The organism is Streptomyces sp. NPDC086835 (assembly GCF_044745705.1).
GTDB lineage: Bacteria > Actinomycetota > Actinomycetes > Streptomycetales > Streptomycetaceae > Streptomyces.
In genome coordinates this window covers 126,015-172,140 of the sequence record NZ_JBIVAU010000003.1, presented here as the reverse complement: position 1 = coordinate 172,140, position 46,126 = coordinate 126,015, and the positions used below count along the sequence as shown (strand labels likewise).

35 protein-coding genes (1 of these 35 running past the window's edge) are annotated in these 46,126 nt (G+C 71.2%); 22 read left to right on the top strand and 13 right to left on the bottom strand.

Annotation, left to right across the window (positions count from 1 at the left end; all coding sequences use genetic code 11):
* Positions 1 to 145: 145 nt before the first annotated feature.
* The 7 genes from ACIPJI_RS12275 to ACIPJI_RS12245 all read right to left on the bottom strand — a co-directional run bounded on the left by ACIPJI_RS12275 (position 146) and on the right by ACIPJI_RS12245 (position 11,215).
* Positions 146 to 868, bottom strand: coding sequence for a hypothetical protein (locus ACIPJI_RS12275; protein WP_402245977.1), 723 nt, complete (start codon positions 866 to 868; stop codon positions 146 to 148).
* Positions 869 to 893: 25 nt separating this feature from the next.
* The gene (locus ACIPJI_RS12270; RefSeq protein WP_402245976.1) at positions 894 to 3,125 is read right to left on the bottom strand and encodes a glycosyl hydrolase family 95 catalytic domain-containing protein; all 2,232 of its coding nucleotides are present in this window, start codon (positions 3,123 to 3,125) and stop codon (positions 894 to 896) included.
* The gene (locus ACIPJI_RS12265) at positions 3,122 to 5,104 is read right to left on the bottom strand and encodes a beta-galactosidase (protein ID WP_402245974.1); all 1,983 of its coding nucleotides are present in this window, start codon (positions 5,102 to 5,104) and stop codon (positions 3,122 to 3,124) included. Before ACIPJI_RS12265 ends, ACIPJI_RS12270 begins: the two co-directional genes overlap by 4 nt.
* Before the next feature lie 42 nt (positions 5,105 to 5,146).
* A complete protein-coding gene (locus tag ACIPJI_RS12260; RefSeq protein ID WP_402245972.1) occupies positions 5,147 to 7,387 on the bottom strand; it encodes a 1,4-beta-glucanase in 2,241 nt (746 codons plus the stop codon).
* Positions 7,388 to 7,541: 154 nt separating this feature from the next.
* Complete coding sequence (locus tag ACIPJI_RS12255) at positions 7,542 to 8,471, bottom strand: carbohydrate ABC transporter permease (RefSeq protein ID WP_402245970.1); 930 nt, start codon at positions 8,469 to 8,471, stop codon at positions 7,542 to 7,544.
* The gene (locus ACIPJI_RS12250; protein WP_402245968.1) at positions 8,468 to 9,511 is read right to left on the bottom strand and encodes an ABC transporter permease; all 1,044 of its coding nucleotides are present in this window, start codon (positions 9,509 to 9,511) and stop codon (positions 8,468 to 8,470) included. Before ACIPJI_RS12250 ends, ACIPJI_RS12255 begins: the two co-directional genes overlap by 4 nt.
* 36 nt (positions 9,512 to 9,547) lie before the next feature.
* Positions 9,548 to 11,215 (bottom strand): extracellular solute-binding protein, encoded by a 1,668-nt coding sequence (locus ACIPJI_RS12245; protein ID WP_402245967.1) that lies wholly within the window; start codon positions 11,213 to 11,215, stop codon positions 9,548 to 9,550.
* 354 nt (positions 11,216 to 11,569) lie between these two features.
* Between ACIPJI_RS12245 and ACIPJI_RS12240 the strand changes: the two genes are divergently transcribed.
* The 4 genes from ACIPJI_RS12240 (at position 11,570) to ACIPJI_RS12225 (ending at position 16,837) form a co-directional block, all read left to right on the top strand.
* The gene (locus ACIPJI_RS12240) at positions 11,570 to 14,398 is read left to right on the top strand and encodes a glycoside hydrolase family 3 C-terminal domain-containing protein (protein ID WP_402245965.1); all 2,829 of its coding nucleotides are present in this window, start codon (positions 11,570 to 11,572) and stop codon (positions 14,396 to 14,398) included.
* A gap of 110 nt (positions 14,399 to 14,508) precedes the next feature.
* The gene (locus ACIPJI_RS12235) at positions 14,509 to 15,018 is read left to right on the top strand and encodes a GNAT family N-acetyltransferase (RefSeq protein ID WP_402245964.1); all 510 of its coding nucleotides are present in this window, start codon (positions 14,509 to 14,511) and stop codon (positions 15,016 to 15,018) included.
* 216 nt (positions 15,019 to 15,234) lie between these two features.
* A complete protein-coding gene (gene map / locus ACIPJI_RS12230; RefSeq protein ID WP_307704795.1) occupies positions 15,235 to 16,002 on the top strand; it encodes a type I methionyl aminopeptidase in 768 nt (255 codons plus the stop codon).
* 403 nt (positions 16,003 to 16,405) lie between these two features.
* On the top strand, positions 16,406 to 16,837 hold the full coding sequence (locus ACIPJI_RS12225; RefSeq protein WP_402245962.1) for a DUF6896 domain-containing protein: 432 nt from the start codon (positions 16,406 to 16,408) through the stop codon (positions 16,835 to 16,837).
* A gap of 48 nt (positions 16,838 to 16,885) precedes the next feature.
* Here ACIPJI_RS12225 and ACIPJI_RS12220 read toward each other — a convergent pair whose 3' ends face one another.
* The 5 genes from ACIPJI_RS12220 to ACIPJI_RS12200 all read right to left on the bottom strand — a co-directional run bounded on the left by ACIPJI_RS12220 (position 16,886) and on the right by ACIPJI_RS12200 (position 20,467).
* A complete protein-coding gene (locus tag ACIPJI_RS12220) occupies positions 16,886 to 17,401 on the bottom strand; it encodes a hypothetical protein (protein WP_402245961.1) in 516 nt (171 codons plus the stop codon).
* Between the two features lie 172 nt (positions 17,402 to 17,573).
* On the bottom strand, positions 17,574 to 18,788 hold the full coding sequence (locus ACIPJI_RS12215) for an NAD(P)/FAD-dependent oxidoreductase (RefSeq protein ID WP_402245959.1): 1,215 nt from the start codon (positions 18,786 to 18,788) through the stop codon (positions 17,574 to 17,576).
* 2 nt (positions 18,789 to 18,790) lie between these two features.
* The gene (locus ACIPJI_RS12210) at positions 18,791 to 18,979 is read right to left on the bottom strand and encodes a ferredoxin (protein WP_356625381.1); all 189 of its coding nucleotides are present in this window, start codon (positions 18,977 to 18,979) and stop codon (positions 18,791 to 18,793) included.
* Positions 18,976 to 19,911 carry a pyridoxamine 5'-phosphate oxidase family protein gene (locus tag ACIPJI_RS12205; RefSeq protein WP_402245957.1) on the bottom strand — a complete coding sequence of 312 codons (936 nt, stop codon included), beginning with the start codon at positions 19,909 to 19,911 and terminating at the stop codon, positions 18,976 to 18,978. The genes ACIPJI_RS12210 and ACIPJI_RS12205 overlap by 4 nt, the downstream gene beginning before the upstream one ends.
* 79 nt (positions 19,912 to 19,990) lie before the next feature.
* Positions 19,991 to 20,467, bottom strand: a complete 477-nt coding sequence (locus tag ACIPJI_RS12200) for a VOC family protein (protein WP_402245955.1) — start codon at positions 20,465 to 20,467, stop codon at positions 19,991 to 19,993.
* A gap of 162 nt (positions 20,468 to 20,629) precedes the next feature.
* On the opposite strand from ACIPJI_RS12200, the gene ACIPJI_RS12195 reads away from it, so the two are divergent.
* Entirely contained in the window at positions 20,630 to 21,217 is a 588-nt protein-coding gene (locus tag ACIPJI_RS12195) for a CGNR zinc finger domain-containing protein (RefSeq protein WP_402245954.1), read from the top strand.
* A gap of 175 nt (positions 21,218 to 21,392) precedes the next feature.
* The gene (nagB, locus tag ACIPJI_RS12190) at positions 21,393 to 22,178 is read left to right on the top strand and encodes a glucosamine-6-phosphate deaminase (protein ID WP_307704803.1); all 786 of its coding nucleotides are present in this window, start codon (positions 21,393 to 21,395) and stop codon (positions 22,176 to 22,178) included.
* 64 nt (positions 22,179 to 22,242) lie between these two features.
* On the opposite strand, the gene ACIPJI_RS12185 is transcribed toward nagB, so the two are convergent.
* Complete coding sequence (locus ACIPJI_RS12185) at positions 22,243 to 26,115, bottom strand: carbohydrate-binding protein (protein ID WP_402245952.1); 3,873 nt, start codon at positions 26,113 to 26,115, stop codon at positions 22,243 to 22,245.
* 787 nt (positions 26,116 to 26,902) lie between these two features.
* Between ACIPJI_RS12185 and ACIPJI_RS12180 the strand changes: the two genes are divergently transcribed.
* The 16 genes in view from ACIPJI_RS12180 to ACIPJI_RS12105 are tightly spaced (at most 48 nt apart) and all read left to right on the top strand, a layout consistent with a single transcriptional unit that may run on beyond the window.
* The gene (locus ACIPJI_RS12180; protein ID WP_307704805.1) at positions 26,903 to 28,753 is read left to right on the top strand and encodes a phage tail sheath C-terminal domain-containing protein; all 1,851 of its coding nucleotides are present in this window, start codon (positions 26,903 to 26,905) and stop codon (positions 28,751 to 28,753) included.
* A gap of 37 nt (positions 28,754 to 28,790) precedes the next feature.
* Entirely contained in the window at positions 28,791 to 29,315 is a 525-nt protein-coding gene (locus ACIPJI_RS12175; RefSeq protein ID WP_215182818.1) for a phage tail protein, read from the top strand.
* Positions 29,316 to 29,343: 28 nt separating this feature from the next.
* Positions 29,344 to 30,108: a hypothetical protein gene (locus ACIPJI_RS12170; RefSeq protein ID WP_402245950.1), complete on the top strand. Its 765-nt coding sequence runs from the start codon at positions 29,344 to 29,346 to the stop codon at positions 30,106 to 30,108.
* Positions 30,101 to 30,817, top strand: a complete 717-nt coding sequence (locus tag ACIPJI_RS12165) for a hypothetical protein (RefSeq protein ID WP_402245948.1) — start codon at positions 30,101 to 30,103, stop codon at positions 30,815 to 30,817. The genes ACIPJI_RS12170 and ACIPJI_RS12165 overlap by 8 nt, the downstream gene beginning before the upstream one ends.
* Before the next feature lie 4 nt (positions 30,818 to 30,821).
* On the top strand, positions 30,822 to 31,706 hold the full coding sequence (locus ACIPJI_RS12160; protein WP_402245947.1) for a Pvc16 family protein: 885 nt from the start codon (positions 30,822 to 30,824) through the stop codon (positions 31,704 to 31,706).
* A 33-nt stretch (positions 31,707 to 31,739) separates the two neighbouring features.
* Positions 31,740 to 33,896 carry an ATP-binding protein gene (locus ACIPJI_RS12155; RefSeq protein ID WP_402245945.1) on the top strand — a complete coding sequence of 719 codons (2,157 nt, stop codon included), beginning with the start codon at positions 31,740 to 31,742 and terminating at the stop codon, positions 33,894 to 33,896.
* Positions 33,887 to 34,183 (top strand): hypothetical protein, encoded by a 297-nt coding sequence (locus ACIPJI_RS12150; protein ID WP_364594496.1) that lies wholly within the window; start codon positions 33,887 to 33,889, stop codon positions 34,181 to 34,183. The genes ACIPJI_RS12155 and ACIPJI_RS12150 overlap by 10 nt, the downstream gene beginning before the upstream one ends.
* Positions 34,180 to 40,683, top strand: a complete 6,504-nt coding sequence (locus ACIPJI_RS12145; protein WP_402245943.1) for a DUF4157 domain-containing protein — start codon at positions 34,180 to 34,182, stop codon at positions 40,681 to 40,683. Before ACIPJI_RS12150 ends, ACIPJI_RS12145 begins: the two co-directional genes overlap by 4 nt.
* A 48-nt stretch (positions 40,684 to 40,731) precedes the next feature.
* A complete protein-coding gene (locus ACIPJI_RS12140) occupies positions 40,732 to 41,439 on the top strand; it encodes a hypothetical protein (RefSeq protein WP_402245942.1) in 708 nt (235 codons plus the stop codon).
* Entirely contained in the window at positions 41,436 to 42,131 is a 696-nt protein-coding gene (locus ACIPJI_RS12135; RefSeq protein WP_402245940.1) for a hypothetical protein, read from the top strand. Before ACIPJI_RS12140 ends, ACIPJI_RS12135 begins: the two co-directional genes overlap by 4 nt.
* Positions 42,132 to 42,136: 5 nt before the next feature.
* Positions 42,137 to 42,517, top strand: coding sequence for a LysM peptidoglycan-binding domain-containing protein (locus ACIPJI_RS12130; protein WP_402245938.1), 381 nt, complete (start codon positions 42,137 to 42,139; stop codon positions 42,515 to 42,517).
* Positions 42,510 to 43,649, top strand: coding sequence for a hypothetical protein (locus ACIPJI_RS12125; RefSeq protein ID WP_307704815.1), 1,140 nt, complete (start codon positions 42,510 to 42,512; stop codon positions 43,647 to 43,649). The genes ACIPJI_RS12130 and ACIPJI_RS12125 overlap by 8 nt, the downstream gene beginning before the upstream one ends.
* Positions 43,650 to 43,687: 38 nt before the next feature.
* Positions 43,688 to 44,215, top strand: a complete 528-nt coding sequence (locus tag ACIPJI_RS12120) for a phage baseplate assembly protein V (protein ID WP_307704816.1) — start codon at positions 43,688 to 43,690, stop codon at positions 44,213 to 44,215.
* Between the two features lie 23 nt (positions 44,216 to 44,238).
* A complete protein-coding gene (locus ACIPJI_RS12115) occupies positions 44,239 to 44,607 on the top strand; it encodes a hypothetical protein (RefSeq protein ID WP_307704817.1) in 369 nt (122 codons plus the stop codon).
* Positions 44,604 to 44,984, top strand: coding sequence for a GPW/gp25 family protein (locus ACIPJI_RS12110; RefSeq protein ID WP_402245936.1), 381 nt, complete (start codon positions 44,604 to 44,606; stop codon positions 44,982 to 44,984). The genes ACIPJI_RS12115 and ACIPJI_RS12110 overlap by 4 nt, the downstream gene beginning before the upstream one ends.
* On the top strand, positions 44,981 to 46,126 hold the beginning of the coding sequence (locus ACIPJI_RS12105; protein WP_402245934.1) for a putative baseplate assembly protein. It continues 2,055 nt past the right edge of the window; 1,146 of the gene's 3,201 nt are visible here — the first part of the coding sequence; its start codon is at positions 44,981 to 44,983; its stop codon lies beyond the right edge, outside the window. Before ACIPJI_RS12110 ends, ACIPJI_RS12105 begins: the two co-directional genes overlap by 4 nt.

Genomic DNA, 46,126 nt, shown 5'->3' with positions numbered 1-46,126 from the left:
GGGTGGGGGGGGGCGGGGGGGCGGGGGGGGGCGCGTGCGCCGGGGGTCGCCCGCGGCGGGCCGCCCCGGCGCCTCGCCGGGGCCCCCCGCCGCGGGGGGGGGGGGGGGGGGCCCCCCCCCCCCACCGCGGCGTTCCGCTGTGACGTCAGCTCGTCCGTACGCCGAAGTCGTGGGTCACGAAGTCGAGTCCGCCCGGCGACGAGGTGATCTCGTAGCCGAACTGGACGTCGCCGACGGTCACGTCACCGATCCATCCCTTGGTGTTCTTCAGCCAGGCGAGCACGGCCTTGAGGTCGACCGTGCCGGAGGTGGAGTCGCTGGTGCGCAGGAACGAGTAGACGGCGTTGGCGCCGTTGTCGCCCCGGTAGACGTCCCAGGTGTGACCGCCGAGGCCGACCCTTCCCTGAGCGGTGCCCAGCGGCCCGACGGGGCCGTGGTGATTGACCCAGAGCATGATCTCGTGGTCGTAGTTGCTGTCCCAGATGTCGTACGCGGTGTTGTACGCGCCGGCGGTGGGGACCGAGACGTTGTAGTGGCTGGTGAGTGTGGAGATGGCGCCGACCTTCTTGTTCACGACCTTCTTGGCGTTGGGATAGGACTTGATCCCGCCGGTGCCGGGGTGGTCGGCCCAGACGCCCCAGTCGGTGGCCGAGCCGGCCCAGATGGTCTGGGGTCCGGCTCCCGAGCCCCAGATGTTGTTGTAGAGGGTGTAGCCGCCGCTGTTCCAGGTGCCCCAGCGGTCGGAGGAGTACCAGACGGCCGCGTGCGCCGGGGCGGACGCGAGGCCGACGACGGCCAGCAGTGCGAGGAGCGGGGCGAGCGCCGCGCGCCGGAGTGCGCGGCGTGCGCCCTGTGTGGGGTGTGCCATGGAGTCCCTTCCATGGGTGGGGGGATCACGTCCTCCTGGGAAAGGAGAGGACGTGCTTCTCGTCGGCGACGAGAGTCATGGGGAAGCGGTCCGTGCCGGCGACCACTTCGACGGTCCGGTCGGCCGGTGACCGCAGCACGGCGGTGACGGACCCGTCGCGCCAGCTGAGGTCGAGCCGGGCCCCGAAGCGGGTGCGGACGCCTCGCAAGGTGCCCGCGGGGCAGCCGGGCAGCGGCGCGGGGAGCAGGACGAGACGGCTCGGGGTCGACTGGACCAGGCATTCGAGCAGGACGGCGGGGAGGGCGTGCGCGGCGTCCGCGTTGTAGACGTCGCGGCCGGGGTAGTGGGCGCTCATCAGCGAGGCGTGGAAGAAGTCGCCCTCCAGCACCTGGCCGAGGGCCCGTCCGGCCCGGTCACCGTCGCGGAGCCGGGCGGCGACGAGCGCGGTGTGCAGATGGCCGTGCGCCGAGTCGTTCTCGGCGCCGCGCAGTTCCAGCGCGCGGTGGGCGGCTGCCGCGAGGTCCGGCGTGTCGTAGGGGTTGATCTCGTCGAGCGGCCACACCGGGTAGAGGTGGCTGATGTGCCGGTGGTCGTAGTTGTCCTTGATGCCGGGCGGGGCCCATTCGGCCAGCGCGCCGTCGTCGTTGACGCGGTAGTCGGGCAGCCGCCCGGCGAGGTCCCGCCAGTGCGTGGCGCGTGGATGGCCGGGGTTGTGGGCGGCCGCGGTGGCGAGGGCGTGCCGGGCGGCGGCGATGTCCATCGTCGCGTCGACGGTGCCCCAGCTCGCGTTGGCCGGCCGGTTCTCCGGCGAGTACGAGGGCACGACGGTGACCCGCCCGTCGGGACCGACCGGGACGAGGAAGTCCTCGTAGAACGTGGCGACTTCCGCGAGGGCGGGCGCCAGCCGGGGGTCCGGCGCACCGCCGGCGAGGGCTTCGTCGAGCAGCGGAAGCAGGAGCCAGTCGGCGCCCGCGGTCCAGAGGTGGAGCGGGTAGGCGCGTTCGAAGTGCCGGGTGTGGCCGGATTCCCCGTCCGTGTGGGAGGGCGCCACGACGCCGCGCGCGCCGAAGAGGGCCCGGGCGTTGTCGCGCCAGTCGTCGAACTGGCCGTGCACCAGCTCTGCGTGGGCGGCGGAAACCTCGGGGAGCGCGGCGACGGCGGCGGAGGCGATCTGCAGATTCAGGTTGGCGTTCGTGGTGAAGGCGCCGGACCAGGCGGTGTTCCAGTCACCGGTCCACAGGCCGACCAGGCGGGGCGGCAGCATGCCGCTGGACGACAGCAGGTGGTAGCGGCCCGCCGCGAAGAGCCGTTCCAGCAGGGCGGGGCCGGCGGGCCTGCGGAGCAGTTCACTGCCCGGCAGCTCCTGCTCCGCCGGGTCGGCGTCCAGAGACAGTCCGGCCCGCTCGTAGGCGTCGCGATGCGGTGGGAGATGACGCTCGAGGAGCCGGGCGTACGCCCCGTCGGTGTGCGCGGTGGTCGGCGCCGCGAGCGCCCGGAGGGCCGCCGCCTGGGCCGCCGCGGGGTCGACGTCGGCGGGGTGACGCTCCACCCGGGTCAGCAGCAGCACCGCGGAGGCGTCGGTCACCCGCAGACCGTCGCGGGTCCGTGTCGTGCTTCCGCCGGTGACGGTGACCAGGGTGGTTCCGGTGAAGGAGGTCCGCCCGTCGGGGTAGTCGGTGCGCAGGCTCAGCAGGCCGGTGCACGGCCCTTCGTGCTCCAAGGTGGTGCGGGTGAAACGGAGTCCGGCCGGGAGCCCGGGCAGTTGCTCGTCGAGCGTGAGATCCGCGCTGAGGCCGCCCGGTTCCGTCCGCGTCCGGTGGACGATCACGTCGTCGGCGCGGGAGACGAACACCTCGCTGCGCCGGGCCCCGCGCACGGCGGTCACGACACCGGAGGTGAAGTCCACCTCCCTGCGGTAGGTCCCGGAGCCGGCGGCGACGGCGGGGGTACGGCGGAGGCGTACCTGGAAGGCGGGGTGGAACGGTTGCACCCACAGGTGCGGGTGTCCGGCCCCGAAGCGTTCGGCCGCCGTCGTGTCCCCGGCGAGCAGGGCGTGCTGGAGTTCCGGCAGCCCGGCGGCGAGCTCCGGTGGGCCGGCCGTCTCGCTGCCGTTGGGGCACACCAGGGTGTGGTGGTTGACGACGACACGCTCGTCGCCGACGTCGCCGTACACCATGGCGCCGTGCCGGCCGTTGCCGCTGAGGAAGGCGTCCTCCCACCGCGCGGCGGGGCGTGGTTCCCAGGTCCCGTGCCTCACGGCTGCTGTGCCTTCAGGACGGCCGCGCCGTGGCGGTCGAGACGGAGCGGGCCACGGACCGCGTCGCCGGTGAGCAGGTCCCGGTGGTGTCCCGGCACCGTGACGGTGACGGGTCCGGGAGCGTGGTTGAGCAGGAAGAGCAGGTCTCCCCTGCGTACGGCTTCCAGCCCGGCCGGCCGGTCCGGGAGCACGGGACGGACCCCGGCCTCGTCGGCGACCTGTGCGAGCAGGTCACGCAGCATCCCGGGGTCGGGGAGCGTCGAGACGTACCAGGCGTTGCCCTGGCGCAGGAGAGCGGGCAGCCCGGCGAGTTCGCCGCTGCTGTAGACGCCGACCGTCTCGGCGGTGGAGACCTCCAGCTCCTCCGACCACACGGTGCCGTGGAACGCGCCGGGGCCGTCGCACGCCACCGTCTCGCCGGCCTCGAGCGGCCACCATTCGTGCACGGTCGCGATGCCGAAGAGTTCCCGCAGCCGCTCGTCCATGCCGCCGGGCCGGATGCGGTCGTCGCCGTCGGCGGTGCCGGTGAGAAAGCCGGACACGAGCGAGCCGCCGCCGCGCACATGCGCGACGAGGTTGTCGACTGCGGCGTCGGTCAGCAGATACAGATGCGGGACGACGACGAGGCGGTAGGCGCTCAGGTCGTGCTCGGGGTGGGCGAAGTCGGTGGTGAAGCCCTTCTCCCACAGGGCGCGGTGCCAGGCCCGGACGACGGCCGGGTAGTCGAGACCGCTGGACAGCCGGCCCTCCTGGCCGTCCGCCCACCAGGAGTTCCACTCGTGCAGGATCGCCACGTCGGCGGGCACGCCGGCGCCTGCGACATGCTCGCCGATCCCGGCGAGGTCGGCGCCGATCCGCTTGATCTCCCGGTAGGTGCGGCCCTGTTCACCGGCGTGGGTGACCATCGCCGAGTGGAACTTCTCGGCGCCCTGCCGGGACTGCCGCCACTGGAAGTAGCAGGCGGCGTCCGCGCCGCGTGCCACGGCCTGGAGCGACCAGAGGCGGTTCAGACCGCGGGGCTTGGGATGGTTCACGCCCCGGAAGTTCACCGGCCCCGCCGCCTGCTCCATCAGCATCCACGGGCCGCGGGCCTGCGAACGGGTCATGTCCTGGATCATCGCCCCGTACTGTCCGCCCAGCGGATCGCGCGGGTCCGGGTAGACGTCGACGGAGACGACGTCCTCCTCCTCGGCCCACCGCCAGGCGTCCTGGCCGGTCCAGAAGGGCATGAAGTTGGTCGTCACCGGCAGCCGCGGGGTGTGTGCGGCGACGATGTCCCGCTCCGCGACGTAGCACTCGAGGAGTGCGTCGGAGGTGAACCGACGGAAGTCCAGCGCGCAGGCCGGGTTGCGCATGTACTGGGCCTTGCGGGGCGGGATGATCTCGTCCCAGTCGTCGTAACGCTGGCTCCAGAACGCGGTGCCCCAGGCCTCGTTGAGCGCGTCGAGGGTCTTGTACCTCTCCCCCAGCCAGCGGCGGAAGTGGCGGGCGGTGCCGTCGCACCAGCAGAACGTGCAGTACTCGTTGTTGATGTGCCACATCCGCAGCGCCGGGTGGTCGCCGTAGCGTGCCGCGAGGTCCTCGGTGATCGCCGCCGCGTACTCCCGGTAGACCGGCGAGCTCGGGCAGAAGTGCTGGCGGGAGCCGTACCAGATCACCGACCCGTCCTCGCCGCGCGGCAGTGTCTCGGGATGGCGTGCGCCCATCCACGGCGGCGGCGAGGCGGTCGGTGTGGCGAGGACGATCCCGATGCCGTTGCCGTGCATCAGGTCCGTCAGCCGGTCGAGCCGGCCGAACTCGCGTGCTCCTGGGCGGGGTTCGATCATCGCCCAGGAGAACACCCCGAGGGTGACGGAGTTGACCCCGGCCTCCTTCATCAGCCGTACGTCCTCGAGCCAGGTCTCTTCCGGCCACTGCTCGGGGTTGTAGTCGCCGCCGAAGAGCACACGGCGGCCGGTGGCGTCGTACAAGGAGGGCATGGGAGAACTCGCTTCGTCACGAAGTGGCTGGGGGAAGGGGCGTCAGACGGGGTCGGCGTACTGGATGCCGCGGCCGTTGGTGCCCAGGTAGACGCGGCCGTGGAGGCGTGGATCGCCGGTGATGGTCTCCCCGATCCACCCCCACTGGTGGGCGTCGTCGTTGATCCGCGTCCAGGAGGCTCCCTCGTCGTCGGACCGGAAGACGGCGGTGATGTCCTCGGTCGCGCCGACCTGGAAGACCGCCGGGTAGTCGGCGCCGGCGGCGGCCTTGCCGAAGCCGAGGCTGTAGGAGGCCCAGCAGCTGGTGACCTTGCTGAAGGTCAGGCCGCCGTCGGTGGAGCGGAAAAGCCCGTTCCACTTGGCCGAGAGCCACAGGTCGCCGCCACGGCCGGGCGCTGCGGCGACCCTGAACTGACTGTCGCCGAAAGCCAGTCCCTCCGCGCCGGCGGTGAATGTGAGCCCGCCGTCGGTCGAGCGGTACACCGTGCCGGAGGCGGTGTCGTAGGCGTAGAAACGACCGGCGTGGACCGGGTCGGCGACCGGGGTGGCCCCCTTCGGGAACGTCGGCACCTGTGTCCAGGTGTCCCCGTTGTCGGTGGAGCGGTGCGTCGCGTGCGTGGAGCCGTCCCAGTGGACGAAGGACCACAGCAGGACCCGGCCGTCGGCGCTCACCGCGATCGGCCCGGGTGCGGTGGCCGCGATCTCCGGCTGGCTCCTGAAGGGCCGCCAGGTCCTGCCGCCGTCGCGGGAGTAAGCGCCGTTGCCGCCGGATGCCCAGCCGGTCCGCACCACGTACGAGGGCCTGCCCGCGGCCGCGGCGAGGCCGGTGGCGGTGCCGAAGACGGGGTTGTCCGCCATGCCGCGGGAGGGCGAGGCCGTGAGGGAGTCGTGGTACATGACGCCGATGTCGGCGAGACCGCTGATCAGGTGGGCCCTGCCGGCGGGCGGTGAGATCAGCTGCCGTACGGAGCTCTCCTCCAGCCCCCGGATCTCGGGCGCCCAGTGGACGAGGTCCCGCGTCCCGTAGAGCGTGGCGCCGGTGCCGTGGACGATGTGCCGCGAGTCGAAGGGATCGACGGCGACCGCCTGGATCCACCAGCCGAACTTGGGCCGCTGCTCACCCCAGCGGAGGTACGGCGTCTCGGAGACGTCCAGGACGGCGGTGTCCTTCAGGGAGGTCCAGCTGCGTCCGCCGTCGGTGGACCGGAAGACGGTGTCGACCTGTGCCCAGCGGTTGTTGGTCGACACCACCACGGTGCCCGGACGGCGGGCGTCGACGGCCACACCGCCGTAGGCGAAGGTGTCGCGCGAGCCGTCGTCGGCGGTGCCGCCGGGGCGGACGGGGGTGACGTCGGTCCACACACCGGTGGCGGTGTCGAGTCGGTGCACGCCGCCGTCGCTCTGGCCGTTCGGGCCGGGCGCGTCCGCGAAGGTGACGTAGAGCGCGTGGCCCGCCTCGTCGTACGCCGCGCGGATCGGCACACGGGCCGCCGCGCCGCCCGGCAGACCGGGGACCTCCTCCCAGCTGACGCCGTCGCGGGTGCGGCGCAGGGTCGGTCCGCCGTCGGCCCAGGACGCGTACAGCACCCGTCCGGCGGCGACGAGAAACGTGACGCCCTGCCCGGTCGGGGACGGCTGGGCGGGGAAGTCGGCCCGTGCCCAGGTCGCGCCGCGGTCGGTGGAGCGCCACAGCCCGTCGTGTCGGCTGCCGAGCCACAGCGTGTCGCTGTCCCGCGGGTCGACGATCAGCCGCTCGCCGGCACCGCGGCCGTCCTCGTTGGCACCGAGCTTGACGGGCAGATCGGTACGCGACCAGGTGACTCCCCGGTCTTCGGAGCGCAGCACGGCGCCGTTGCCCGCCCAGCTCTGGGTGTAGGTGCCGACCGCGAGGTACAGCCGGTCGGGGTGGTGCGGGTCGACGGCCATCGCCTCGACGCCGAGAAGGTTGTGGTCGTCCCAGCCGAGGCCGTCGTTGAGCGGCGTCCAGGACCGTTTGCGCGCGTCCCAGCGGTAGGCGCCGCCGATGTCGGTACGGGCGTATGCGAGGCCCTTGACGCGGGGGTGGAACAGGACGCCCGTGATGAATCCGGTGCCGCCGATGACGACGTTGCGCCAGCGGTACGCCTGGGTGCCCCGCGCCGCGGGGTCGGGGCCCGGCGCCGTCGCGGTCGTGCGGTCGGCGGCCGTGGCCACGCCGTGCAGAAGGGGCAGTGCGGTGATGCCGGCGGCGGCGCCGGCGGTGAGGACGGTGCGCCTGCCGGGGTGGCTCGATGGCAGGGACATGGCTGGTACCTCGATCCGTGAAGGCGAGCGGGGGGTGGAGGCCGCCGTGTCCGGCCGTGGTCAGGTACGGCCGGACACGGCGGCGACTGTGGGGGCGTGCGTCGAGGAGGGCCACGGCCCGCGTCGGCCGCACGGCGGCGGGCGCTGGCCGGCGTCAGCCCTTGACCGCGCCGGTGAGCATGCCCTTCTTGAAGTGCCGCTGGACGAACGGCGACAGCACGGCGACCGGCAGCAGGGCGAGCACCATGACGGCCATCTGGATGGACAGCGGCGAGAGGTGGCCGGTGTTGATGGCCTGCGCCAGTCCCGTCGGCCGTTCCTGCTTGAGCACCAGCTGCATCATCACGTTCTGCAGCGGCATCATGTCCTGGTCGCTCAGATAGATCGAGGCGTTGAACCAGGCGCTCCAGTAACCGACCGCGTAGAACAGGGAGATGACGGCCAGCACCGCGCGGGACAGCGGCATGACGATCTGCCACAGGATCCTGGCCTCGCCGGCGCCGTCGATCCGCGCGCTGTCGATGAGTTCGGGCGCCACGCTCATGAAGAAGGAGCGCAGGACGAGGATGTTGAAGACGTTCACCGCACTGGGGAGGATCAGCGACAGGTAGGTGTCGGTCAGTCCGAGCCCCTGCACCAGCAGATAGGTGGGGATGAGGCCCGCGCCGAAGAACATCGTGGCGAGCAGGATCATCAGCAGCGGCCGGTGCAGCACGGAGCCGCTGCGGGAGAGCCCGTAGGCGCACAGGACCGACACCGTCATGCTGAACAGCGTGCCGACGAGCGTGACACCGAGGCTCACCAGCGCCGCCCTGGTGACCTGGCCGCCGCCGAGCAGCTCCTGGTAGGCGACGAACGTGACGCCGCGGGGCACGACGACCAGGCCGCCCGCCTCCGTGATGGTCTTCACCGACGACACGCTGGTCACGACGACGATCCACAGCGGGAAGAGGACGGCGGCGCAGGCCAGCGCGAGGACCAGGCCCTTCGCGGCGAGCCCCGCGGGGCGTGGCTCCTCCTCCCAGGCCGGCCGCAGCCGGCCGCGGGTCCGCTCGCGCCGCTTGACGCCCAGAACGTGACTCATCGCTTGTACACCCCCTGTTCGCCCATCATGTGAGCGACCTTGTTGGCCGCCAGCACCAGGCAGAGGCCGAAGATTCCCTTGACGATGCCGACGGCGGCCGCGTAGCTGAAGTCACCGAACTGGATGCCGACGTTCCAGACGTAGGTGTCGAGGACCTCTGCGGCGGTGGGACCGACGGCGGTGCGCTGGAGCAGGATCTGCTCGAAGCCCACGGTCAGGGCGTTGCCGACCTGGAGGACGAGCAGCAGGGCCACCACCGGGCGCAGCGCGGGCAGCGTCACGTGCCACATGCGCCGCCATCGGGTGGCGCCGTCCATCGCGGCGGCCTCGTACAGATCGGGGCTGACGGCGGACAGCGCGGCGAGGAAGACGATGACGCCCCAGCCGGCGTCCTTCCAGACCATCTCGAACGTGACGAGGAACTTGAACAGCCCCGGGTTCGTCATGAGGTCGATGCCCTCGTGGCCGTGTTCACGCAGGGTCTGCGCGAGCATGCCGGCCCCGCCGAACATCTGCTGGAAGACCGTGACGACCAGCACCCAGGAGAAGAAGTGCGGCAGATACAGGATCGCCTGGGCGACGGCACGCACCCGTGGCCGGACGAAGCTGTTGATGAGCAGCGCCAACAGGATCGGCACGGGGAAGAACAGGGTGAGCTGCACCAGGAAGATCGCCAGGGTGTTGCCCAGCGCCTGCCAGAACAGCCGGTCCTCCACCATCCGCGCGAAATGCTCCACCCCTACCCAGGGGCTGCGGGCCATGGCCTGCCACGCGTTGTCGCCGACATAGGGGTCGTAGTCCTGGAAGGCGACGACATTGCCGAGCAGCGGTATGTAGTTGAAGACCAGCACCAGCAGGACGGCCGGCAGTGTCATCAGGATCAGCGTGCGGTCGCGCCGCAGCCGGATCCGCCAGGTGATCCCGCCCCCGCCGGCGGCGCGGCCGGGCGGCCCCGCCGGCGCCGGCCCGCCGTCCCCCGACGGTGCTTCCGTGCTGTCGTCGGTGGTACGGGCGGGGCCCGCCACCTTGCTCTGCGACACGTCTCTCTCCCCGCTCCCCGTCCGCCGGGCGGCCGCTCAGGACGCCTGGCCGCCGGACTCGTCGAGCAGCTTCCGGTACCAGTCGCGCAGTTGGTCGCCGCCGCGTGAACGCCAGTCGGAGACGGCCTGCTGCATGTCGGCGATCTTCTTGCGGCCGCGGACGATGTCCTTCTCGAGGTCCTCGAACTGGCTGCTCAGCTCGGCCCAGCGGTTCGGCTCCTGGACCTGCATGCCGTAGAAGAGGGGCTTGGTGAGGAAGGCGCCCATGCGCTGCTGCCAGCCGACCATGCCTTCGGCGACGTCCGGGTGGTTGGGGTAGGCGAAGAACTGCTGAGGACTCGCGATGTATTCGTAGGTGGCGAAGACCTGGTTGTTACCGGTCTCCGTCTTGGTGATCTCGTCGCCCTTGACGGTGTGGTGGACGCCTTCGACCCCGTAGGCCTTCAGGCGCTGCTCCTTGGTGCCGTAGGGGGCGGCGGTGAAGTTGGCGATCGCGAGGATGTCGCGGACGGTCTTCTCGTCGGCGTTCTTGTTGATGAAGGCCCAGATGTTGGACGGCGAGCCGGCGTAGAGGCGGGGCTTGCCTCCGTCGTGGTGGAAGTAGTCCATGGCGGCCATGGAGAAGTCCGGGTTGTCGCCGCGCTGGACCACGGTCTTGCCGTACCAGTCGGAGATGTCCGCGTTGTACATCCACACCTTGCCGGCCGCGAAGAGGTTGCCCAGGTCGCCGGTCTCCGCCTTGGCGTCGGGGTGGACGAGACCGGCCGAGTACAGCGAACGGGACCATTCGAGGGCTTCGAGGTACTCATCGGTCTCGATGCGGTGGACCAGCTTGTCGCCGACGAGTTTCCAGCAGGTGGGCTTCTCGTCGAGGACGCCGAAGAACTTGTACGCGGCCCACGTCATGTCGCCGCAGCCCCAGACCTTGTTCCTGGCCGAGGTGATCTCCTTGGCGAGGTCGAAGAACTCCTGGGTGGTGGTGGGCGCCTCGTACCCCTTCTCCTTGAAGAGGTCGACCCGGTAGAACGGCGCGATGTTGGGGATGTCGCTGGCCGGCATGGGCAGGCCGCGCAGCTTGCCGCCGAAGACCGCACGCTGCCAGGCGCCGGTGGGGATCGCCGCCAGGTTGGGGTACTCCTTGACCTTGTCGCCGGAAAGGTAGGGGCCGAGGTCGGCGAACTTGTTGTTGATGGCGCTCGGTATCTTGCCGCCCAGTTCCCACGCGGGGACGACGACGGCGTCGGGTACGGAGCTGGAGGCGAGGACGGCGCCGAGCTTCTGTCCGTAGGTGTTGCCGTCCTGGTTCTGCCAGTTCACCTTGACGCCGATGGCTTCGTCCATCGCGGTCCAGTACGGGTTGCCGGACTTGGGCGGCGTGCCCCACAGGGGAGCCATGACCGTGACCGTGCTGCCCTTGCCGAGCTTCTTCGGGACCGAGACGGCGAGCTGCGAGGCCGGCAGCGCGGTGGTGAAGCCCAGCGCTGAACCGTTCTTGCTCGGCACGTCGGGCTGCACGACGTCGGAGCCCACGAAGGTCGGCAGGATGCCCTGGAGCTTCTTGCCGGTGGTGGCGCCTTCGGTGCGGTCGCCGCCGGAGGAACCGCTGCACGCGCCGAGCAGCGGTACGCCGCCGGCGACGGCGACCGCGGCGACCGCGGTCGAGGCGAGGAACGATCTCCGGCTGGGGGCCTGGGCATTGGGCATGGCGTCAACCCTTTCCTCACGCGGGCAGCCGGCGGGCATGGGATCGGCTTCGCGCATGTGTGTCGGCTTATGTGGCTGAGCTGAAGCGGGACGCTGTCGGAGCGCAAGCTCCCTGCGACGTCTTGTCGAAGCGCTTCGATGTTGCAGCGAGGTTAAGTGACGATGCCGGGCCGTTCAAGAGTCGATGCGAAATTCACCGCAGCACTTTGCGGCCTGGGGCGCCGACCTGCACCCCGGCCCAACGAAAGGCCTGTACCGACATGGAGTCTTGACACACCGTCCGAGGCGGCCCAGCATCGAAGCGCTTCGAAGACAGTCGAGCAAACCGGAACCACCGCCCTCGAGGGGACCCACGTGACCGAGACCCGACCCCCCTACCGCGACCCCAGCCTGCCCCTCGGTGAACGCGTCGACGACCTGCTCGCACGGCTCACCGCCGACGAACGGATCGCGATGCTCCACCAGTTCGCGCCGGCCGTCGAACGCCTGGGCGTCGGAGCCTTCCGCACCGGCCAGGAAGCCCTCCACGGCGTGGCCTGGATGGGCCCCGCCACCGTCTTCCCGCAGGCCGTGGGAATGGGTGCCACCTGGAACGAGGACCTCGTACACCGGATCGGCGAGGCCGTCGGGGCCGAGACGCGCGCGATGCGGGCGAACGACCCCCGCGTCGGGCTCAACGTATGGGCACCCACGGTGAACCTGCTGCGCCACCCGCTGTGGGGCCGCAACGAGGAGGGCTACTCCGAGGATCCCCGGCTGACCTCCGCCGTCGCCGTCGCCTACACCCGCGGTCTGCGCGGCGACCACCCTGCCTACTGGCGCACCGCGCCGGTGCTCAAGCACTGGCTGGCGCACAACAACGAGACCGACCGCGACACCTGCTCCTCCTCGGTCCGGCCGCGCGTGCTGCACGAATACGACCTGCTCGCCTTCCGCGCGGCCGTGCAGGCGGGCGCCGTCGCCGGTGTGATGCCGTCCTACAACCTCGTCAACGGGCGGCCCAACCACCTCTCCCCCCTGCTGCGCGAGCAGCTGCGCGGGTGGACGGACCGCTCCCTGGTGGTGTGTTCGGACGCCGGCGCGCCGTCCAACCTCGTCGACTCCGAGCACTACTACGACACTCACGAAGAGGCGACGGCCGCTGCCCTGCGCGCCGGCGTCGACAGCTTCACCGACCACGGCCAGGACTCCTCCGTCATCACCGGCCGGGTACGCGGCGCCCTCGAACAGGGGCTCATCGGCGAGAAGGACATCGACGACGCCGTACGCCGGCTCCTCACCATGCGTTTCACACTGGGCGAGTTCGACCCCCAACTCGACCCGTACGCCGACGAGAAAGCCTTCGACACCCCCGAGCACCGAGCCCTCGCCCAGGAGGCCGCCGAACAGGCCGTCGTCCTGCTCAAGAACGACGGACTGCTGCCGCTGGCCGAGGGCACACGCATCGCGGTGGTCGGACTGCTCGCCGGCGAGTGCAAACTCGACTGGTACAGCGGCACGCTGATCCACCGCGTCACGCCGCTGGACGGGCTGCGCACACGGTTCGGCGCCGGCAACGTGTCCTTCGCCGAAGGCGTCGACCGGGTACGGCTGCGGACCGCGAGCGGCTGGGTGCGGGTGCCCGAGTCGCCGGCCACCGCCGAAGTACGCGGCGCCGACGGCGCGCTGGACCCGGCGCTGCTCGCCGGCCGCACCGACCTGCCGCCGCTGACCTGCGGCGACGAGCCGACCGAACTGGCGATGGCCGACTGGGGCGAGGGCCTGGTCACCCTTCGCGCGCCCGGCGGCAGTTACCTGTCCGTCGCGGACGACGGATACGTGCGCGCTTCCGCCGACCAGCCCGGCGGCTGGGTCGTCCAGGAGACCTTCCGGCTGGAGGAGCACGGCGAGGGCCACCTCCTTGCGCATGTGGGAACGGGCCGGTACGTCACTGTCGCCGACGACGGCCTGAAGGTTGCCGAAGAGGGTGATCTTTTCGAGGTCGTCGTCACCGAACGCGGCGAGGACGCGGTGGCCGCGGCCGCCGCGGCCGCCGACGCCGTCGTCGTCGTCGCCGGGAACGACCCCCACATCAACGGGCGCGAGACCGAGGACCGCGGCACGCTCGCCCTCCCCAAGCACCAGACGCGGCTGTGGCGCTCCGCCCGCGCGGCCAACCCCCGTACGGCACTGGCCCTCGTGTCCTCGTACCCGTACGCCGTCGGCGACGCGCACGCCGCGCTGCCCGCCCTGCTGTGGACGGCACACGGCGGCCAGGCCGCGGGCACCGCACTGGCGCGTGTCCTCGTGGGCGACGTCTCCCCGGCGGGCCGGCTGCCGCAGACCTGGTACGCGGCCGACGCCGATCTGCCCGACCTGTTCGACTACGACATCATCGGCAGCCGCCAGACCTACCTCTACTTCGAGGGCACCCCTCTCTACGCGTTCGGCCACGGCCTGTCCTACACGTCCTTCGCCTACGACGACCTCACCGCCGCCCACGACGGCGAGCACGTCACCGTCTCGCTCACCGTCACCAACACCGGCCCCCTCGCCGCCGACGAGGTCGTGCAGCTCTACACCCGGGCCCTGGACCCCACAGTGCCCCTGCCCTCACGGCAGCTCGCCGCGCACCGCAGGGTCCGGCTCGCCCCGGGCGAAGGCCGGCGCCTCGACTTCACGTTCCCCGTCACCGACCTTGGCTTCTGGGACGTCGCTCACGGGCGCTGGACGGTCGGCCCTGGCCGCTACGAGGTCCTGGCGGGCGCCTCGAGCACCGACATCCGGCAACGGGCGGCCCTCGAGGTCGACGGCGACGCCCCCGCGCCGCGCGCGGTGCTGGAGACGCCACTCGACGCGGTCGACTACGACGAACAGCGCGGCACCGTGATCGTGGACCGGACCAGGATCTCGGGGGACGCGGTGACGGCGGCGGGCACCGAGGGAGGGGAACTGGTCTACCACCGCTGTGACTTCGGCGGCGGCGCCACGGCCGTCTCGCTCGACGTCGCGGCGACCGGCCCCGGAACGCTCACCCTGCGGACGCCGGACGGCACGACGCTCGCCGCGGTCGACGTCGCCGCGACGGGAGGCGTCCACGACTACGTCACGCTGTGCTCGGACATCCGGCTCGCCGGCGTGCACGACCTCCACGTCGAGGTCCGCGGACCGGTGCGATTGGCGACGATCGCCTTCGCCCGCTGAGGGGGCGGCCGCCGCGGGCGGCGGGGACCGGCCTGGACGAGTCCCCGCCGCGCGGCTGTCGGCGCACAAATGATCAGAGCCGGGACAGGTCCGCGGGAACAATGGGGCCCATGCGCATCCGAGCAGTCCGCACCGGAGAACTGTCCGTACTCCAGGACATCGAACGAGCCGCGGGACGGTGCTTCCGCGACATCGGCATGCCCGAGATCGCCGACGACCCGCCCCTGCCGGTCCCGGAGCTCGCCCGCTATCAGCACGCCGGGCGGGCCTGGGCCGCGGTGAACCGGGCCGATGTCCCGGTTGCCTACCTCATCGCCGACCACGTCGACGGCAACCTCCACGTCGAGCAGGTGTCGGTGCACCCGGACGCCTCACGCCGAGGTGTCGGCCGCTCGCTGCTGGACCACCTCGCGGCCCGGGCCGCGGCCGAGGGCATCCCCGCGCTGACCCTGACCACCTTCGCGGACGTCCCGTGGAACGCCCCGTACTACACGCGCTGCGGCTTCCGACCCCTGCCCGAAAGCACACTCGGCCCGAAGCTTCGGACCATCCGCGAACGGGAAGCGGAACACGGCCTCGACCGATGGCCACGCGTGGCCATGCTCCGAAGCGTCGACTGAGCCGGCCCCCCACGCCCCGGCGAGCAGGACCGGCGACAAAAGTCCGAACAGGCGGCGGCCAGGTCATGCTGCGGTCACCGCGGGCCTGGCGGAGCGGGATCCCGAAGTGCTCTCCGCGGTGCCGCTCTTGCGGACTCAAAGGAACTCCCACCACGTCCGTGATACTAATACCGGTATAAGTATTGGGCAGCGTTCCACGGCAAGGAGTCACGACACATGGTGGAGATCAAGACCGACACGGCACTGGAGACCATGCGAGAAGCCGGACGCGTCGTGGCCCACGCCCTCGCGGCCGCCCGCGCGGCGGCAGCCGTGGGAGTTCGCCTGCGGGAGCTCGACGAAGCCGCCCGCGCCGTTCTCACCGAGGCCGGAGCGCGCTCTCCGTTCCTGGGTTACCAGCCCTCCTTCGCCCCCATCCCCTTCCCCGCCGTGATCTGCGCGTCCGTCAACGACGCCGTCGCGCACGGCATCCCCGACGGCTACCGCCTGCGTGACGGTGATCTGGTCAGCATCGACTGCGGAGCCGAACTCGACGGCTGGACCGGCGACGCCGCGATCAGCTTCACCGTCGGCACCCCTCGCCCCGCCGACCTCGAACTCATAGCCGTCACCCAGCAGGCCCTGGACGCCGGCATCGCCGCCGCCACCGTCGGCCACCGCATCGGAGACATCTCCCACGCCATCAGCACGGTCGCCCGCAAGGCCGACTGCGGCATGCCGGCCGACTTCGGCGGCCACGGCATCGGCCGCCAGATGCACGAAGACCCCCACGTCCCCAACCACGGACGTCCCGGCCGCGGCTTCCCCCTGCGCCACGGCCTCACCCTCGCCATCGAACCCATGCTCATGGCCGGGGGACGCAACGACTACTACACCGACCCCGACGGATGGACCCTGCGCACCATCGACGGCAGCCGGGCCGCCCACATCGAGCACACCATCGCCATCACCCAGGACGGCCCCCGCATCCTCACCCTGCCCTGACCGCGGATCCGCTCACTTCCGGCAGCCGGACACATCGGCCACTCCCGGGAAGCACCGACCAGCGATCACGGCCCCCGCCGGCCCCGAGCCAGATGTCCCGCATGCGGGCCGCCGGGACTTCGGCGCTCGGCGGCCACCTGCCCCGGCAGGGCCTCACGCCGGATCCGGCAGGTCCATCAGCGCGAGCTCGGCCCGGTCGTCTTCGTGAGGCCGAACCGCGTCCGGCAAGGTCGGTACCCGGTTTCAGCCATCCCGCGACATGGACGATCGCACGGCACGGTGCGATCGTCCGGCTGGACACTGCCACGCGCCTCATCAACCCCGTGGACCCCCGCCGAGCCGCGGTCGTGCGCACGCACCGTCCGGGCGGACGTGACCGACAAGGCCCCAGGGAGGGACGTTCATGACAGCACGACAACCACCGTCTCCACGAGCCATGGTGCTCGATTTCGTCGCCGCACTCGAGACCGCGGGCACGGAGCTGCGGGAAGCCCTGCCTCAGGTGGAGCGTCTGGCGGACCTGCTCGCGCTCGCGCGCTCGGGGCAGATCGGACGCAGAGGCCGGGCCGGCGGCTACGAGTACTCGGTCCACGGAGCAGGCTGTCGGCTGACCAGCTCGGACGGGGTCGACATCGACGTGGACTTCGTCGACGGCGCAGAGGTGTTCGACCTCTGGCGGCTGCGTTGCTACGCGCAGAGCCTGCCGACACCCACTGCCCATCCGCCGGAGGACCTCTTGGCGGCGATCAGCAGCCTCGACGGCCTGCTCACCGAGGTGAGGCCGGGCTGGTTCGCGGTGACCCGTCGCCATACGACGGCGGTCACCGCGAACTGACACCAGCCGCTGCCGAGATGGCCGCGCGGTGTCCCACCCGGCCCCTGTTCAGTCCGCCATCCGCATGGCAGCGACGGTGCTCACGATGCCGACCACGACCATTCCGCCCCCGAGCCAGGCCCGGCGAGCACCCCACACGCCTGCGTCGGCGAGCCACACGGTGGCCGAGTCGGGGCGCGGCCGGTCGGCGGCCGGGACAGTGGCTGCGATCTTGTCCACCCGGTCCTGGACGAGGCGCTGTTCGGCGTCCGTCAGCCCCCCGCTGCCGAGTTGTCCGCCCAGCGCGGCCACCTCGTCGTTCTGCGCCTCGGTGAAGCCGGGCAGGTCGACCCTCGGGGATCCGCCGATGACGTAGCTGGGCACGCAGTCCAGAGGTGCGCCGTTCTCAATGTCGAGGTGCAGCTCGTGTCCACCCCTGCACTCGTCGCCGACCTGCTGGAACGCGACCTCGTACATGTCTGCGGCACTGCGCTGTTCCAGCAGACCCACCAGCACGAAACTGAGGCCCACGGCCGCGAGTCCGACGCCGACGAGGGCCACGAGTACCGCCACGAACAGCCGCATGTACACCTCTCTCACGGGAGGGCGGACCGCCTCCCCCGGCCCCCGTCGGTCCGCTCCTGCACTCGAAGCCGAGTGGACAAAAAGTACCGCCGGGACTCCTCCGGCGGAATGGCGCGAGGGCCACGGCACCTGCCCGTGATGCCTGACGCCCGTGCTTCCCCGGCCCCCACGGTCAGGAAGCCGGGGCCGGTGACGTGATGTCGGCCGGCGACCGGGCCAGTTGGGAGCGGTACGCCGTGATGCGGGCCGCCCGGCCGGCGGTGAGGGCTCCGACGAGGTGCCCTCGGCGGTAGTAGGCGACCTCGAGTCGGCGTTTCTCGTGGTCCAGTTCGCGGACTTCCGTGCGGTCGGCGTAGCGCGGCAGTCCCACGGCCCGGAAGCGGACGCCGTACTGGGTGGACCAGAAGGAGGCAACAGGGCGGTACGGCGTGGGTCGTCGGGGGTGGAGGAGGTTGTGCGCGGCGCACCTGGCCTGTTCGACGGCGTTGCTCCAGTGGCCCAGGGAGATGGGGCCGGGGGCGTGCGGGTGGGGGAAGCGGGTGATGTCGCCGGCGGCGACGATGTCGGGATGGGGGCGGCCGTGGGTGTCCAGGGCGCGGGTGTACTCGTCGGTGAGCAGGCCGCGTTCGAGTCGCAGGCCGGAGCCGGCGAGCCAGTCGGTGTGGGGCCGGGCGCCGAGGGCGAGCAGGATGATGTCGGGGGTGAGGTCCGTGGCGTCGTCGACGGTGACGCCGGTGACACGGGCATGGCCGTGGACGGCGGTGACGGTGCTGCGAGTGAGGATCTCGACGCCGGCGTCGAGGTGGAGCCGGGCGAGGAAGCCGGCGGCCTGATCACCTGTCGCGCCGCTCAGCGGGAGCGGGTCGCTGGAGACGAGGGTGACGTCGTGGCCGAGCCCGCGGGCCACGGAGGCTACTTCGCAGCCGATGAATCCGGCACCGGCGACGAGGAGGTGCCTTCGGGTTCCGGTGAGGGCATCCTTCAGGGCTCGGGCGTCCTCGAGGGTGCGCATGGTGTGGACACCGGTCAGGGGCAGGGAGCCGGGCCAGGGGCGGGGGCCCGCCCCCGTGGCGATGACGAGTCCGTCGTAGGCGAGGACGGACCCGTCGTCGAGGTGGATCTCACGGCCGGCCGTGTCGAGGCGGACGGCGGGGTGTCCGTAGCGTTCGGTCAGGCCGAGATGGGCGGTGCTGCCGAGGAAAACGCTCTCCGTGGTGCGCTCGCCGGTGAGGAACTCCTTGGAGAGCGGCGGCCGGTCGTAGGGCGGGCGGGTCTCGGCGCCGACGAGGGTGACGGGACCATGGTGGCCGGCGGCGCGGAGGGCTTCCGCCGCGCGGAGGCCGGCGAGGGAGGCCCCGACGATCACGATGTTCCGAGGGCCGGGCATGCCTACCCCTCGATGCTGATGGCGCGGACAGGGCAGACGGCCACGGCGTCGACGACCTTTCCGCGCAGGGCGTCGTCCGGTTCCGCGTCGTGGACGAGATGGTCGTCCTCGTCGAAGGAGAACACCTCGGGGACGGCGAAGACGCATTGCCCGTGGCTCTCGCAAAGGTTCATGTCGACGGTGATCTTCATGGGCGTTCTTCTTCTCTTCCGAAGGGCCGGGGCGCGGGCGGGTTGAAGCGCGAATAGGCGGGGGCGGTCCAGCGCAGCGGGGAAGCACGGTCGATGTGCACGATGTGGTCGATGGTGAATTCGACGATGCGTTGCGCGCCGGGGACGGCGGCGGCACGGCCGGGGTTCCAGTCGACGGTGGCGGAGCCGGTGAGTTGGAGGACGGCGCCCGTGTCCCAGTCGGGCAGGAGCAGTCCGGCGCGGGGGTCGGCCTCGAGGTTGCCGAGGGTGGTGAACATGGCGTTGCCGACGTAGTCGGGCCAGCGCAGGCGGGTCGGAGTGAGGGCCTGGAGGAAGCCGGGGCTGCCGCCGCGGTGCGAGGCGTCGGCGTTGCCCTCCCGGTCGGCCGTGGCGATGAAGAAGGTGTCGGCCCCTTCGACCAGGGCAAGGTGAGTGGGCGTCAGTTCCGTACCGTGCCAGGGCGTTGCGGTGTGGTCGTGTGCTGCCGGGGCAGGGGTCGGTCGGCGCTGCTGGATGTACTTGGGGCAGTTGGCGAAGACCTGGTCGAGGTCGACGTGGAGGCCGCCGGCGACCGGGCGGGCCTTGCCGTTCATCCGCATACGGCGGCGGGTGGCCGGCTCGACGGCGATCATGCCGACGTGGGCGGGCCGGGCGAGGACGCCGTGGAGCGGGTCGCCGTCGGGCGGGACGGCGTCGATCGTCAGGGTGGCCGGCCCGGTCGCGGTGACGAAGCCGGGGGCGCCGGTGAGCAGCGATGCCCAGATGGCGCCGTCGGTGTCGGCGGCGCCGACGACGAGCATGGGCTGCCGGGAGAGGAACTCGACCGCGACGTCGGGGATTTCGTTCCTGATGGCGGCGGCGGAGAAGCCCGCGTGGTCGATCAGACCGGCTCGCTGCTGCACGGTGCGCTCTCCGGGGTGGTGGACGCCCATGGCCGGCTCCTTCCTCTGGTGGTGGGCGGGCAGGAGTGCGGGCGCGGGCCGCCGGTCGCGGTGGCCCGCGCCTCGTGTTCTAGAAGAAGCCGCACGTCGGGGCGGATCCGGTCGGGGCCGAAGCGTCTTCGGCGCCGGTGGGGGCGTAGATCTCGAGGCGGATGCCGTCGGGGTCGGTGAAGAAGATGCCGCCGGATGCGGCGCCCTCGCCGTGGGAGACGACGCCGTCGTGGGCGAAGTCGGCGCCGAGCTCCCGCAGGACGGCCTGGGCGACCTCGACGTCCTCGATCGAGTCGACCTGGAAGGAGAGGTGGTGCAGCCCTGCGGAGCTGGTGGAGAAGGGGGTGCCGCTCTGCTCCCAGAGAGTCAGGACGAGCCGCCCGTCACGGGCGAGGAAGGCCCATCGGCGGTTGTCGTCCTTGCCCTCAGCGAGGATCTCGAGGCCGAAGACACGGAGGTAGAAGGGGAGCGACCTCTCGAGGTCGGTGACATTGAGACCGACGTGCCCGGTCTGCAGGGTCCGCTGCAAGGGCTGGTCGGCGAGGGACTGCGTCATGAGGGCCTCCGTCGATGGGCGGCCGGGCGACTTCCCGGCTAACCGGTGATACGAACGTTAACGGTTGACTCTCGTGCGCGTCAACCGGTGAAATAAGTTTCAGGGGTTAGAACCCGGTCGATGTGATCGCATGTACCCGACGACACGAAAGGGAAGTCCCCCATGAGCACTGAACCGGGCCGCGGACCGGCGGCGGATCCCCGCCCCCTGACCGGCGAACCCCTGCCACTGGACCTGGTCAACACCGTCTGGATCGACGAAGGGGTCCGCCACGACCTGCTGGAGCGTCCCGGCGGACTGTCCGTCTGGCTGCGGTCCGCCGGCTTCGCCGACACCGTCACGCCCGACCAGGAGACCCTCGACGCACTCCTGGCGACCCGCCGCGCGGTGGCGGCACTGCTCGACGAGAGCGCCGACGCGCAGCAGGCCGCCGACGAGCTGAACGAGATCCTCCGCCACGGCCGCATCCAGCGCCGACTGGGCGAGGCGGGCCCCCTTTCCGCCGTCGAGACCGACTCCCCCGGCTGGCTGGCGGCATGGACCGCGGCGGAGTCGTACCTGCGCCTCCTCGACGAACACCCCGACCGGATCCGCAAGTGCGCCAACCCCCAGTGCGTACTGCACTTCTACGACATCTCGAAGAACGGCAAGCGCCGATGGTGCTCCATGGCGGGCTGCGGCAACCGGGCGAAGGCCTCGCGCCACTACGCCCGGCACAAGCAGACCCGGCCGGCCACCACGGACCGGTGAGCGACCCGCGTCCCGGCCGGGTGGCGGCGACGACGGTCACGGTCGCGGCGACGGCGGTGATCTTGGCCCGTTGCGGACGCTTCGCCCTGTCCACATGCTGTCAGGACAGGACAGGACGCCCTCTCAGCAGGTAGATTGGTCTACACCACTGAGCGCTTCAGAGACAGGGATCTTCGTGGAAGTTGTCATCGTTCCGGATTCCGCCGCGGGCGGCGAGCTCATCGCCGAAGCCATGGCCGACCTGCTGCGACGCAAGCCCGACGCCCTTCTCGGCGTCGCCACGGGGTCAACCCCGCTCCCGATCTACCAGGCCCTCGCGGCGAAGGTCGCGAACAAGGAGGTGGACGCCTCCCGCGCCCGTGTCTGCCAGCTCGACGAATACGTCGGACTGCCCGCCGGGCACCCGGAGTCCTACCGCTCGGTGGTGCTGCGCGAGGTCGTCGAACCGCTCGGGCTGGACCAGAACTCCTTCATGGGCCCTGACGGCTCGGCAGAGGACGTCGCCGCTGCCTGCGTCGCGTACGACCGCGCGCTCGCGGAGGCCGGCGGCGTGGACCTCCAGCTGCTGGGCATCGGCACTGACGGCCACATCGGGTTCAACGAGCCCTGCTCCTCGCTGGCCTCCCGCACCCGCATCAAGACGCTCACCCAGCAGACCCGGGTGGACAACGCCCGTTTCTTCGACGGCGACATCGAGCAGGTCCCCCACCACGTGATCACCCAAGGCATCGGCACCATCCTGGAAGCCCGCCACCTGGTGCTGCTCGCCACCGGGAAGGCCAAGGCGGACGCCGTGGCACTCGCCGTAGAGGGCCCGCTCTCCGCGCTGGTGCCCGCCTCCGCGCTGCAGTTGCACCCGCACGCCACCGTCGTCGTCGACGAGGCGGCGGCGGCCGGGCTGAAGCTCGCCGACTACTTCCGCGCCACCTACGCGGCGAAGCCGGACTGGCAGGGCATCTGAGCGGTTCGACACAGGACAGCGGGCGGCGGCCGGGACAGGGCGCCGCCCGTTGTGTGCGTTCACGTCAGCGTCCGCCCGCCTTCCGGGCCGCCGCCCGGGCGGCCTCGAAGCGGTCCACCCAGTGCTTCGTACGGTCGAGGTACGCGGTCTCCGCGGCCTCTCCCGTCTTCCCGTATGCGCCGGAGAACGTCTGGTAGCCGTGGCCGGCGGGGGGCCGGTCGGCGGCCGGTTCGATGGAACTGCCCTCGTGCCATACGTTGAACGAGGTCACCGACACCCAGGCGGGATCACCGCCGATCGCGGGGTCGAGGGCGTTGGACCACTGCCTGTCGTAGGCCGCGCCGTAGTCGCGACCGAGGGTGGGGGTGGTGTTGCCGGGGACCGCACGGTCGTCGATGTAGCCGGGGGCGACGGACGGGGCCCAGACGAGGCCGTTGGCCCTGGCGTACTCCCCCGCCTGCTTCCAGCCGGGGGCGGTCGCGCCGGCGATCCCGTCATAGGTGTAGAGACCGGAGAAGTGGGCGACCTTCGTCGTGTCGGTGGTCTGCGCGAGGACGATGCTGGTGCCGGACACCTCGTCGAGGGCCGACCAGTCGCCGATGCGCAGGCTCTCGAAGACGTAGAACACCGAACGGTTGCCGTGGGCGGCGTCCCGGTGGAAGGCCGGGTGGCTGCCGTAGGTGTCGTTGATGTAGCGGATGTCGTCGACGGTGGACCGCGCGGTCCGGCCGCTGTACGGCTCCAGATGCCAGGCGACCTTGATCCCCTGACGCTGTGCGGCGTCCATGACCTTGCGGGCGAGGCCGTCCTCGTAGCCGCCGCGACCCCACCAGCTGTAGACGATCACACCGGCACCCGAGCGGGCGACCCACCGCATGTGCTGGTCGACGGCCCCGGCGATGTCGGCGGAGTCGTACGGGCCGAGCTTCGGGTACAGGTCGGCGCCGATGTCGTCCGGCGGGGTGCGGCCGCCCTGCTGCCAGTGGCGCCAACCGCCCAGCACCGAGGGGCTGCCGTACCAGGGGTAGTAGAAGAGGTGCACGTTCGGGGAGAGACCCTCGCCGGTGGCCGGCGAGGTTTCCAGGGTGAAGGTGTCGATGTCGAACAGGGCTCCAGATCCGCCGGTGAAACGCAGGAAGAGCGGACCGGAACCCGTGCCCGTCAGCGCCGTGGAAACCGTCGTGAACGACTCCCAGCCACCGGTCGGAGCCACCTCCACCGAGCCCAGCAACGTCCCGGTCTGCGAACCCGACCGGACCTCGATCGTCCCTCCCGCCCCGGCCGACGACACCCGAGCGGTGAACGACCTCGCACCCACCGTCGACACCGACGAGTACCCCACCCAGTCACCGTGGTCGATGTAACCGAGCGTCGCACCCCCACTGGCCCCCGCATGCCCCGCCACCTGCACACCCGCACCCGACGAAAACGCCTCACCCTCGACGGTCACCGGCCCAGGTCCGCCGTCGCCGGAGAGCGTGAACGCGTCGAGGTCGAAGAGGTTGCCCTGCCCGGTGACGCCCTTGAAGACGAGGAACAGCTCGGTCGTGCCGGCCGGGGCTCCCGCCAGGCCGCCGCGGACCTCGGCGAAGGTGTCCCAGCCGCCGGTCGGAGCGACGGCCACCGACCCCAGCAGTGTGCCCGTCGGCGAACCGGCCCGGACCTCGAGGGTGCCGCCCGCGCCGCCTGACGAGACCCGGGCGGTGAAGCGTTCGGCGTCGCCCAGGCGGTACGGCTCGAACGAGATCCAGTCGCCGTCGTCGGTGAAGCCGACGGTCCTGCCGCCCTCCGCGCCCCCGTGGCCGGCTGTCTGTATGCCCGACTGCCCGCCGAAGTGCTCGGCCTGCCGGTGGCGGGGCTGGAGGATCCGCACACTGTGCGAGGTGAGCCCGGCCCGGTCGGTGTACTCGGCGTCGAAGACGCCGTAGAGGTTGGCCGCGCTGTCGTGCTCACCGTCCGTCGGGATGGTGAGTGTGCCGGAGCAGCCGTTCTTCGAGGTGATCTCGTGCCGGTGACTGTCGTGCCCGAGGAGGTAGGCGACCTTGACCTTGGAGCAGTCGACCGGGCCGTCCTCGGGATCGGTGACGGTGACGGTGAACGGAACGGTGTCGCCGAAGTCGAACAGCGCGCCGTCCCCGGGGGCGGTGAGGGTGACGCTCGGCGCGGTGTTGCCCACGGTGACCACGAGGCTCGCCGTGGCGGTCAGACCGGCCGAGTCGGTGACGGTGAGCGTGGGCCGGTAGGTGCCAGCGGTGGTGTACGTGTGGCCGGGATGGGCCGCCGTGGAAGTGGCGCCGTCGCCGAAGTCCCAGCGGTGCGTGAGGGGTCCGCCCTCGGGATCGGAGCTGCCTGCCGAGGAGAAGGCGACGGTGAGCGGGGTGGGGCCGGAGGTCCTGTCGGCGGCCGCTCTGGCGACCGGACTGCGGTTGCTGCCGCCGACGTACTCGACGCGGTACAGCCCCTGGTTCCCGCTGCCGGAACCGTAGTCGAGGACGTACAACGCGCCGTCCGGGCCGAAGTCGGTGTCCATGACCTGCGTGCCGGTCCACGGGAAGTCCTCGATGACGCCGTGGGAGCCGTCGGGCTTCACCTCTATGGACTTGATCCAGCGGCGGCCGTACTCGGCGGCGAAGAACCGGCCGTCGAGCGACGCCGGGAACTTCACGCCGGAGGCGAGGTCCGGGTCGAAGCGGTAGACCTCGCCGCCCATGGGCGATTCGGAGCCGCCGCCGAACTCGGGGGGCGAGCCCGCGTCGCCGTACTTGATCCAGGCCGGTGCGGCGGCGGGCAGGGCGGTGAGACCGGTGTTGCGGAAGGAGTTGTTGGCCGCGCCGCCCGCGCAGTCGTACCTGGCGCCGGAGGGGCCGCTGGGGAACGTGTACTCGTTGTACGTCTCGGCCGCGGTGTTGGAGCCGGTGCAGTACGGCCAGCCGTAGTTGCCGGGGCGGGTGATGCGGTTGAACTCGACCTGGCCGCCGGGGCCGCGGGCGCCGTCCGCGCCGCCGGCGTCAGGACCGTAGTCGCCGAGGTAGACGGTGCCGGTGGCCTTGTCGACGGACATCCGGAAGGGGTTGCGGAATCCCATGGCATAGATCTCGGGGCGGGTCCTCGCGGTGCCCGCAGGGAAGAGGTTGCCCGGCGGGACCGTGTAGCCGCCGGTGGGCGTGGGCTTGATGCGCAAGACCTTGCCGCGCAGGTCAGCGGTGTTGGCGGAGGAGCGTTGGGCGTCGAACTGCGGGTTACGGTCGGCGCGTTCGTCGATCGGCGAATATCCGGACGACTCGAAGGGGTTGGTGTCGTCGCCGGTGGTCAGGTAGAGGTTCCCGGCGGCGTCGAAGTCGATGTCGCCGCCGACGTGACAGCACTGCCCGCGGTCGTTCGGGACTTCGAGGACGACCTTCTCGCTCGCCATGTCGAGGGTGTTGTCGGCACGGAGCGTGAAACGGGACAGGTTGAGATGACCCTTCCACGGCTCGAAATCGGCCGCGGTGCCGGTGGCCGGCGCGTCGCCCGCGGGGGTGTCCAGCCTGGGCGAGTAGTAAAGATAGACGTACCGGTTGGCGGCGAAGCCGGGATCGGCCGCCACGCCCTGGAGGCCTTCCTCGTCGTGGGTGTAGACGTCCAGCCGGCCGGCGACCTTGGTGTTGCCCGCGGCGTCGGTGTGGCGGACCGTGCCGTCGCGGGCGGTGTGCAGTACGGCCCGGTCGGGCAGCACGGCCAGAGACATGGCCTCGCCCGTCTCCGCGGGGCCGTAGGCGAGTTGGACCTGCTGGTAGTCGCCGGGCGGGATGTCGCTCTCGAGTGCCTCGGCCGCGACGGTCGTGGCGGCATCGGTCGCGGTGGCCGCGGATGCGGTGGTCGCGGTGGCGCCGCCGGGCAGCACGAGCGCGAACACGGCAAGGCCGAGCGACCACGCCCTGAAGGGGCGTAGGAACATGGGCTTCCTTCCTGACCTGGTGTGGGGGTGTGTCAGGCAAGGCGCGCGCCGTCGCGCATTGCAGGTACTCAGGGGCAGTCGGCCGAGCCTCATCAGCCCGTCGCCCATGCAGAGTTCTTGCGTTGATCGCGTAACTCTTGTCTCCGTCGTGCGAGTGTTTTGCATGCTGGCGATCCGCCGACCATTTGTCAAGGCACTGTCAAAATCACCCGGGCAGCGGGGTCATGTGTCACAACACCCCAGGGCGGGCAGGCGGCTTACCGCACGTCACCGCCCGACCGCCGCCGCGCACACCCGCACCCGCCCGCCCGGTCGCACACGCAACGGCTCGAACGGCACGGTCGAACTTGCCCACGATCGAGTGAACGGCTGGACCCGTCCCCGCCAACGGAACGCAAGACGGCGCGCCGAAGGCGGTTCTCGATCGGCCTGAATCACTCCTCACACACCCGATCCATGTGAAGCGATCGTGAATTCGTCTCCATATTCGACCCCACGCACGCCGCTGACCACGCGATTGCCGGCCGACTGACATTCACATGCGCCATCTGCACCACTGACCGAATCGGTCTCTTGACCCGCACTCGAGCGACGAACGAGACTCGCAGTGGCACTCATGCATCAGGAGCCACAGGCGCATGCGCCTGCGAATGGCCCTGCGAGACCGATATCGCACGGGGTGTGCGGCGGGGGAAAACAGCGAAGATCTCGCATGCGTTCTACGCATGCGCGCAATTCTCGACCCCCTCTTCCCATCTCTTGGTGCGCGGAAGGGAATGGAGGGGGAATGCCGACGCACATGGGCTATCCCGGCGTATACATCGAGGAACTTCCCAGCAGCGTCCGTACCATCGCCTCGGTCACCACATCGGTGACCGCGTTCGTGGGGCACACCCGCCGGGGCCCGCTCAACCAGCCGGTGCGCATCACGAGTTTCGCGGACTTCGAGAGGCGCTTCGGCGGCCTCACCGCCCAGAGCGCAGTCGGCTACGCGGTGCACCAGTTCTTCGGCAACGGCGGCACGGTGGCCGTCGTCGTCCGTGTGGCCAAGGCCGGCACCGGCGAAGAGGCCTGCGTCACGCTCAACTCCACCGAGGGGCACAGCGAGTGCCCCGTGCTCGAGGTGCACGCGAAGGAACCAGGCGTGTGGGGCTCCGGCCTGCGGGTGGCCGTGGACCACGACACCCCCACACCGGACAAGACGTTCAACCTGCATGTCCTGGACGCGCGTGGCGACGCGCGGGAGACCTTCACCGGCCTGTCGATGCACTCCGGCCACGGTCGCTTCGCGGAGACCGTCGTGAACGCGGGCTCGTCGCTGGTGCGGGTCAAGGTCCTGGACGAGGACCGGCCCGACCCGTCGGGCACCGTGTCCAAGCCGTTCGCCGCCGACCTGCCCGACCTGAACGTCGAGGTGAAGGTCAAGATCGGTGATGTGGAGCGGGAGTTCACGTTCTACGAGCCCGACCGCGACGGCGAACCGCCGACGGACGTCACCGAACTGGCCCTGCTCCTGGAGCGCAAGCTGCGGGCCCTGCCCGACGCCCCCGGCAAGCACGCCTACGCGGGGGCCGAGGTCACCTCCTTCGGCCGCAGGCTCCAGGTCGTCGCCGGCTCGGTGGACCCCGACGACGTCGTGCGCTTCGTCGGCGAGTGCGCCAACGACCTCGGCCTGGAGGCGTCGGTGAACCCGCCGGTCTTCGCCCTCGGGGGCGGCAAGGACGGCGACGCGCCCGGGCCGCGCGACCTCATCGGCAGCACGACGGACAAGACGGGCGTGCAGGCGCTGCGCGACGTCGACGACGTCAACCTGCTGGCGCTTCCGGAGCTCGCGGCCTACGCGTCCACGGAGGACATGGTCACCGTGATCTCCGCAGCGGAGCAGCTGTGCCGTGAGCGGCGGATCTTCCTGCTGGTCGACTCGCCGTCGACCTGGGGCAGCGTGGACTCGGCGCGGGCGGGGATCGGCGCGTTCGACTCCGTACGCAGCGACCACGCGGGGCTGTACTTCCCGCATCTGCAACTCACCGACCCGCTCACCGGCCGGCTGCGGGCCTTCCCGCCGTCCGGTGCGGTCGCCGGTGTCATCGCCCGCACGGACGGCGAACGCGGTGTGTGGAAGGCGCCCGCGGGCACCGAGGCGCGCCTCGCGGGCGTCCGCTCGCTCACCGTCCGGCTCACCGACCGTGAGAACGGCCTGCTCAACCCGCTGGGCGTCAACTGCCTGCGTACCTACCCCGTCGTGGGCCCGCTGGTGTGGGGCGCCCGCACGCTCAAGGGCGCGGACGCGCTGGACAGCGAGTGGAAGTACGTGCCGGTGCGCCGGCTCGCGCTCCATGTCGAGGAGAGCCTGTACCGAGGTCTGCAGTGGGTCGTTTTCGAGCCGAACGACGAGCAGTTGTGGCAGCAGATCCGGCTGAAGGCGTCGGCGTACCTGAACGATCTGTTCCGCCTGGGCGCGTTCAAGGGCGGCACACCCCGTGAGGCGTACTTCGTGAAATGCGACAAGGACACCACCACGGACGCCGATATCGAGCGGGGCGTGGTGAATGTCGTGGTCGGTATCGCGCCGGTCAGGCCCGCCGAATTCGTGATCGTCAAGATCCAGCAGATGGCCGGCCAGTTCGACCTCTCATAGTCTCCAGGCCCGAGGAAAAGGAACACAAAGGAAACCGATGGCTGAGTTCCAGGTAAACGCCCATCGTTTTGACCCCTACAAGAATTTCAAGTTCCTGGTCCTGTGGGACGGTCGGACGGTCGCGGGCATCAGCAAGATCAGTCCGCTCAAGCGCACCACAGAGGTGGTCAAGCACCGGCACGGCGGCGACCCCAGCTCGCCGCGCAAGTCCCCGGGCCGCTCCGAGTTCGAGGGCGTCACCCTGGAGCGCGGTGTCACCCACGACCCCGAGTTCGACCGATGGGCCAACAAGGTGTGGCAGGTCGGTGCGGGGCTCGGCGCGGAGGTGTCGCTGCGCGACTTCCGCAAGGACATCATCATCCAGGTCCTCAACGAGGCCGGGCAGGTGGCCGTCTCGCACAAGCTCTACCGGGCATGGGTGAGCGAGTACCAGGTCCTCGGTGAGCTCGACGCGAACGCGAACGCCGTCGCCATCCAGAGCGTCAAGCTCGAATGCGAGGGCTGGGAGCGGGACTACGAGGTGCCGGAACCGGTCGAACCGTCCTTCACGCACCCGGCCTGACCGCCGTCCGCGCGCGGAGGGGCGAACGATGAACGGTCCCATCGGGGCGTCGGCCACGGGGCCGGCCGAGCTGCTGGCCGTCTGGGAGTCCGGGCTGGCACAGCACCCGTCCGACCGCTCACTGCTGCTGCACCGGGCCGCCAGGCCCGGGGCCGGTACCGACGAACTGCTGTCGGTACCGGTCGGGCAGCGGGAGGCGGACCTGCTCGCGCTGCGCCGTGCGCTGTTCGGCGAGCGTATGCAGGTGCGCGTCGAGTGCGGCGCGTGCGGCGAGGAGATGGAGTTCGACCTCGACACCCGTGTGCTGGTCGCAGAGGCCGAACTGCCGCGGGAACCACTGCGGGTGACGGACGGTGAGTGGGTGGTCGAGTTCCGGCTGCCCACCGTCGCCGATCTCATGGCGGCCGCGGCGGCGTCCGGCCCGGCACAGGCGCGCGGCCGGCTCGTACGGGCCTGCACGGTTCGGGCGCTGCGGCACGGGGAACCGGTCGACGCCGACACCCTGCCCGAACTGCTGCCCGAGCGGGTGGAGCGACGGATCGCGGAGGCGGCGGCGGAGGCCGACCCGACGGCGGACGTGCGGCTCACCGTCGCCTGCCCCGAATGCGGCGCCGCCACCCCGGCAGAGCTGGACATCACCTCCTACCTGTGGACCGAACTCGACACCTGGGCGCGGGACCTGATGCTCGACGTCCATCTGCTCGCCACCGCCTACGGGTGGAGCGAGCCGGAGATCCTGGCGCTCAGCCCGCTGCGGCGTCGCTACTACCTGGAGCTGTGCGCAGATGTCTGACCACTTCGACCGGCTGCTCGCCCGGTACACGCCGCTGGGCGCGGCCGAGCCCGCGCCGGCGCGTGTGCGGCCGCGCCTGCCCGGACCTTTCGAGCGGGTCGAGGCGCTCCGGTACGGTCCGCCGGACCCGGACGAGCCCGCGGCGCTGATCCCGTCGGCCCCCGCGGCACCGGCCGCGCCGGCCACGACCGTGCGCCACGAGCACGAGGTGCGCACCGACCGTCACACGGTGGTGCGTACCGAGCGGATCCGGCCGGACGACTCCGCGCGGGCGGGGCGTGCGGCGCCGGAACCGCAGCCACGGCCCGCGACCACGGAACGGCCCCACGTACGGCCGGCTCCGCAGCAGCCACCGGCCCGCGCCGGGCGTCGCGGCCGCACCGCCGACACCGCGGACACCCCGCCGCCCGCCACGGCGGCCGCCGTACGGCAGCCGTCCGCCGCGGGGCCCCTTCCCGCGGCTGCCACCCCCGTGCCGCGCGGATCCGACACGGCCGCTGCCCGCGGCGCGGCCCGTGCCTCTGTCGGCCGCCGTGCGCCGAAACCGGCCGAGCGGGTCGTGCATGTGCAGATCGGCCGGCTGGAGGTCAGCGCCGCGCCGCCGCCCGGCCAGGACCGGCGGCCGGCGGCCCGCTCCGGCAGGGCCGCGCCGGCACTGACGTTGGACGACTATCTGTCACGCGCCTCACGCGGCGGGAAGAGGGACTGACGACATGAGCAACGCACTCGCCGTCGCGACGGTCACCCAGGCACTGAGCCTGCTCATCGCGGACAACCTGGGCCCCGAGATGGACCTCGCCGTCAACGTCGAGACGCGCAAGCCGCCGAACGAGCCGCCCACCGACCCCACCATCACGGTGTTCCTGTACCAGGTGACGCCCAACGCGGCCATGCGCCACGTCGACCTGCCCACCCGCGGCCCGGACGGCACCCTGCGCAAGCGCCCCGCCGCCGCCCTGGACCTGCACTATCTGATCAGCGCCTACGGGGAAGAGACCACGCTCGTCGGCCAGCGGCTCATCGGCTGTGTGATCCGCACGCTCCACGAGATCCCCGTCCTGCCGAAGGACGTCATCGAACTGGCGGCCCAGGCGCCGTACCTCGCGGGCTCCGATCTGGCCGCGTCGACGCAGAAGGTCCGCTTCACACCGACGGTGATGGACATCGACGAGACGTCGAAGCTGTGGGGGATGCTGCACCAGACCCCGTACGCCCTGTCGGTGGCGTACCAGGCGTCGCTGGTGCTGATCGAGGGCCGCGAGCGGCCGGTCCCGGCGAAGCCGGTGACGGAACGGACCGTACGGGTACTGCCGTTCGGCGCGCCCGGAGCGCCGGTGCCGCCCGGCTCCGGCACACCCCCCGAGGGCGCCGGGGACGCGCCCGAGAGGACCGCCGAGCCGGGTCGCACGCCAGGCGCCGAGGCGGGCGAGGAGGCGCCGGCGGCCAAGCGGTCCGTACCGGCACGCGCCCGCAAGGAGCAGCAGGCCGGCGGGCGCACGCCGGCGAAGCAGGCGGTCAAGCGGGCGGCGGCGTCGGGCCGTTCCCGTAAGGCGGGCGGACCCGACGAGCAACAGCCGCAGCAGGACGGAAAGAGCTGAGCCGGGGTGTCGCGGACGGGGGCGGGTGAGGACATGGGCACGTACAAGGAGGGCGGCGGCCCCGCCGGGGCGGCGACGCAGAGCCGCGCGCTGACGTCGGCGATCCAGGCGGTCCTGGCCCGTGTCGACGCGCACGCGGCACGGGCGGGGCTCCTCGGTGGGCACACGGGGGGCGGCGCCACCCGGCCGGCCGAAGGTCCTGAGGGCGCGGCCCAAGGAGCCGGGGCGAGCACGGGCCCGGCCGGCGCGGCCTCGGCCGCCCGGCCCCAGGACCCCGGTCCGGACCGGGCGGACACTGGCCGGTCGACCGCAGCGGCAGAGCCGCTCGCCGGCCCCGGCGACGCCGTCGCACGGCGCGAGGGTCACCGTGGCGACGCGTCCACCGCCGACGGGCCCACCGCGCTCGACGCGCTCGTGGCCTGCTTCGGACTCAGTTCCTTCGAACGGGACATCGTGCTGCTCGCCGCCGCGGCCGAGCTCGATCCCACCACCGGTGCCCGGTGCGCGGCGGCGTGCGGGGATCCCGAGCGGGGCCATCCCACGTTCTCCCTGGCCCTCGCGGCGCTCGACGCACCGCACTGGAGCGCGCTGACCCCCGTCGCGCCGCTGCGTCGGTGGCGGATCGTCGAGCTCGACGACGAGACCCGGCTGACCACCTCCCGGCTCCGCCTCGACGAGCGCATTCTGCACTTCCTGGCCGGCTCCCCCTACCTGGACTCCCGACTGCACGGACTGCTGCGCCGCACCGGCGTGCCGGACTTCCTCCCCACCTCGTACGACCTTGCGGCGAGCCGGGTCGCGGCCGGCTGGGCGGGCGCGGCACCGGGGGCGCCGCTGCGGGTCGAGCTGGTCGGCGGGGATCTGCGCAGCCGCGCGGACATCGCAGCGGCGGCCGCCCGCCGTTCCGGGCTCGGCCTGTACGAGATGTCGGCGGCCGACATCCCGGCCGCGCCGGCCGAACGGGACCGGCTGGCCCGGCTGTGGCAGCGGGAGGCGATCCTGCTGCCCGCCGCCCTGCTGGTGGAGTTCGGCGACCTGGACCGTGAACAGGCGGCGGCCGCCGATGTGTTCATCGAGAGCGCCGCCGTACCGCTCGTCGTTTCCAGCCTCGAACCGCGGGCGACGGACCGTCCGAGGGGCGAACGCGTCCTGGTGCCCCCTCTCGACGCCGACGAGCAGCTCGGCGTGTGGACCGACGCGTTCGCGTCGGTGCCCGAGGTGCCGGAGGCCGCCCTCCGTGACCTCGTCGCCCAGTTCTCGCTGCCGCCGCACCTTGTGCGTTCGGCCGGCGCGGCCGTCGCGCGCGACCTGCCCGGCGAGGACGAGCTGGACGCGACGGGGCTCGCCTGGCGTGCCGGCCTCACCGAGGCCCGGATGGGCATGGACGAGCTCGGACGGCGCATCGAACCGCAGGCCGGCTGGGGTGATCTCGTCCTGTCCGAGCGTCAGTTGAAGATCCTGCGCGAGATCGTGGCGCATGTGCGCCGGCGCCCCACGGTCTATCAGGAGTGGGGCTTCGCCCACACCCTGCGGCGGGGTCTCGGCGTCACCGCCCTGTTCGCCGGCGGCTCCGGCACGGGAAAGACGCTGGCCGCCGAGGTGATGGCGAAGGAACTGGGCCTGGACCTGTTCATCATCGATCTGTCCCAGGTGGTCAGCAAATACATCGGTGAGACCGAGAAGAACCTGCGAAAGGTCTTCGACGCAGCCGAACGGGGCGGCGCGCTGCTGCTGTTCGACGAGGCTGACGCGCTGTTCGGCAAGCGCAGCGAGGTCAAGGACAGCCACGACCGGTACGCCAACCTCGAGGTGAGCTATCTGCTGATGCGGATGGAGGCGTACCGAGGTCTCGCGATCCTGACCACGAACATGAAGCAGGCACTGGACACGGCGTTCATGCGCCGTATCCGTTTCGTGGTCGACTTCCCCTTCCCCGGGGAGAGCGAGCGGGCCGAGATCTGGCGCCGGGTGCTGCCCGCGCAGGCGCCGATGAAGGACATCGACCCCGAACTGCTGGCCCGGCTGACGGTGGCGGGCGGTTCCATCCGCAACATCGCACTGTCCGGCGCGTTCCTCGCGGCGGAGGAGGGCGAGCGGCTGCGGATGCGTCACATGCTGGAGGCCGCGCGCACCGAATATCTCAAGCTGGACCGCTCCTTGACGCCTTCGGAGGTCCACGGATGGGTCTGAACGAGGCTCCGCGCGAGGCGACCGTGCGGGTGGACATCGGCGAGCTGGCGCTCGACGGATTCGGCCGGGGCGTCGACGCCGAGCGTGTCACCGCGGCGTTCCAGGCCGAACTGACCCGGCTCGTACGCGAACGGGGCGTGCCGCTCGCGGCGGACGGCGGCCGTGCGCTGGACGGGCTCGCGGGGCTGCCGCCGCTGCCCGCGACCGCGTCCGCCCGCCGTCTGGGCCAGGAGCTGGCGCGCGCGGTGCACGCCGGTCTGTCCGGCCGGGGCGAGGTGACGTCATGAGCACCTCCCACTCGCAGGAGTCGCGGTCGGACCAGGCGGGCAAGCGGCGCAAGCGCAAGGACCGGGACAGGTCCGGCGCCCCGGAACCGAAGAACATCGTCAGCGGGGCGGGCCAGCCGCTGGACCTGAGCGTCCGCAGGGAGCTGGAGGAGCAGCTCGGGCACGACTTCGGCCGGGTGCGGCTGCACACCGACCGTGACGCGGGCGCGCTGACCGAGATGCTGGGCGCGGACGCGGTCGCCGTCGGCCAGGACATCTTCTTCCGCGAAGGCGCGTACCGGCCCGGCACGGTCGACGGACAGCGCCTCCTCGCCCACGAGTTGCTGCACACGGTGCAGAACCCGCACGGTCTCGGCACGCTGCGGGCCGGCCGCGACCTGGGCGCGGTGAGCCTGCCGCACCAGGCGATGGAGCGCGAGGCGGAGTCGGCGGCGCAGGGCCTCGTACGGGAGGAGGGCTCGGCGCCCGAGGTGGAGCCGGGGCAGACCACGCCGGGCTGGCTGCGGTACGCCCGCGTGGACGCCGACCGGAACCGGCTGGAGCAGATCGATCCCGCGACGCTGGTGGACCGGCTGGCGAACAGTGTGGTGCGGTCGCTGCGGGGCGACCCGGAGGACCGGTCCAGGCGGACCCGGCGTCAGCTCGCCCGGCTGCCCGAGGAGTTGCAGGACAGCGTCCTGGACCGGCTCGAGAGCCGACTGCTCAGTTCGGAGCACGAGAGGCTGCTGGACATCGTCGACGAGCTCGACGGCGACGAGGAGCAGGAGCAGGAACAGGGTTCGCTGGACGCCCCGCACGCCGAGAGCGATCTGTTCGACGAGGTGACCCTCGAGCGGGAGCAGGAGCAGCGGGCCGCGGAGGCGGAGCAGGAGGACCAGGAAAGGCCGGCCCCTGCGCCGGGCCCGGAGAAGGAGCACACGGACACCGAGGGCGCTCCCGGCAGCACGCCGCAGAACGGCGGTACGGCACAGGACGGCACGACACCGCGGGGTGGGCAGGCCCCGCAGGGCGGCGACCAGTCGGGCGCGGACCGCGGACAGGCGTCCGCCGGGCAGGAGCCGGCCGCGCCCGCCTCCGCCCCTCAGCAGGAGCAGTCGGGGGCCGCGGGGGGCGGGGCCGGTGGCGCCGGCGCGTCCTCCGGCGGCGCATCGGCGGCCGGGCAACAGGCGGGCGAGAAGAAGGAGTCCGGCGCCGAGGGCGGCAAGGAGGGCGAGGAGCAGCAGGCCGCCGCCCCGAGCGAGGAGGAGTCCGCGGCGAAGAACCGTCCGGGGGCGGTCGACGCGCTCACGGCAGGGCAGCAGATCAGGCCCGAGGACAAGGCGGGCCGGGACAAGCCCGGTGGATCGCCCACGGCAGCGGGCAGAGGCGTCCCGGACCCCGGCCCGTTCAGCCGGCTCGACGGCGTACGGAACCAAGACCTCGACGGTCCGCAGGACGAGGCCGAGGAGGAGCTGTCCGACAGCACCTCGGAGGTGGAGGTCGGCGGCGGGGAGAAGAGCGCCTGGGACATCAAGCTCCAGCCGGAGGACTTCCTGCCGGAACAGGACCTCGACGTGTCCGCCGTCCCGACGGCGGACGGCGCCGACCCTTCCGCCGCACCCGCGGTCCCGTCGTTCCCCGCTCCCCCGGTCACCAAGGCCGACAAGGTGCAGGCCGAGCGGGACGCGGAGGACGCCGAGGACGCGGCGGCCGAGGCCGAGAACGAGAACGACGAGGACGGCGCCGCCGCACCCGCGGACGGCGAGCCTTCGGCCGAAGAGGAGGAGAACGCGCCGGACGGCGCGGATCCCGGCGGGGCGGCGCTGGAGCGTGCCGCCGCGGCGCTGCCCGTTCCGGGTCCGGCGTCGAAGGACCCGAAGAGCGGCGCCGACCCGAAAGCCGGGCCCGTCGCGGCTCAGACGGCGGTCCAGGAGAAGCCCGGCACCTCGGAGAGCGCCGACCCCACCCGGGAAGCCGCCGCCAAGGAGGAGAAGGGCACCGCCGCCGCGGGCGACCGCCCGGCCGCCGCACAGGAGAAGTCGTCGCCGCAGGCGGCGGGCGGCACGGCGGGAGCGGAACCGGCGGCGAAGCAGGAGCAGAAGCCGCCGGCCCCGGCTCCCGCGGCCACGGGCGAGCAGGCCGCAGGCGTGCCGGCGCCCTCCCCCGCGCGGGACACCCATGTCACCGGCGGGTCCAACGTGGATACGCCCGGCGGGGTGAGCAACAACGCGGCCGGTGAGGCCGAGGGCCCGTCGTCGGACCCCGCTCCGGCACAGAGCCCGCAAAGCGGCCCGGCGCCCGCCCCTCCCCCGGCCCCCGCACCGACGAAGGCTGCGGCCGCCGCGCCGGCACCGGAGACCGCTCCGTCACCCAAGGCCGCGCCGTCCAGGCGGGCCGCACCCGCGCCCAAGGCGCCGCAGGGCGGAGGCAGGTCAGGAGGCCGTGGCGGGGCGGCGGCAGCCGCCAAGAAGGCGAAGAAGGACTCCGGGGCGGCGCCGAACCTCTCGGGCGTGTCCCCGGAGGCGGGTCTGTCCACCGCCTCGAAGCTGAAGCCCCACAAGGCCCTTGAGGCCATGGGCGGCGTGGGCGGCTCTGTGGACCGCACCGTCGGCGACGAGCACAAGACCCTGGCGTCGGCGCCGCCGTCGATGCAGCGCCCGGCGGGCGCTCCGAGGACGCTGGAGGGCAAGCCGAAAGCCGACGCCCCCGCCCAGTACTCCCAGGATCCGGCGAGGAAGTCCGAGGCCCCGAAGGAGGAGGAGGCCAAGGTCACGGGCGCAAAGGAGCCCGAAGGCCAGATCGAGGCGGAGAAGGCGGAGGAGCCAGGAGGCTGGGACACCTTCAAGATGGCCCTCGGCTTCGGCATCGGCAAGGTGCTCAGCTGGGTCGGCTTCGAGGTCGACGCGCAGGAACTGGCGGCCAAGTTCGCCGGCCTGCCGACCAAGGACGAGGCGCTCAAGCAGGCCCAGGCGGGCAACGCGCCGGGTGTGGAGATGTCCGGCGCCGCCGAGCAGACGGCCGGCGAGCAGGGCACGGCCGTGGACGCCAAGGGCCAGGACACCGTCACGACGGGCCGTGAGGACTCCGCCCGCCGAATGGGCGAGGACCAGGTCTACCCGAATGCTCCGAAGGAGCAGATGAAGGGGAAGGTGCCCGGCCCGGACGGCGGGAAGGCCGGCGTGCCCGAGGGCGGCGCGTCGACCGGGGCCGTGCCACCCGAGGCCGCGTCGGAGGTGGCCGAGCACGACCGCGGTCCGCAGTTCCAAAAGGCGTTCGGCGACGGCCAGAAGGGGATGTCGGAGGGCCGGCAGACCAAGGACCGGGACTTCCGCGACTCGCAGGCGAAGCACAAGGCGAAGGTCGACGCCGAGATCGCGACCAACACGCAGAGCCAGACGGGCGAGCGCGAGAAGGCGCTGAGCGACGTCAACACCCAGCGCGAGGACTGGCGCAAGGAGCAGGACGAGGAGCTCAAGAGCCTCGGCACCAAGAAGACCGAACGCCACGAGAAGGTCCGCAAGGACGTCAAGGACCGGGAGGAGAAGACCGACAAGGACGTCACCAAGGAGAAGGAGGACGGCGACAAGAAGATCAAGGACGAGAACACCAAGGCCGAACGCGACGCGGAGAAGAAGCGCGACGACAGCGTCAACGAATCGGGCAACTGGATCACCAAGGCCTTCGACTGGATCAAGCAGAAGGTCATCGAGATCAAGGACGCGATCGTCCGCGTCATCAAGGCGGCCCGCGACGCGGTCGTCGGCTTCATCAAGAACTTCAAGGAGACCGTCGAACGCTGGATCAACGAGGCCCGCAAGTTCATCGTCGACACGATCAAGCAGCTCATCGACGATCTGATCGAGTTCGCGAAGAACATGGTGCGGGCCGTCATCGAACTGGCCAACCGCATCCGGAAGTTCATCACGTCCCTGATCGAGGCGGCGATCGCCCTCGTCAACAAGCTCGCCACCATGCTGAAGCAGATCATCACCGATCTGCTGGACGCCATCGCCAAACTGCTCAGCGACATCCTGAGCATCCTCAAGAAGATGCTGATGGACGTCCTCAAGGCCGTCGTGGACGCGATCAAGACCGTCCTCGACTACGCCGCCAAACTGCTCAGCGCGCTCGGCGACTTCATGCTCATCGCGGTCGACTTCCTCTCCGACCCGGGCGGCTGGCTGAGCGGCGCGAAGAACTCCGCGGTGGACGGGGCGAAGAACCACCTGTTCCGTGAGGTCCAGGCGGCCGTGAAGTCGTGGTTCCAGTCGAAGATCGAGGAGATCCTCGGCATCCCGAAGGCGATCATCGAGAAGCTGATCAAGGGTGGCTACACCCTGGAGAAGATCGTCAAGGAGACGTGGGACGCGATCGTCCCGCAACTGCCCTTCATCATCGGCGAGATCGTCATCACCAAGGTCATCGCGAAGCTGATCCCGGGCGCGGGCTGGGCGATGGCCGTCATCGACGCGATCAAGGTCGCGATCGGCGCGCTGGGCGAGATCCTGCGCGCGATCGGCGCGGTCATCACCTGGTTGAAGGCCGTCCGCCAGGGCGGCGCCGGCATCCTCTTCGCGAAGGCGGTGGCGGCGGGCATCGTGGCACTGCTGGAGCTGGCCTACGAGGCGCTGCTGAGCGGTATCGGCAAGTACGTGGCGAAGGTGGGGCAGCGCCTGAAGGGCGTGGCGGCGAATCTGGGCAAGCCCAAGAGCGACAAGGACAAGAGCCCGGCGCCGCCGGCCGCGCCCCCCGGCGACAAGCGCGGCCCTGGCAAGGACCAGCAGGACCGGAACCAGCCGGCGACCACCCCTGCCACCACCCCCAAGAAGCCGACCTCACCCGCCCCGGGCAAGGACAGGACGCCGGAGGCCAAGCCGAAGACCACGACGCCGGGGAAGCCCAAGGCCACGACGCCGGGGCCGGCCAGGCCCAAGCCCTCGAGCGGCGACAAGAAGCCCGCCGGGGACAACCGGAACGGCAAGCCGCAGGACCGCACCGACGACAAGCCGGACACCCGCCCGACGCCGTCCCCGAAGCCGAAGGCGACCCCGACCCCGGCCCCCCGGCCGAAGCCGAAGCCCGACCCGTCGCCGGCGCCGGCGCCCAAGCCGAAGAGCGACACCCCGGGCCGATCGCAGGACAACAAGGACTCCACCCGCCCGAAGGACGACCAGGACTCCACGGCGCAGAAGCCCGACGACAGGACGACGTCGACCAAGCCCAAGGACCAGGACCCGGCCAAGCCCAAGGACCAGGACGCTCCCGGCAAGCCCACGAAGCCGAAGGACGCCGACGGCAAGGGACCCAAGCCGGACAAGGACGGCGCCCGACCCGGCCCACGTCCGTCCAAGCCGGGCAAGTCCGGTCCGGGTAGGCCGAAGTCGAGATCGGAGAAGGACGATCGCCGAGCCGAGGAGAACGGGAAGGATGCCAAGGAAGACCGGCTTCAGCGGATCATCGCCCGCATCCGTCCCGTCATCAACGCCAAGCTGGAGCCGGGGATCTCACAGAACACCCATGAAGCTCTGCTGGACGGCCTGCGAGCGCACCACCGGCTCACATCGCTCAGGAAATCGAACCGCGAGGACTTCACCATTGTGGCGCGGCTCAACCCTTCCGGAGTGGTGACCAGGGGGTACACCGACCGCCAGGATCACAACGACTACCGGGTCCGACAGGACGACGATGATCTGCCTCCGACGCGCGTCCCGGAGTTCAAGGACCGAGTGTTGCCGTCGAGTTTCAAGGGCCAATTCATCAACAAGAAGTACTCCGCCCGCGGCCAGTTCCCCTCCGGTGACCCGAACCGGACGAAGGGATTCGACTACATCGACCGCAACGGCCTCCAGGAGAGTTGGCCGGGCCAGTGGGACCGCATGCATTTGCTTCCCCGCGAGCTCGGGGGGCCCAACAGGGGTTCGAACTACGTACCCGCGCGGAACCCGATCAACAAGAACTTCTACGACGTCATCGAGAGCCACGCGGCGTCTGCCTTCGGCCAGAATTCACCCGATGATCCAAAGGTCCCCGGTTGGTACCGGATCACCGTGGCCCTCTACCCGGGCGGCCACGAGGACAGGCGATACCCCCCTACCGTCAATAATCCCCTGGGAGAGTTCCCGGAGGGCTTCCCTCAGGAAGTGAAGGCAGAATGGGGCCTGTACCAGCGGAAGGGCGGCGCCAACCGCACCGGGAAAAGCCCCAACGACTGGAAGGAACTCAAGGCCTCCATGGCACACGCCTACTCGTCTTTCGAGAGGCCACCGATTCCTGGCACGCCCCCGGTCCTGACGAACGTGAGCACGGAGAAGGATGTGGGCATAGTGAGGAAGGCCCTGGACGAAACACCGGAATTCGCAAGGGCTGTGATCGAACTGGCTCCCTTCGGCGGCGACATCAACAAATTGATCAGCAAGATGTCGAGCTACCGGTCCGGAAACAGGTCCCACACCAGGTTCAACAACCTGAAGGAAAGGCTGGAGCAGGTCAAGAAGCGCTACCCGATGCACTTCACCCTTTAATACGTAAGCGCAGACGCCTGCACGCCGCCACGCAGAGGACAGCACACCATGACATCACTGACCCGCCAGGAAGAAAAACTTCTCAACTCCTTCGAGGAAGTACGCCGCTGCGACCGGATCGAGGTCCACGCAGATTCCCTCGGCAGCCTCGGGAAGCCGTTCACGGCCATGCCGGCGCCGGACGAGTTCGCACCGGAGCTGGCGGGCGTCGAGTACGATGCCGACCTTTCGGAGCACATGGTCCGGTTCGAGACGTTCGCCAGTCACTGGTCGACGCGGTCGCCGCTCCCCGAATTCTCCGGCGAGTTCAGCCTCTCGCACCTGTTCGACGTCTTTTCGCAGCCCCCCAACCCTTGGGCGTCGATGGAGCCTACCGAATTCCGAAAGGAATTCGTGGGTAGCCTTAAGTGCATCGACAGCAGCCCGATTTCGGGGAGTGGCCGCATGTCCTTCCTGCGGGCCCAGCCGCACACGAACCCGTGGGAAATCTGGTATCAGGGCATGGCCGGTACAGGCGGCGAACCTTACCCACCCGGTTATGTGAAGCTCGAACTTTCCTACAGCCAGTACATCGAGACGCTTACGATCACCAAGGGAACATCCGGCTGGCAGTACCTGTTCGCGGACATCTCCCTGAGCGACTCCTCCTGGCGGCATGCCCGGGAACCCCTGCAGGCGATGCTGGACGTTTTCCCGGAACTTTTCCCCGAGTACGACTACGCCCCGCTGCGTGCCCGCCTGGAGGCCCGCCTGTGACCCGCTACGCCGACATCCCCAAGCCCATCCGCTCCGGCATCGTCGTCGTCGACCCCGAGCGCGGCACCCCCCAGCGCATCATCGTGCTCCAGTTCAACCCGGACACCCTCGAGCGCAGTCTCTCGCCCCAGGCCGCCGGAGGGTCCGGTGATGCCGGTGGAGGGGGCAGTGGGTCCGGGGACCGGAACGAGGCTCTGCGGCTGAAGGGGCCCGCGCACGAGACCTGGAAGTTCACGGCCGAGATCGATGCCACCGATCAGTTCGAGGTCGCCGCTCCCGACGGGATCCACCCCGAGCTCGCGACCCTCGAGATGCTCGTGCACCCGACGACCGCGCAGTTGCGCGAGGCGTCGCGGCTCACGAAGAAGGGGACCATCGAGATCAGTCCGATCGAGATGCCGTTGACCCTCTTCACCTGGGGGGTCAAGCGCGTCATGCCCGTGCGGCTCACCGAGCTGTCCATCAACGAGTCCGCGTTCGACGTGAACCTCAATCCCATCCGGGCGAGCCTCAGCATCGGCATGAAGGTGCTCAGCGTCAGTGATCTGCCGGCCGGGCACCGCGGCGCGGACCTGTACATGGCGCATCTCGCGCAGAAGGAGCAGCTCGCCAGGGCCACCCGCAGCGGCGGGCTCGCCGCGCTGGGCCTGGCCGGGCGCAACGGGATCAGCGGCATCACGGGGAGGGCCTGAAGAACATGGCAGAGATCGAGCCGTACGAGAGCGCCATGGACGCGATACCCGGCGCCCACCCCTACCCCCGCTCCAGTCGCTACCACGACGCCGAGATCGGGGTGCACCGCACCCCCGACGGCACCGAAGTGCGCTACACCAAGCGCCGGTTGCTGCCCCCGCTCGGCGACGAGCGTGCCGACGACGAGTCCGCGACGCACACAGTCAGCAGCGGCGAGCGCCCCGATCTGCTGGCGCAGCGCTACTTCGGGGACCCGGGCCAGTGGTGGCAGATCGCGGACGCCAATCCCGTGCTGGACCCCCACGAGCTGACCGACGAGGCGGGCCGGGACATCCGGATCCCGCACGCCGGCGGTTTCCCCGTCCCCGGGGACCGTTATGTCTGAGCAGCCGGTCGGGCAGGGGCCCATTCACATCACCCTGCAGACGGGGCCCCGGCTGACCCGGCCCGTGCCGCCGGAGGTCGTCGAGGCGCTGCTGTCCGCGCAGATCACGGCGACGGCCGGCGAACGCAGCGGTTTCCAGCTGGCCTTCGACCTCACCAAGACGGGCGCGCTGTCCCGGCGGCTGCTGCCAGAGGGGTTCTTCGACCCGAAGACCCGGGTGATCCTGTCGGTGAGCGTGAAGGGGACCCCGGAGGTGCTGCTCGACGGGCTGATCGTGCGCCAGGAAGTGGGAGCAAGCAACCAGCCGGGGCATTCGACGCTCACGGTGACCGGCGAGGACCTGTCGATCCTGATGGACCTCGAGGAGCACACCGACCGGTACCCGAACATGCGGCCGTCGCAGCGGGTCGGCCGGATCCTTGCCAAGTACGCGGACTACGGGATCGAGCCGCGGGTCTACCAGGAGAAGATCGAGCAGCCGCCGCGCGAACGGCTGCGGGTCGAGTACCAGACGGGTACCGACCTGGGGTACATCACCGAACTGGCCCGGGCCAACGGCTACATCTTCTATCTGGAGCCGGGCCCGCGCCCGGGCACCTCCACGGCGGTGTGGGGCCCGGAGCGCCGGATCGGGGACCGTCAGCACGCCCTGAACGTGAACATGGACGCCAACTCGACGGTGGACCAGCTGACGTTCGCGTACGACGGGACGGCGCGCGAGGAGCCCCAGGCACGCGTGCAGAACCCGGCCACCCGGGACAGCCTGCTCCTTCCGCAGCCGGACATCGGGCCGTTGCGCCCGCCGCTGGGGCGCCGGGCCACACCCGCGCTCCGGCGTCGGCGGCTGTCCGGCACGGCGAAGATGGAGTCGGAGCAGGCGCAGGCCGAACTGCTGGCGCGTGCCGCGCTGTCCGCCGACGCGATCTCCGGATCGGGCTCGCTGGACGTCAACCGGCACGGGTACATCCTGCGGCCGCGCGAGCTCGTCGGCGTCCGCGGCGCCGGGGTGACGTACGACGGCGACTACTACGTGAAGTCCGTGACGCACAACATCAGGCCCGGCTCGTACCAGCAGAACTTCACGCTCTCGCGCGAGGGGCTCATCGCCCGCAGCGGCACCGTGCGGCCGTAGACGCGCACCAAGGACCAGGGGACCAGGAGTAACCACGCATGGCTGCAGGACCGAACAACCGGTTTCTCGGCAAGTTCCGGGGGCGGGTGGTGAGCAACGACGATCCGCTGAAGATCGGCCGCGTCACGGTGCAGGTGCCGGACGTTCTCGGCAACGAGACCTCCACCTGGGCGCTGCCGTGTCTGCCGTTCACCGGGCCGGGCTCGGGGCAGTACGTCGTGCCCGCGAGCGGGGCGGGGGTATGGGTGGAGTTCGAGCAGGGCGACCCCAGCTACCCGATCTGGACGGGTTGTTGGTACGGGGACAGTGCGGAGCTGCCGCCGGACGCGCTCACGGGCGGTCCGGCGCACCAGAACGTGGTGATCCAGACGTCCGACAAGCACAAGCTGGTGATGGGCGACGTCCCGGGCGGCCACGGCATCAGGCTCCAGGCCGAGAGCGGCGCGTACATCCAGGTCGACGAGTCGGGCGTGACGATCGCCAACGGCCAGGGCGCCTCGATCGTGCTCAGCGGCGCCGAGGTCAACGTCAACGACGGCCGGCTGATCGTGCCGGGCAAGCAGTGACCGACAACGGGGAGAGAAGAGTCTTGTCCGGATACTCACGGACCTCGGGGAATTCCGGGGCCTCAGGAACCTGCGTCAGCGCGGCCTCCGCGCTGCACTGTCCGCACGGTGGCCGGGCGTTCGCCGCGGGCGCGTCCAGTGCCGTGCTCGTCGACGGGCAGCCCGTCCGCACGGCGTCCGACGTGTTCGTCGTGGCCGGCTGCGCGCACACCGTGAACGGTGTCCCGCGCCCGTGCACCAGCGTCCGTTTCAGTCCGCCGGAGCGTGGTGTGCTGGTCGACGGGGTGGCGGTGCTCCTGGACACGACGGCGGCGCAGTGCTTCGACGCCGCTCTCGTGCCACAGGGGCCGGCGGTCGTCTCCGGGGCCCGCCAAGGGGTGGTGTGCGGATGACGGTCCGACGACGCAGTGACATCGCGTTCCCGTTCCGCAGCGACCGGCGAGGTCGCACCGCGCACGCCGCGTACGACGAGCATGTGCGGGATCTCATCGAGCAGTTGCTGTTCACCAGCCCGGGCGAGCGGGTGATGCGGCCGGACTTCGGCTGCGGGCTGCTGGACCTGGTCTTCACGCCGAACAGCCCGGAGCTGGCGTCCGCGCTGGAACTGTCGGTGCAGGCGTCGCTGCAGCGCGTGCTGGGCGAGGTGATCGAGGTGGAGGCCCTGGACGTGGTCAGCGAGGAGAACGTGGTGCGGGTCCATCTGTCCTACACGGTGCGCTCCACCGGGAGCCGGCGTGACGACGTGTTCGAGGGGAGCGGGCCCGCATGAGCGGCGTGAGCGAGGAGTTGGTCTGCCGCACCGACGGCAGGCGGGGCAAGGTACGTGCGGCGCGGCTCGGCGGCGTGGACGCGGTGGAGGTGGGCGACGACGGTCTCACGCTCACCGTGACGTTCCTCGGGAAGGCTCCGCACGGGTTGTGCCCGGAGAACATCCGGATCGACGGCGGGCGTCGGATCACCGGGATCCAGGCGGTCGACGTCTCGGTCGAGCGGGAGGAGGACCCGGAGCTGGACGACCGGCTGCTGGTGACACTCGACCGGACCGGCGACACCAGCCGCTACCGGCTGTCCCTGGTGGACACGGACCCGTACGGGCGGCCGGGCACCGAGCCGTTCCCCGGTTTCGACCAGCGGTACTTCTCCGCCGGGTTCTCCTTCCAGGCCGACTGCCCCACCCCGTTCGACTGCAAGGACCAGCCGGGCGACTGCGCCCCCGATGTCCCGGACGCGCCGGTGGTGCCCGCTGCGCCGGTCATCGACTACACCGCCCGTGACTACGACTCGATCCGGCAGCTCATCCTGGACCGCCTGGCGCTGACGACCCCCGACTGGGTGGAGCGCAACCCGGCGGATCTGGGGATGACGCTGGTGGAGCTTCTGGCGCACACCGGCGACCGGATCAGCTACCAGCAGGACGCGGTGGCGACGGAGGCGTACCTGGACACCGCCCGGCGGCGGGTGTCGGTGCGCCGGCACGTACGGCTGATCGACTATCCGATGCACGACGGCTGCAACGCGCGCACGTTCGTGACGGTGGAGGTGGCGCGGGAACTGACGCTGCTGCCGGGCACGTTCCGGTTCGCGGCGGTCGACGTGCGCGGGCTCGGTCCGCGGGACCGGCCGGAGATCGGCACGGTGATCGACGACCGGGAGCTGGCGGTCCTCGGCGAGCGCGGTTCCGTCGAGGTCTTCGAACCGGTCGTCGCCGCCGAGCCGCTGGTGCTGCGCCCCGCGCACAACACCGTCCGGTTCTGGACCTGGGGCGAGGAGGTGTGCTCGCTGCCCAAGGGGGCGACGTCGGCGACGCTGCGCGACGAGTGGGCCGACGAGGAGTGCTCACTCCGACAGTTGCGCCTGGCGCCGGGCGACCTGCTGCTGATCGAGGAGGTACGCGGGCCGCGTTCGGGTACG

Bases quoted from the DNA above. Each gene is read 5' to 3' on its own strand.
- ACIPJI_RS12220 (WP_402245961.1), bottom strand. From the start codon at position 17,401: ATGCGGCTGTTCGTGGCGGTACTCGTGGCCCTCGTCGGCGTCGGACTC.
- ACIPJI_RS12205 (WP_402245957.1), bottom strand. From the start codon at position 19,911: ATGGGCGTCCACCACCCCGGAGAGCGCACCGTGCAGCAGCGAGCCGGT.
- ACIPJI_RS12175 (WP_215182818.1), top strand. From the start codon at position 28,791: ATGGCTGAGTTCCAGGTAAACGCCCATCGTTTTGACCCCTACAAGAAT.
- ACIPJI_RS12170 (WP_402245950.1), top strand. From the start codon at position 29,344: ATGAACGGTCCCATCGGGGCGTCGGCCACGGGGCCGGCCGAGCTGCTG.
- ACIPJI_RS12215 (WP_402245959.1), bottom strand. From the start codon at position 18,788: ATGCCCGGCCCTCGGAACATCGTGATCGTCGGGGCCTCCCTCGCCGGC.
- ACIPJI_RS12155 (WP_402245945.1), top strand. From the start codon at position 31,740: ATGGGCACGTACAAGGAGGGCGGCGGCCCCGCCGGGGCGGCGACGCAG.
- ACIPJI_RS12255 (WP_402245970.1), bottom strand. From the start codon at position 8,471: ATGAGTCACGTTCTGGGCGTCAAGCGGCGCGAGCGGACCCGCGGCCGG.
- ACIPJI_RS12225 (WP_402245962.1), top strand. From the start codon at position 16,406: ATGACAGCACGACAACCACCGTCTCCACGAGCCATGGTGCTCGATTTC.
- ACIPJI_RS12150 (WP_364594496.1), top strand. From the start codon at position 33,887: ATGGGTCTGAACGAGGCTCCGCGCGAGGCGACCGTGCGGGTGGACATC.
- ACIPJI_RS12120 (WP_307704816.1), top strand. From the start codon at position 43,688: ATGGCTGCAGGACCGAACAACCGGTTTCTCGGCAAGTTCCGGGGGCGG.
- ACIPJI_RS12200 (WP_402245955.1), bottom strand. From the start codon at position 20,467: ATGACGCAGTCCCTCGCCGACCAGCCCTTGCAGCGGACCCTGCAGACC.
- ACIPJI_RS12125 (WP_307704815.1), top strand. From the start codon at position 42,510: ATGTCTGAGCAGCCGGTCGGGCAGGGGCCCATTCACATCACCCTGCAG.
- ACIPJI_RS12110 (WP_402245936.1), top strand. From the start codon at position 44,604: ATGACGGTCCGACGACGCAGTGACATCGCGTTCCCGTTCCGCAGCGAC.
- ACIPJI_RS12210 (WP_356625381.1), bottom strand. From the start codon at position 18,979: ATGAAGATCACCGTCGACATGAACCTTTGCGAGAGCCACGGGCAATGC.
- ACIPJI_RS12130 (WP_402245938.1), top strand. From the start codon at position 42,137: ATGGCAGAGATCGAGCCGTACGAGAGCGCCATGGACGCGATACCCGGC.
- ACIPJI_RS12275 (WP_402245977.1), bottom strand. From the start codon at position 868: ATGGCACACCCCACACAGGGCGCACGCCGCGCACTCCGGCGCGCGGCG.
- ACIPJI_RS12195 (WP_402245954.1), top strand. From the start codon at position 20,630: ATGAGCACTGAACCGGGCCGCGGACCGGCGGCGGATCCCCGCCCCCTG.
- ACIPJI_RS12185 (WP_402245952.1), bottom strand. From the start codon at position 26,115: ATGTTCCTACGCCCCTTCAGGGCGTGGTCGCTCGGCCTTGCCGTGTTC.
- ACIPJI_RS12265 (WP_402245974.1), bottom strand. From the start codon at position 5,104: ATGCCCTCCTTGTACGACGCCACCGGCCGCCGTGTGCTCTTCGGCGGC.
- map (WP_307704795.1), top strand. From the start codon at position 15,235: ATGGTGGAGATCAAGACCGACACGGCACTGGAGACCATGCGAGAAGCC.
- ACIPJI_RS12245 (WP_402245967.1), bottom strand. From the start codon at position 11,215: ATGCCCAATGCCCAGGCCCCCAGCCGGAGATCGTTCCTCGCCTCGACC.
- ACIPJI_RS12165 (WP_402245948.1), top strand. From the start codon at position 30,101: ATGTCTGACCACTTCGACCGGCTGCTCGCCCGGTACACGCCGCTGGGC.
- ACIPJI_RS12260 (WP_402245972.1), bottom strand. From the start codon at position 7,387: ATGTCCCTGCCATCGAGCCACCCCGGCAGGCGCACCGTCCTCACCGCC.
- ACIPJI_RS12140 (WP_402245942.1), top strand. From the start codon at position 40,732: ATGACATCACTGACCCGCCAGGAAGAAAAACTTCTCAACTCCTTCGAG.
- ACIPJI_RS12235 (WP_402245964.1), top strand. From the start codon at position 14,509: ATGCGCATCCGAGCAGTCCGCACCGGAGAACTGTCCGTACTCCAGGAC.
- ACIPJI_RS12180 (WP_307704805.1), top strand. From the start codon at position 26,903: ATGCCGACGCACATGGGCTATCCCGGCGTATACATCGAGGAACTTCCC.
- ACIPJI_RS12145 (WP_402245943.1), top strand. From the start codon at position 34,180: ATGAGCACCTCCCACTCGCAGGAGTCGCGGTCGGACCAGGCGGGCAAG.
- ACIPJI_RS12160 (WP_402245947.1), top strand. From the start codon at position 30,822: ATGAGCAACGCACTCGCCGTCGCGACGGTCACCCAGGCACTGAGCCTG.